This window comes from Bacteroides sp. PHL 2737, from assembly GCF_004115325.2.
GTDB lineage: Bacteria > Bacteroidota > Bacteroidia > Bacteroidales > Bacteroidaceae > Bacteroides > Bacteroides hominis.
This window is the reverse complement of sequence record NZ_CP040630.1, coordinates 57,672-115,342: the sequence shown is the minus strand read 5'-3', so window position 1 is coordinate 115,342 and position 57,671 is coordinate 57,672. Positions and strand designations below refer to the sequence as shown.

The 57,671-nt window shown below is 40.8% G+C and carries 52 protein-coding genes and 1 pseudogene (2 of these 53 cut by a window edge); 42 read left to right on the top strand and 11 right to left on the bottom strand.

Annotation, left to right across the window (positions count from 1 at the left end; translation table 11 throughout):
• The 3 genes in view from DBK98_RS00510 to DBK98_RS00500 are tightly spaced (at most 22 nt apart) and all read right to left on the bottom strand, a layout consistent with a single transcriptional unit that may run on beyond the window.
• A protein-coding gene (locus DBK98_RS00510; protein ID WP_005808636.1) for a bifunctional 3-deoxy-7-phosphoheptulonate synthase/chorismate mutase type II crosses the window boundary here: on the bottom strand, positions 1-165 show its start. Its footprint begins 897 nt before the window's first position; the window shows 165 of its 1,062 coding nt (coding positions 1-165); the start codon lies at positions 163-165; its stop codon lies off the left edge, out of view.
• Positions 166-187: 22 nt separating this feature from the next.
• The gene (locus tag DBK98_RS00505) at positions 188-1,372 is read right to left on the bottom strand and encodes a pyridoxal phosphate-dependent aminotransferase (RefSeq protein ID WP_032536758.1); all 1,185 of its coding nucleotides are present in this window, start codon (positions 1,370-1,372) and stop codon (positions 188-190) included.
• Positions 1,347-2,192: a prephenate dehydratase gene (locus tag DBK98_RS00500; RefSeq protein WP_005781586.1), complete on the bottom strand. Its 846-nt coding sequence runs from the start codon at positions 2,190-2,192 to the stop codon at positions 1,347-1,349. The genes DBK98_RS00505 and DBK98_RS00500 overlap by 26 nt, the downstream gene beginning before the upstream one ends.
• A 509-nt stretch (positions 2,193-2,701) precedes the next feature.
• Between DBK98_RS00500 and DBK98_RS00495 the strand changes: the two genes are divergently transcribed.
• The 7 genes from DBK98_RS00495 to DBK98_RS00465 all read left to right on the top strand — a co-directional run bounded on the left by DBK98_RS00495 (position 2,702) and on the right by DBK98_RS00465 (position 13,515).
• Positions 2,702-3,424: a FadR/GntR family transcriptional regulator gene (locus tag DBK98_RS00495; RefSeq protein WP_005808628.1), complete on the top strand. Its 723-nt coding sequence runs from the start codon at positions 2,702-2,704 to the stop codon at positions 3,422-3,424.
• Positions 3,425-3,629: 205 nt separating this feature from the next.
• A complete protein-coding gene (locus tag DBK98_RS00490) occupies positions 3,630-4,538 on the top strand; it encodes a dihydrodipicolinate synthase family protein (RefSeq protein ID WP_032536759.1) in 909 nt (302 codons plus the stop codon).
• Between the two features lie 90 nt (positions 4,539-4,628).
• A complete protein-coding gene (locus tag DBK98_RS00485; protein WP_005817620.1) occupies positions 4,629-7,925 on the top strand; it encodes a TonB-dependent receptor in 3,297 nt (1,098 codons plus the stop codon).
• A 13-nt stretch (positions 7,926-7,938) separates the two neighbouring features.
• Entirely contained in the window at positions 7,939-9,399 is a 1,461-nt protein-coding gene (locus tag DBK98_RS00480) for a RagB/SusD family nutrient uptake outer membrane protein (protein WP_005808623.1), read from the top strand.
• A gap of 92 nt (positions 9,400-9,491) precedes the next feature.
• Positions 9,492-10,592 (top strand): sialidase family protein, encoded by a 1,101-nt coding sequence (locus DBK98_RS00475; RefSeq protein WP_005791096.1) that lies wholly within the window; start codon positions 9,492-9,494, stop codon positions 10,590-10,592.
• 23 nt (positions 10,593-10,615) lie between these two features.
• Positions 10,616-12,274, top strand: a complete 1,659-nt coding sequence (locus DBK98_RS00470) for a sialidase family protein (RefSeq protein WP_005808621.1) — start codon at positions 10,616-10,618, stop codon at positions 12,272-12,274.
• 5 nt (positions 12,275-12,279) lie between these two features.
• Positions 12,280-13,515, top strand: a complete 1,236-nt coding sequence (locus DBK98_RS00465; RefSeq protein WP_005808620.1) for an MFS transporter — start codon at positions 12,280-12,282, stop codon at positions 13,513-13,515.
• A gap of 68 nt (positions 13,516-13,583) precedes the next feature.
• On the opposite strand, the gene DBK98_RS00460 is transcribed toward DBK98_RS00465, so the two are convergent.
• The 3 genes from DBK98_RS00460 to recJ form a co-directional block, all read right to left on the bottom strand.
• Positions 13,584-14,546, bottom strand: coding sequence for a lipopolysaccharide assembly protein LapB (locus tag DBK98_RS00460; protein ID WP_005781582.1), 963 nt, complete (start codon positions 14,544-14,546; stop codon positions 13,584-13,586).
• A 62-nt stretch (positions 14,547-14,608) separates the two neighbouring features.
• Complete coding sequence (locus DBK98_RS00455) at positions 14,609-16,513, bottom strand: ATP-dependent DNA helicase RecQ (RefSeq protein WP_032536760.1); 1,905 nt, start codon at positions 16,511-16,513, stop codon at positions 14,609-14,611.
• The gene (gene recJ, locus DBK98_RS00450; protein ID WP_005808615.1) at positions 16,510-18,228 is read right to left on the bottom strand and encodes a single-stranded-DNA-specific exonuclease RecJ; all 1,719 of its coding nucleotides are present in this window, start codon (positions 18,226-18,228) and stop codon (positions 16,510-16,512) included. Before recJ ends, DBK98_RS00455 begins: the two co-directional genes overlap by 4 nt.
• A 198-nt stretch (positions 18,229-18,426) precedes the next feature.
• On the opposite strand from recJ, the gene DBK98_RS00445 reads away from it, so the two are divergent.
• On the top strand, positions 18,427-18,999 hold the full coding sequence (locus tag DBK98_RS00445; RefSeq protein ID WP_032536766.1) for a DNA-3-methyladenine glycosylase I: 573 nt from the start codon (positions 18,427-18,429) through the stop codon (positions 18,997-18,999).
• Positions 19,000-19,327: 328 nt separating this feature from the next.
• Here the strand turns inward: DBK98_RS00445 and DBK98_RS00440 are convergent, their stop codons facing one another.
• From DBK98_RS00440 to DBK98_RS23025, 3 genes are all read right to left on the bottom strand, one after another.
• The gene (locus DBK98_RS00440; protein WP_032536761.1) at positions 19,328-20,161 is read right to left on the bottom strand and encodes a DUF4373 domain-containing protein; all 834 of its coding nucleotides are present in this window, start codon (positions 20,159-20,161) and stop codon (positions 19,328-19,330) included.
• Positions 20,162-20,300: 139 nt separating this feature from the next.
• Positions 20,301-20,648: an SH3 beta-barrel fold-containing protein gene (locus tag DBK98_RS00435; RefSeq protein WP_005781572.1), complete on the bottom strand. Its 348-nt coding sequence runs from the start codon at positions 20,646-20,648 to the stop codon at positions 20,301-20,303.
• A 71-nt stretch (positions 20,649-20,719) separates the two neighbouring features.
• Positions 20,720-20,953 (bottom strand): hypothetical protein, encoded by a 234-nt coding sequence (locus DBK98_RS23025; RefSeq protein ID WP_032536762.1) that lies wholly within the window; start codon positions 20,951-20,953, stop codon positions 20,720-20,722.
• A 779-nt stretch (positions 20,954-21,732) separates the two neighbouring features.
• On the opposite strand from DBK98_RS23025, the gene updY reads away from it, so the two are divergent.
• The 23 genes and pseudogenes from updY to DBK98_RS00320 all read left to right on the top strand — a co-directional run bounded on the left by updY (position 21,733) and on the right by DBK98_RS00320 (position 40,306).
• Positions 21,733-22,272, top strand: a complete 540-nt coding sequence (updY, locus tag DBK98_RS00430; protein ID WP_033572591.1) for a capsular polysaccharide transcription antiterminator UpdY — start codon at positions 21,733-21,735, stop codon at positions 22,270-22,272.
• A 58-nt stretch (positions 22,273-22,330) separates the two neighbouring features.
• Positions 22,331-22,816: a UpxZ family transcription anti-terminator antagonist gene (locus DBK98_RS00425; RefSeq protein ID WP_033572592.1), complete on the top strand. Its 486-nt coding sequence runs from the start codon at positions 22,331-22,333 to the stop codon at positions 22,814-22,816.
• A 98-nt stretch (positions 22,817-22,914) separates the two neighbouring features.
• Positions 22,915-23,535, top strand: coding sequence for a hypothetical protein (locus tag DBK98_RS00420; RefSeq protein WP_010993531.1), 621 nt, complete (start codon positions 22,915-22,917; stop codon positions 23,533-23,535).
• Between the two features lie 11 nt (positions 23,536-23,546).
• Complete coding sequence (locus DBK98_RS00415; RefSeq protein WP_010993530.1) at positions 23,547-24,179, top strand: HAD family phosphatase; 633 nt, start codon at positions 23,547-23,549, stop codon at positions 24,177-24,179.
• Positions 24,176-24,892 carry a glycosyltransferase family 2 protein gene (locus DBK98_RS00410; protein ID WP_010993529.1) on the top strand — a complete coding sequence of 239 codons (717 nt, stop codon included), beginning with the start codon at positions 24,176-24,178 and terminating at the stop codon, positions 24,890-24,892. Before DBK98_RS00415 ends, DBK98_RS00410 begins: the two co-directional genes overlap by 4 nt.
• Positions 24,893-24,894: 2 nt before the next feature.
• Complete coding sequence (locus DBK98_RS00405; RefSeq protein ID WP_010993528.1) at positions 24,895-25,626, top strand: glycosyltransferase family 2 protein; 732 nt, start codon at positions 24,895-24,897, stop codon at positions 25,624-25,626.
• Complete coding sequence (locus DBK98_RS00400) at positions 25,623-25,946, top strand: hypothetical protein (RefSeq protein WP_010993527.1); 324 nt, start codon at positions 25,623-25,625, stop codon at positions 25,944-25,946. The genes DBK98_RS00405 and DBK98_RS00400 overlap by 4 nt, the downstream gene beginning before the upstream one ends.
• Before the next feature lie 175 nt (positions 25,947-26,121).
• A complete protein-coding gene (locus DBK98_RS00395; RefSeq protein ID WP_137570164.1) occupies positions 26,122-27,498 on the top strand; it encodes a lipopolysaccharide biosynthesis protein in 1,377 nt (458 codons plus the stop codon).
• 98 nt (positions 27,499-27,596) lie between these two features.
• Positions 27,597-28,346: a hypothetical protein gene (locus tag DBK98_RS00390; protein ID WP_137570163.1), complete on the top strand. Its 750-nt coding sequence runs from the start codon at positions 27,597-27,599 to the stop codon at positions 28,344-28,346.
• A gap of 145 nt (positions 28,347-28,491) precedes the next feature.
• A complete protein-coding gene (locus DBK98_RS00385; protein WP_050503146.1) occupies positions 28,492-29,547 on the top strand; it encodes a glycosyltransferase family 10 domain-containing protein in 1,056 nt (351 codons plus the stop codon).
• Positions 29,507-30,037, top strand: coding sequence for a CatB-related O-acetyltransferase (locus tag DBK98_RS00380; RefSeq protein WP_052510079.1), 531 nt, complete (start codon positions 29,507-29,509; stop codon positions 30,035-30,037). Before DBK98_RS00385 ends, DBK98_RS00380 begins: the two co-directional genes overlap by 41 nt.
• Positions 30,038-30,061: 24 nt before the next feature.
• The gene (locus DBK98_RS00375) at positions 30,062-30,913 is read left to right on the top strand and encodes an alpha-1,2-fucosyltransferase (RefSeq protein ID WP_032535382.1); all 852 of its coding nucleotides are present in this window, start codon (positions 30,062-30,064) and stop codon (positions 30,911-30,913) included.
• On the top strand, positions 30,910-31,293 hold the full coding sequence (locus DBK98_RS00370; protein WP_187143818.1) for a glycosyltransferase family 2 protein: 384 nt from the start codon (positions 30,910-30,912) through the stop codon (positions 31,291-31,293). Before DBK98_RS00375 ends, DBK98_RS00370 begins: the two co-directional genes overlap by 4 nt.
• Before the next feature lie 35 nt (positions 31,294-31,328).
• Positions 31,329-31,895: a hypothetical protein gene (locus DBK98_RS00365; RefSeq protein WP_187143817.1), complete on the top strand. Its 567-nt coding sequence runs from the start codon at positions 31,329-31,331 to the stop codon at positions 31,893-31,895.
• Positions 31,896-31,957: 62 nt separating this feature from the next.
• Positions 31,958-32,977 (top strand): EpsG family protein, encoded by a 1,020-nt coding sequence (locus tag DBK98_RS00360; RefSeq protein WP_187143816.1) that lies wholly within the window; start codon positions 31,958-31,960, stop codon positions 32,975-32,977.
• A gap of 28 nt (positions 32,978-33,005) precedes the next feature.
• Positions 33,006-33,839 (top strand): glycosyltransferase family 2 protein, encoded by an 834-nt coding sequence (locus DBK98_RS00355; RefSeq protein ID WP_080714473.1) that lies wholly within the window; start codon positions 33,006-33,008, stop codon positions 33,837-33,839.
• Positions 33,840-33,883: 44 nt separating this feature from the next.
• Positions 33,884-34,636: a glycosyltransferase family 2 protein gene (locus DBK98_RS00350; protein ID WP_010993518.1), complete on the top strand. Its 753-nt coding sequence runs from the start codon at positions 33,884-33,886 to the stop codon at positions 34,634-34,636.
• Positions 34,633-35,529, top strand: coding sequence for an NAD(P)-dependent oxidoreductase (locus DBK98_RS00345; protein ID WP_010993517.1), 897 nt, complete (start codon positions 34,633-34,635; stop codon positions 35,527-35,529). Before DBK98_RS00350 ends, DBK98_RS00345 begins: the two co-directional genes overlap by 4 nt.
• Before the next feature lie 115 nt (positions 35,530-35,644).
• A complete protein-coding gene (locus tag DBK98_RS00340) occupies positions 35,645-36,595 on the top strand; it encodes a glycosyltransferase family 4 protein (protein WP_044301453.1) in 951 nt (316 codons plus the stop codon).
• A 6-nt stretch (positions 36,596-36,601) separates the two neighbouring features.
• A pseudogene (locus tag DBK98_RS23525) lies at positions 36,602-37,029 on the top strand (N-acetylmuramidase family protein).
• Between the two features lie 322 nt (positions 37,030-37,351).
• On the top strand, positions 37,352-37,831 hold the full coding sequence (locus DBK98_RS00330; protein ID WP_005791037.1) for an HU family DNA-binding protein: 480 nt from the start codon (positions 37,352-37,354) through the stop codon (positions 37,829-37,831).
• 25 nt (positions 37,832-37,856) lie between these two features.
• Complete coding sequence (locus tag DBK98_RS00325) at positions 37,857-37,949, top strand: smalltalk protein (protein WP_005781518.1); 93 nt, start codon at positions 37,857-37,859, stop codon at positions 37,947-37,949.
• 287 nt (positions 37,950-38,236) lie between these two features.
• The gene (locus DBK98_RS00320; RefSeq protein ID WP_033572599.1) at positions 38,237-40,306 is read left to right on the top strand and encodes an LruC domain-containing protein; all 2,070 of its coding nucleotides are present in this window, start codon (positions 38,237-38,239) and stop codon (positions 40,304-40,306) included.
• Between the two features lie 47 nt (positions 40,307-40,353).
• Here DBK98_RS00320 and DBK98_RS00315 read toward each other — a convergent pair whose 3' ends face one another.
• Positions 40,354-40,788 (bottom strand): thioesterase family protein, encoded by a 435-nt coding sequence (locus DBK98_RS00315; RefSeq protein WP_005781514.1) that lies wholly within the window; start codon positions 40,786-40,788, stop codon positions 40,354-40,356.
• A 79-nt stretch (positions 40,789-40,867) separates the two neighbouring features.
• Between DBK98_RS00315 and DBK98_RS00310 the strand changes: the two genes are divergently transcribed.
• The 11 genes from DBK98_RS00310 (at position 40,868) to DBK98_RS00260 (ending at position 57,492) form a co-directional block, all read left to right on the top strand.
• Entirely contained in the window at positions 40,868-41,431 is a 564-nt protein-coding gene (locus DBK98_RS00310; RefSeq protein WP_005781511.1) for an L-threonylcarbamoyladenylate synthase, read from the top strand.
• Positions 41,431-43,221 carry a chloride channel protein gene (locus DBK98_RS00305; RefSeq protein ID WP_005781508.1) on the top strand — a complete coding sequence of 597 codons (1,791 nt, stop codon included), beginning with the start codon at positions 41,431-41,433 and terminating at the stop codon, positions 43,219-43,221. Before DBK98_RS00310 ends, DBK98_RS00305 begins: the two co-directional genes overlap by 1 nt.
• Positions 43,222-43,265: 44 nt before the next feature.
• Positions 43,266-44,240, top strand: coding sequence for a methionyl-tRNA formyltransferase (gene fmt / locus DBK98_RS00300; RefSeq protein ID WP_080594326.1), 975 nt, complete (start codon positions 43,266-43,268; stop codon positions 44,238-44,240).
• 187 nt (positions 44,241-44,427) lie between these two features.
• On the top strand, positions 44,428-45,078 hold the full coding sequence (gene rpe / locus DBK98_RS00295) for a ribulose-phosphate 3-epimerase (protein WP_022011096.1): 651 nt from the start codon (positions 44,428-44,430) through the stop codon (positions 45,076-45,078).
• 9 nt (positions 45,079-45,087) lie between these two features.
• On the top strand, positions 45,088-47,187 hold the full coding sequence (locus tag DBK98_RS00290; protein ID WP_033572600.1) for a ComEC/Rec2 family competence protein: 2,100 nt from the start codon (positions 45,088-45,090) through the stop codon (positions 47,185-47,187).
• Between the two features lie 50 nt (positions 47,188-47,237).
• The gene (locus DBK98_RS00285) at positions 47,238-48,269 is read left to right on the top strand and encodes a bifunctional oligoribonuclease/PAP phosphatase NrnA (protein WP_005781501.1); all 1,032 of its coding nucleotides are present in this window, start codon (positions 47,238-47,240) and stop codon (positions 48,267-48,269) included.
• Between the two features lie 204 nt (positions 48,270-48,473).
• Complete coding sequence (locus DBK98_RS00280) at positions 48,474-49,118, top strand: DUF4827 domain-containing protein (protein ID WP_005781500.1); 645 nt, start codon at positions 48,474-48,476, stop codon at positions 49,116-49,118.
• A gap of 36 nt (positions 49,119-49,154) precedes the next feature.
• Positions 49,155-50,543 carry a phosphoglucosamine mutase gene (gene glmM / locus DBK98_RS00275; RefSeq protein WP_005808542.1) on the top strand — a complete coding sequence of 463 codons (1,389 nt, stop codon included), beginning with the start codon at positions 49,155-49,157 and terminating at the stop codon, positions 50,541-50,543.
• Positions 50,544-50,724: 181 nt separating this feature from the next.
• Positions 50,725-53,730: a glycoside hydrolase family 2 TIM barrel-domain containing protein gene (locus DBK98_RS00270; RefSeq protein WP_032536976.1), complete on the top strand. Its 3,006-nt coding sequence runs from the start codon at positions 50,725-50,727 to the stop codon at positions 53,728-53,730.
• A 39-nt stretch (positions 53,731-53,769) separates the two neighbouring features.
• A complete protein-coding gene (locus tag DBK98_RS00265) occupies positions 53,770-56,079 on the top strand; it encodes a beta-galactosidase (RefSeq protein WP_005821879.1) in 2,310 nt (769 codons plus the stop codon).
• 216 nt (positions 56,080-56,295) lie between these two features.
• Positions 56,296-57,492, top strand: a complete 1,197-nt coding sequence (locus tag DBK98_RS00260; RefSeq protein WP_005821878.1) for a 6-bladed beta-propeller — start codon at positions 56,296-56,298, stop codon at positions 57,490-57,492.
• A gap of 131 nt (positions 57,493-57,623) precedes the next feature.
• Here the strand turns inward: DBK98_RS00260 and hydF are convergent, their stop codons facing one another.
• Positions 57,624-57,671: the final stretch of a [FeFe] hydrogenase H-cluster maturation GTPase HydF gene (hydF, locus tag DBK98_RS00255; protein ID WP_005821877.1), read on the bottom strand. It continues 1,137 nt past the right edge of the window; 48 of the gene's 1,185 nt are visible here — the last part of the coding sequence; its start codon lies off the right edge, out of view; its stop codon occupies positions 57,624-57,626.

Below are 57,671 nucleotides of genomic sequence, written 5' to 3'. Positions count from 1 at the left end.
GGTGCGCGGTTTCCAGATTCCCGCACGGAAGATTTTTACTCCTTTGGCTGCCAGTTGTGTGGCGGTTGACATTACTTGCTCTTCTGTTTCGGCACTGCAAGGGCCGGCTATCACCATCGGGCGTTTATCTTCCACGCCCGGCAATAAGATTGATTCGAGTTCCATATCGATCTAATTCGTTTAGTTGTTATTTCATTATTGATTTGATTCGTTCCAGCGCTTCTGCCAGCTTGGCGTCTTTGCAGCAGAGAGAGATGCGGATGTATCTCGCTCCGTTGCTCCCGAAAATAAATCCCGGAGTGATGAAGACGCGTGCTTCCTGCAGCACTTTCTCTGTCAGTTCTTCTACATCGGCGCAACTTGCGGGGATTTTTCCCCAGAGAAACATGCCCACTTGCTTTTCGTCGTACGTACATCCTAACGTTTTCATAATCTCTCCGGCCAGGTGACGACGGTTCCGATAGTTTACATTGTTGCCTTCGTACCAGGTCGAATCCGCTTCAAGTGCTTTGGCAGCTGCCAGTTGCATGGCACGGAACATTCCGCTGTCGATGTTGCTTTTCACTTTCAGAATCCATTGTACAAACTCTGCATTCGAAGCCAGCATACCGATACGCCATCCCGGCATATTGTGACTTTTACTCATGGAGTTGAATTCTATACAGCATTCTTTGGCACCCGGCACACTCAGGATACTGATCGGCTTATCGTTCAGGATAAAGCTGTACGGATTGTCGTTCACAATCACGATGTTCTTGCGGCGGGCAAACTCCACCAGGCGTTCGTAAAGTTCCGGTGTGGCATTGGCACCGGTCGGCATATTCGGATAGTTGGTCCACATCAGTTTCACGCGGCTCAGATCCATCTTTTCCAGTTCATCGAAGTCCGGCATCCATCCGTCCTCTTCTTTGAGATTGTAGTTCACCACCTCGGCACCCAGTATTTTGCTTAACGAAGTGTAGGTGGGATATCCCGGATTGGGTACCAGTACCTGTTCGCCCGGATTGACAAAAGCGAGTGTCACGTGCAAGATGCCCTCTTTCGATCCGATCAGCGGCTGAATTTCTGTTGCCGGATTCAGTTCCACTCCATACCAGCGTTTATACCAGTCGGCAAAACCCTTGCGAAGTTCCGGTATGCCCACATACGGTTGATAACCGTGTCCGTTCGGGTCGTGAGCATTGTTACACAGCGTTTCGATGGTTTGCTCCGAAGGGGGCATGTCCGGGCTTCCGATTCCCAGGCTGATTACGTCTTTACCTTCTGCGTTCATCCGTGCCACTTCTTTCAGTTTCTTCGAAAAGTAGTATTCGCTTACACCGCCCAGTCTGTCGGCCGGCGCTACTTTATACGTTTGATTTTCCTTCTGCATATTCGCCTAATATTTTAAGTTCTTTCGTCAATGGAGTGATTGCTGTAATCGATTGTTTGTATCTCAGATAATCGTTGAAAGCCACATCTACGTAGAACTGGTATTCCCATTCCCGTCCGATGATAGGGAGCGATTGTATTTTTGTTAAGTTGATGTTGTAAAAAGATAAGATAGACAGAACCTGTGAGAGGCTTCCTTCGGAGTGGGGGAGAGTGAAAACGATGTTTGCTTTGTTGAGAACGGTGTTTTGTTTTCGTATCTCGTCCACCTGCCATGGATCTGCCACTACCAGAAAACGGGTGAAATTATGTTTGTTTGTTTCTATGCCTTCTTGTAGTACTTTCATTCCGTACCGTTCGGCGGCGGCATGTGAGCAGATGGCGGCATGTCCTTTCAGGTTTTCCCGTTTGATGATTTCAGCACTCAAGGCCGTATCTTCAGCTTCTACCACTTTGATACGCGGGTGTTGGTTCAGGAATTCCCGGCATTGCATCAGGGCGATCGGGTGTGAGTTCACTTCGGTGATGTCATTCCAGTCCTCTTCGGGCAGGCAAACGAAGCTGTGCGAAATGCGTAATTTGTATTCGCCGATAATCTGCGTGCCGCTTTGGCGCAACAGTTCGTTGTTGTGCAGCAGGCTTCCTGCAATCGTGTTTTCAATGGCCAGCATCCCGATTGTCTGACTATCTTTCCGGATGGCAGCAAACACATCTTCAAAGTTGGCGCAACAGATTAACTCTATTTCTTCCCCTTCGAAGTACTTGTGTGCGGCTATATCGTGATACGAGCCCAGTGTCCCTTGAATTGCTATTCTTTTCATTCCTAATTGAGTATATGGTATAAAAAAATCCCGCGTCCATGTCGGAGCGGGATTCATATTATTAGTTTCTCTTAATCTCAGTTCTTAAGCACCCTGTCACTTGATACATACAAACTCCCGCTCTACTTTCTGGCTAAAGTAAAAGTAAAAAAAGAAGTAATATGTAAAAGTGAATACGTTCATCAGATCTATTTTTCTTTTTGTTTTAAATCTGAGGCAAAATTAATGCTTTTATCTTAAACACAAATAAAAAACGGACTTTTTTTTGTGATTTATATATTTATATTCCCAATTTGTGCTTTTATATCTGTAAATGTTATCTGTTTGTAACTTCTTCATCTCTTATCTTTTTCTTTTTCTATATAATATGGTATAGAGGCTTAGTTGTGTTAATATTTACTAAATGGAGCGTTTCAGTTCTTAAGATGTTAGTTTTTCTGCGAAAAACTTCTTTTATTTGTCAGACAAATAAGATTAATCTTATTTTAACTAAACTGAATTGTTATACTATGGATACATTAAAACTACATGGTCAGGCGATAACTTTGGTCGATCAGGTCGAAGATAACCTACTTACTTATTTTAGAACTAAAGATCTGCGGGCAGGAGATGCCATTCCCAATGAGATGGAACTGGCCGCCGCTTTGGGTGTGGCGCGTAGTGTGCTGAGGGAGGCTCTCAGCCGATTGAAAATGGTAGGGATGATAGAAACACGTACCAGACGAGGCATGATTCTGACTGAGCCCTCTATTCTTGGAGGTATGAAGCGAGTTGTCGATCCGCGTATTCTAAGTGAACATTCTCTGTTTGATCTTTTAGGTTTTAGAATTGCTTTAGAGTTGGGAATTTGCAGTGATCTCTTTCAGAATATAACTCCGGAAGATATTATTGAACTGAAAGAGATTGTCCGATTGGGTATCGCTTTTGAGAATAATGAATATGCCCCTATCAGTGAATTTACTTTTCATGCTAAACTTTATGAAATAACCGGCAATGCCACTATCCGTGAGTTTCAGGAGATTATTCATCCCGTAATGGTTTTTGTGAAAGATAAATTCAAAGAGTTGCTCGAGCCTATTAATATAGAGATAAAAGAGCGGGGAGAATTGGTAACTCACGCTGACCTTCTCGACTTTTTGGAGAAACATGATGAGCCCGGTTACAGAAAGGCGCTTGAGAAACATTTTGCCGTATATAAGATTTTTATGAAACGTAGAATCGTTAACGAATAATCGGGGGATTGCAAAAAGTCAAACAGAATTTTAGCATTCCCTTGGGAAATATCTGGAGGATGGCCGTTCTTTTATTGCGGGTAACCGGGTAAATAACAATTTATTATAGCTGCGCAGCCATTTTATACCTTTGTTATCGACGCAGAGAAATGGGTTTCCAATCAGAGATTCCTTATTCTTAATTAATATCTAATTAAATAATAAAATGAAACATTATCAACGTTTGGAAGGAATGGTTGCCGCCACTTTTACTCCTATGGATGCGCGGGGAGATATCAATCTTTCTGTTATAGACAAATACGCCGACCTGATGGCTGAATCAGGAATGGCAGGTGTATTTATTTGTGGAACCACAGGAGAATCTCATTCACTGACTACGGATGAGCGTAAAGTTATTCTTGCTCAGTGGATAAAGTCTGCCCGGAAACGCTTTAAGGTGATTGCGCATGTGGGTAGTAACTGTCAATTGGAAGCTATGGAGCTGGCTCGGCATGCACAAGAGGTGGAAGCTGATGCTTTTGCCGCTATGGCTCCCTGTTTTTTTAAACCCTCTTCGGTAAAGGATCTGGTGGACTTTTTTACTCCAATTGCTCAAAGTGCTCCCGATCTTCCTTTCTATTATTATAATATGCCGTCTATGACGGGAGTATCTCTTTCGGTTCGCTCTTTTCTTATAGAGGGAAAAAAAACGATGCCTAATCTGGTTGGAACGAAATTCACACACAATAACCTGATGGAGATGGGTGAATGCTTGGAACTCAATAATGGAGAATTCGAAGTGCTGCATGGATACGATGAAATTCTGATTGCCGGATTGGCTTTAGGAGCCGTTGCCGGTGTTGGTAGTACCTACAATTATTTACCTGTTGTATATCAGAATCTTTTTGATGCGTTCAAGAAAGGTGATATCTGTACTGCTCGCCGGATGCAGCAGAAGTCGATTGAAATAGTAAAAATAATAATTAAATATGGAGGAGGTGTACGTGGAGGAAAAGCAATAATGAATTTAATAGGTGTTGATTGCGGCCGGTGCCGTCTGCCCATCACACCGTTTGGCGATGATGAATATTCTTCGCTCAAAAGAGATCTTGAAAAAATAGGTTTCTTGAATTAAAAAATAAAAGTAGGGAAGGGGAAATAGACTTTGGACGGAATATACCCCCTTCGCTCTACGCCTTAAATTTTATATTAAAAGCATACAAAGATGAGAAAAATTACTCGAATTAAGTGTCTCATTGTTGTTTTATTGACATTTATTGGGACATTAGCACCCGTTCATGCTCAACAAAGTGGCAATTTTGAGATTAGTGGTGTTGTTAAGGACACATCCGGAGAACCGGTCATAGGTGCTACAGTTATTGTAAAGAACACACAAATAGGTACAACTACCGATGTCGATGGAAAATTTAAATTAAAGGTCCCACGTAAATCTTTGTTACAAATCTCCTTTGTTGGAATGAAAACCAAGGATCTGAAAGTAACCAATAATACATTTTATGAAATTACTTTGGAAGATGAGTCGGTTCTACTTGACGAGGTCGTAGCCATCGGTTATGGAACTCAATCTAAGGCAACTGTTACTTCAGGAGTTGTATCTGTGAAGAAAGCGGAGTTAATGTCTTCTGTCTCTGCATCTCCTTTGAACAATCTACAGGGAAAGGTCGCTGGACTGGATATTCGACAGACTACCGGACAGCCTGGTGCACAGCCGGTAGTGCTGATCCGTGGCGGGTCAACCGATCCGGCTAACGACTCTCCTCTTTTTGTCATTGATGGGGTTGTCCGTAGCAATATGAATGGACTCAATCAGGAAGATATTGAGTCTATGGAAGTATTGAAAGATGCCGCTTCCGCTGCAATTTATGGTGCTAAGGCTGCCAATGGTATCATTCTTATTACTACCAAGCAAGGTTCTTCAAAAGATGGTAAAGCCACTATTTCCGCTTCCTACCGTTTGGGAGTTGAGCAGATTCGGCAGCATTATCCGTTTTCTGGTGCACGCGACTATCTGTATGCTTCCCGCTTAGCCGGTTCCCGCGGAATCAATGACGCGAATGTCAGCGGACGCCTGGAAGGCGGCGCATATCCTTATTCAACAGGTAATATCAATTATAAAAATGGAGCCTTGGAAGGATATGGCTATTCTCGTTTCACTACCGAATATTTAGATGATTTGATTTCCAATATGGGGCAGTCTTATGTCGACGATTTGCTGAACAGACAAGGATATGAAACGATGACCGATCCTTATTCGGGAAAACAGTTGATATTTAAAGACAATCACTATCAAAAAGATGTATTGTTTCAGACTGCATTGACACACAACTACGATCTGAGTGCTTCCGGTGGAAATGACAAAGGTAATTATTATGTGAGTCTGGGGTATATTAATTCAGAAGGTATTGTTCTGGGTACGGGGTACGATCGTTTCAGCCTTACTGCCAATGGAAATTACAATCTTCGCAGTAATTTAAAATTAACCGTCGGATTGAAACACTCCACAATCTCGAATAAAGCGACTGATCCGGAGAACTCGGGCACAAGCACAATGGACCGTTCTTCTCGCTATCCTACGACCTTCCGTCTGTATTATGACGATGGAACTCCCGGTATTGGTGAAGCCGGAGGCTCACCTCGGAATAGACTGCACGAATTATATTATCAGGATATTTCGGACAAAGCTTATCGAAACACGATTCAGTTAGGATTGGATTGGGAGATTCTGAAGGGATTGCATTTTAAACCGTCAGCCTCCTATTATATGCAGGAAAATATCTATCGTTTTTTTGAGAAGTATAACGAGTTTAATAAAGGTCGTAAAACACTCGAGAAACACGATCAGTATAAGCAAATCATGGCAGACGCGGTGTTTACCTATGATAAAGTATTCAGTGATAAGCACACTTTTAATGCAATGATAGGTATGAACTATACCCAGGACGATACCTATAAATTGAAGGGAACAGGCTCGGAAGCCCCTACGGATTATGTACCTACGTTGGCGCCTACCAAGCCCGATTTACAGCGTACCACTTCCTCTTTGGATAAAGAAGTACTGGTAGGTTTCTTTGCCCGTGTCAATTATGACTATAAGCGCCGCTATTTGCTGACGGTTTCAGCACGCTATGACGGAGCCTCCCAATTTGCCGAAGATCATAAATTCGCATTGTTTCCGGCCGTATCCGGAGGATGGAATATGCATTATGAAGACTGGTTTCCCAAAACCGTTGTCAGCCGGATGAAGTTGCGGGCGAGCTGGGGACAGACCGGAAATAATAAGTTGTCGTATTCTAATACACAAGGCGAATATGCTTCATATATTTATGCCGGAAATCCGGGGGTACTGAATAGTGTACTTGCCAATAACAGTTTGGTATGGGAAACAACCTCTAATGTGGATTATGGTTTTGATGCCGGTTTCTTTGATAATCGTCTTGAACTGTCGGTAACCGGATATAATAAATTGACTTCCGATCGTTTGTATGACAAAGCTCTTCCGGCACAGACAGGTTTTAGTTCTATAAAGGCCAATTTGGGGACTGTACAGAACAAAGGTTTTGAGTTATCGCTGACAGCACATCCTCTTTCAACAACTTCCCCCGTGAGTTGGGATGTTACGGGTACTTTCAGTATGAACAGGACGTATATGAAAAAGCTTCCTTATAATGGGAGAGACAAAAATCGGGTACAGGGCGGACTTGTATGGGATGCTAAATCCGGTACTTATGTTGAGACCGGCGGCCTGGCCGAAGGCGAGAGGATAGGTGGACGTTGGGGATATAAGTATCTGGGGGTATACGATACAGATGAAGAAGCTGCAAAAGCTCCGGTCGACACCAAGGTTTCCGGTTCTAAGATGAATAAGAAAAAGGTTGCCGGAGATGCTATCTGGGCCGACCTTGACAATAATGGAGTTATCGATGATAAGGATATTACTTTTATTGGCTGGGCCAATCCGGATAAGAAGGGAGCCTTGATTAATAATTTGTCTTACAAGAATTTTTCTCTTCGTTTGGTTGTCGATTTTGCTTTAGGACATTCCATTGCCAATATATGGAGATGCCGTGCCAATGCCAATGCACGCAATGCTATTATAACGACTACTGACGTTACGAATGGAAACATCTGGTGGCAGACTGGTGATGCTGCAACAGCCAAGTATCCGCGTTACGATGTTGCTTCGGACTGGGATAACGGATATCGCAATCACATGCGTACAATAGCTTATGCCGGGATGAATTCAAATGGAAATGCCGACAATACGGCTTATTATTCAAAGGGAGATTATTTGTGCTTCCGTGAGGTTTCGTTAGGTTATGAACTACCGCGTTCCGTATGTTCTAAAATGAAGGTGAAAGGGGTTTCTTTGAATGCCGGTGTGACAAATATCGGATACATTACAGCCTTTGACGGATTAAATCCTGAACAGTACGATGGACAAGAGACCGGTGAATACTTCCTCCCGATTCAATTTAACTTTGGTGTAAGACTAACTTTTTAAAATGATTTTCACTATGAAAGCAACAAAAATATTGATCTGTATTCTCTGCTGCACATGGATTTGCAGTTGTAGCTTGTTGGAGGTTGATCCGGTTTCTACCATCACTTCACAGTCGTTCTGGAAAACTCCGGGAGATGCCAAAGCTTATCTTACGGGCATTTACAATAAGGTGCGTGACCTGAATAATACTTCTTATTACGGTGAAGATCGAGGAGATGCTTTTAAAGCCGGTGAAATCGGCCCTACAAGTGTGGCATGGGCTCACACATTGCTTGAGAGCAATGCTCCTTCTTATCGCTCGGCTTATAATATCATTCATCACGCCAATCTTCTTTTCAATAAAATTGAAAGTCTGAAGTTTACTAATGAGACTGAGAAGAATCGTATAAAAGCTGAGTGCCATTTCTTAAGAGCATATACTTATTTTCTTATAGTACGCATTTGGGGAGATGCTCCCATCATTACTGATCCTGTGCTTTCGGACAACGTTGAACTAAAACCTCGCTCTCCCAAAGAAGACGTCATGAAGTTGATCCTTGAAGATATAGAACAGGCTGTCCTGTTATTTCCGGAGGATGGATATATCAATAAGAATTTAGCTTCAAAGCCGGCTGCCTATGCTTTGAAAGCCGATGTTTTAATGTGGAAGGCAAAGGTCCTGAATGGTGGAAATGCGGATATGGAAGAAGCGATCAAGGCAATCGATCAGGTAGGCGGGAGTGGAGTGTCTTTGCTACCGGATTATGCAAAGGTATTTGCCAATGATAATAAAAAGAATAATGAGATCATTTTCTCTTTTTATTTTGAACGTTATGAAACTGGAAATCTTTCTATTGCAACCAACACTACATCGAGAACCGATAATTTATCGATGGCTGTCAACTTGGCCGATGCGGCAACTTCACCTAATCAGAGCCGCCATGTCTATGCCCCAAGTGACAAGGCCAGAGAGTTGTATCTTAAGTATCCGGGCGATAGGCGCTATAAAGTCGCCATGATTGATTTGGTGGATAAAGATGGTAACCTGATTTTAACCCAGACAAACAAATTCAGGGGGAAGGCCTATTCCGACGATCGTTATTTTGACGATGACTTGATAGCTTATCGTTGGGGAGATCTTCTTCTGTTGCGTGCTGAGGCCAATGCTGCACTCAATAAGATATCTGAGTCTCTTGTCGATTTGAATGAGGTTCGTGACCGGGCGGGCCTGGAGCCCTATGATGGCCCGAAAGATAAGATTGCTGTAGAGAAAGAAATCTGTGACGAACGTTTAAGAGAGCTTTTTATAGAGCAAAAACGATGGTTTGATTTGGTGCGTTTCCATTGTGGCGGGACCATTGACATTTATAAGGAGGTGCCCAATTTGAATGACAAGCCCGGTTATCCATTGTATTTCCCAATCAATTATAATGATATGGTCTTAAATGACAAACTGGTGCAGACAGATGGGTACGAAAGTAATGTAGAGAGATAGAATATAAAAAGAAGGAACTGTGTGGAGTAGCTGTTATATACTTTTACACAGTTCTTTTGATATGGAAGTATAATAATTTAAAGCATAAGTTTATGAAGAACACAATCTTGAAACTGTTTCTATTGTTTTGTGCTGTTCCTTCAATCGGACAAAATGTCCATCCCAATCTGCCTTGGATCGACATATCGGGGCAGCGTGAACGGCAGGTGACAATAGCTCCGGGCAGACCGGATTTATATAACGGACATCCTACTACTGTAATGATGGATGATCATAAGACTATTCTTTGTACCTGGTCTTACGGGCATGGAGGTAAAGCGTCTTTCATAGCCGAAAGTAAGGATGCCGGGCTGACTTGGAAAAATGGTAAAACCCCTGCTGACTGGCAGACGATGAGCAATTGTCCCAGTATTTACAAACTGACGGATAAGCAGGGGAAAGAACGTGTCTTTGTGTTTAGTGCCTGGCCGGACATGCCTATGACTTATAGTGAAGACGGAGGGAAGAGCTGGAGTCCGGTCCGTAGTTTGAATAAACCTTGTGTGATGGCGTTTTCAAGCATTGTAAAATTGAAGAATGGCGATTATCTCGGGTTGTATCACCGTGGACTGAATGATCGGGACCGTCCTCCGTTGACTTTGTGGCAATCTGTCTCACATGACGGAGGATTGACCTGGAGCGAGTCGGTGAAAGTAGGCGAGATGGAGGGGCGTTCACCCTGTGAACCCTGTGTCTTCCGTGCTCCCGATGGCAAACGGCTTGTCTGTGTAGCGCGTGAAAATAACCGGGTAGGCAATTCTCTGATGATGTTTTCTGATGATGAGGGAACCACCTGGTCTCCTTTGCAAGAAACTCCCTGGGGCCTGACCGGAGACAGGCATGTAATAAAGTTTACTCCTGACGGTCGTATGATTGCCGTCTTTCGGGATATGGCTCCCAACAGTCCGACGAAAGGGCATTTTGTAGCCTGGGTCGGTAATTATAAAGATTTGCTTGAGGGAACTTCCGGACAATATAAAATAAAGCTTTTACATAGTTATGCCGGTTCGGATTGTGGATATCCTGGTCTCGAAATCCTACCGGATGGGACTATTGTCGCCATCACTTATGTTAAGATGCGGCCGGGCCCCGAACAACACTCCATTGTCGGCGTACGCTTCAAACTTGAAGAAACTGATAAAATGCTATATTAACTTTTATCCCCAATTTTACCAATATGCGTTATATTTCGATATTGTTTTTATTTAGTTGTTTTTTACTCAGTACTCCGTTACGTGCCGAGCGGGTGAAAGTTATTGTTCGACAGCCCATAGTACCGGTCTTGACAAAAAAGGAGATTAATCCGGTTTTGCAATTAAAGTTGATAAAGAGCTGTCCGGGACCATGTTTTGTAAAGGAGATCGGATTATCCCTGAAAGGTACTACTTTGTTGACCGATTTAACTCATTTGAGTTTATATAGAGTTGCCGGAAAGAGGGGGCTTTCTGACTGGGAAAAGTGTGTCGACTCAGTTGCTCCCGCTTTAAAAACGGTTTTAGACACTCCGTTGGAATTGAAATCAGATACTACCATACTGTGGGTAACTGTTAAATTGAAAGATAAAGTTGACTTAACCCATCGTGTGACGGTCAGTTGTGATCATGTGACAACGACTTGTGGTAAGGCTTCTGTAACTTCCGTTCGTCCGATTGTCGCACTCCGTACCGGGGTTGCTGTACGGCAAAGAGGGGAAGACGGAGTTCATACTTCGCGTATTCCCGGCATTACTACTTCCCTGAAAGGAACTTTGATGGCCATATTTGATGCCCGTTACGATAGTTCGCGTGACTTGCAAGGTGATATCGATATTGCGATGATGCGAAGCCTGGATGGTGGAATGAGCTGGCAGCCGATGCAGATAGTGCTCGACCGCAAAAAGTGGGGTGGATTGCCAGAGAAATATAATGGAATCAGTGATGCTTGTATCCTGACCGATGAAAAGAACGGTACTATTTATGTGGCGGGACTCTGGATGTATGGAGTCTTAGATCCCCGATCGGGTAAATGGGTGGAAGGAATGACGCAGGACAGTACCCGTTGGATACACCAATGGCATGCGAAAGGTTCTCAGCCCGGGCTCGGGGTTAAAGAGACCTGTCAGTTCTTGATTACGAAAAGCGTGGATGACGGACTGACTTGGAGTGACCCTGTAAATATAACAGCACAAACCAAGAAACCGGAATGGTGGCTGTATGCTCCGGCACCGGGGCATGGCATTACTTTGAAAGACGGTACATTAATATTTCCCACACAAGGCCGTGATAAAGATGGAATACCATTCTCTAATATTACGTATAGCAAGGATGGGGGAAAAACATGGATAGCCGCTAAGCCGGCTTATCACAACACTACGGAGTGTATGGCAGTCGAATTACAGGATGGCAGCGTCATGTTGAATATGCGTGATAACCGTAATCACGGTAATAAAAAGGTCAATGGGCGCCGTATTTGTGTCACCGCCGATCTGGGAAGCACATGGACGGAACATCCCACTTCCCGAAAAGCATTGATAGAGCCTACTTGTATGGCAAGCATTCATCGACATACTTATCAGGAAAACGGCAGACAAAAGACTCTTCTTTTATTCTGCAATCCGGAGTCTTATGACAGTAGAGACCATATGACGTTAAAGTGCAGCCTGGATGATGGAAGTACCTGGGATTCAGGCCGGAAAATCATGTTGGATGAGTTGGGAAGTTTTGGCTATTCCTGTATAACCTCGGTCAATGATTCTACGATTGGTGTCTTTTATGAAAGTAGCCAGGCACAGATGGTTTTCCAACAAATACAGTTGAAAGAGCTCATTGATAAAGGTAAATCATATAAAGAGAGATAGTTGGTATGAAAGATAGAAAAATATATCCTTGGATCGTTGTCGGACTTTTATGGTTTGTGGCATTATTAAATTATATGGATCGTCAGATGCTGTCAACCATGAAAGATGCGATGCAGATAGATATTATAGAATTGCAGTCGGCTACCAATTTTGGGCGGCTAATGGCAGTTTTCCTTTGGATTTACGGTCTTATGAGTCCGATGGCAGGAATTATTGCCGATCGCGTCAGTCGTAAATGGTTGATTGTCGGGAGTCTTTTTGTCTGGTCGGCAGTCACTTATGGCATGGGGTATGCCGATACATTTAATCAAATCTACTGGTTGCGCGCATTGATGGGAGTCAGTGAGGCATTATACATTCCTGCGGGCCTCTCTTTGATAGCCGATTGGCATCAGGAGAAATCACGTTCGCTGGCAGTCGGTATCCATATGACGGGATTGTATGCCGGTCAGGCCATTGGCGGGTTTGGCGCTACGGTAGCTGCGGCCTATTCGTGGCATACTACATTCCATTGGTTCGGTATTGTAGGCATTGTCTATGCATTGGTCTTGATTATATTCCTTCGTGAGAATGAAGAGCATGCCAGGGTCATTCGGGCCATGCATACAGATAAATCAAAAAAGATTCCGTTGTTTAAAGGAGTGACTCTTTTATTCGGTAATATTGCTTTTTGGATTATTCTGTTCTATTTTGCAGCTCCCAGTCTTCCCGGATGGGCTACGAAGAATTGGTTGCCTACCCTGTACGCTGAGAATCTTGATATCCCTATGGCTGAGGCAGGTCCTATATCCACTATAACGATTGCTGTCTCTTCTTTTATCGGAGTTATTCTGGGAGGGTTATTGTCAGACCGTTGGGTATGCAAAGACATACGCGGACGTATCTATACAGGCGCAATCGGGTTAGGGTTGACCATACCTGCGCTTCTTTTATTGGGCTTAGGCAATGGTTTCATCAGTATAGTAGGTGCGGGATTTCTGTTTGGTGTCGGTTTCGGTATGTTCGATGCCAATAATATGCCTATTTTGTGCCAGTTTGTTTCGGCCAAATATCGGGCAACAGCCTATGGTATAATGAATATGACCGGAGTTTTTGCCGGAGCAGCTGTAACAAGCTTGTTTGGAAAATGGACGGACGGTGGCAATCTGGGATTGGGATTTGCTATTCTGGGAGGTATTGTATTGCTGGCTTTGGGTATGCAGTTGTGCTTTCTTCGTCCACACACGGATAATATGGAATGATACATAATCGTTTCCCGGACAGGGAGTAAGATTCCGGTCCGGGAAATGACTGTATCAGAACGGTTAGTTTACAATCCCAATACGTTTGGAGTAGTCTCTGCCTGCTGATTATTGAACTGTCCGTTCAGGTTCTCCCCTTCTTTCGGGTTCAGTTCCAGCGATTTCTTCATATCTTCTACTGAGCCTTCTTTGTCACCGTTCAGCAGTTTGGCACGTCCTCTTTCGTGGTAGGCCGCAGCAAAGTTCGGATTCAGGTCTATTGCTTCATCGAACAGTTCGATAGCCGCAGACAGTTTCTTCTGTGTAATGAACAATTGTCCCAGATATAGATAGGCCTGTTCGTTGAAAGGGTTCATTTCCGTCACACTGAGGTAATCGTTTTCGGCTTCTTCCTGCTTTCCGGTGGCTTCTTTTATTTTGCCACGTAACAGGAGGGCAGCTTCTTCGTCCGGATTCTGCGCAAGTATGGCTTCAATATCTTCCATAGCCTCTGCGAATTGCTGCATTTTGTACAGTGCTTCGGCACGAAGCAGCCGGGCTTCCGTGAAATCATCTTTCAGCACAATGGCCTTTGTCAGATGGGCAATGGTCATTATTCCGTTATCCAATCCATGATTGGCTTTACCTAACAGGTAGTGTGCCATTGCGTTACCCTCTTCCAATGCGATGGCCTTCTGGGCAGCATCGGCCATTTCCTGATAATTTTCTTGCATGAAGCACAGGTTGGCCAGCGTCAGGTACGTGCTCGTCAGTTCCGGTTCCAATGCAATCATACGTTCCAGCAGTTCATGTGCTTTCACGAACTCTCCGGTCTGCATGTAAATCTGGCTCAGATAGTTCAGTGTTTCGAAATCCTCTTCGATGGCCAGTGCTTCGTTGAAGCATTTAATGGCATAGTCCGGGCGTCCCATACGTTGAGCACGCAGGCCGTCATATTTAAATATCTCAAAGTTCTTTTTGGCGTTTTTCTGTTTTTCCTCCTCAGGGTTTTCTGTTTTACCTGAGAAAAAAGATTTAAAGAAGTTTGGCATGATCGATGTTTTTTTAGTTTGGTTGCAAATGTAGTAATTTCATCACATACCCTTACTGCTTTTCAGGAAGTTTTTTCGGTGAGCAACCCGTTCTCTGAACTTAGCAAGCCCTCGTCCAGCATAAACCGTACCACTTCGCCCAACTGTTCTTTATCTGTATTTATGTGCGAAGCTATCTCTGCCGGAGTCATCGGGTGTTCTTTCAGCAGGGTCGTTATTTGTTCCTTTAATTCGTCGAAGCTGCTTTGTGGCACGTCCGGTTGTGTGCGGTGGCTGAGGCAGACATCACATTGTCCGCAGTTGTGTTCGTTCTTCTCTCCGAAGTAGCGGAGCAACATCCGGCTGCGGCAGACATTCTCTGAAGTAACATACTCCACCATGGCATGAATGCGTTTCTCGTAGCGCTCTTTCCTTTCTTCGTATACCGCCCGGGGAATCTGCAGATAATGCAAATCTACCCGTTCGCGCGTATATATAATGTAAGGTGTCTTTTTATGCGGAATGTAGTCGACGATACGGCGCTTGCTCAGCATCACCAGCAAGTCGTAAATCTGCTGCCGGGTCAGTCCCGTACGTACCGCCAGAGTCTGCTCGCTGATGTAGGCATAGTCTGTAAAGACACCCGTGTAAGATCGCAGAATCATTTGTATCAGTTTCTCTGCGGCTTCCCCCATCTCACGGAGTTTATACAATTCATCCCGGCGGATCGTGAAGATGATTCGTGAGGCATTGTCCTGTTCGTCGGTATATTCCAGGTATCCGGCCTGTGTGAGTATCTTCAGAGCACTGTCGGCAGGTACGGGGAAATATTTGAATTTACGGCAGAATTCTTCCAGGCTGAAGTCATACATGCATCCCAGTCCGTCGCCCATCGCCATTTGATAGTGGTATTGCAGATGTTCGTACACATCTTTTATATAATCCTTATCCGGAAAGGTATCCGTAATACGTTTGTTGAGTGTCGTTTTATCCGATTTTGCGTAGAGTATGACTGCGTATGCTTTCTGACCGTCACGCCCTGCCCGTCCGGCTTCCTGGAAATAAGCTTCGGGGGAGTCGGGGAGGTCCAGATGGATCACGATGCGTACATCCGGTTTGTCAATACCCATACCAAACGCATTGGTGGCTACCATTACCCGGCTCTCACCGTTTTGCCATCGTTTCTGGCGGAGATCTTTGGTTGCATTGTCTAACCCTGCATGATAAAAGTCGGCAGTGATTCCTTCATTTACCAGCAGCTCGGTCGTTTCTTTGGTTTTCCGCCGACTGCGTACGTATACGATTGCACTGCCCTGTATCCGGTTCAGGATGTGAAGCAATTCTCCGTTTTTATTATCGGTGGAGCGGACAATGTATGCCAGGTTTTTCCGTTCGAAACTCATACGGAATACATTTTCCCGGCGGAAGTGGAGACGTTCCTGTATGTCTTTCACCACTTCGGGGGTGGCGGTAGCGGTCAGTGCTAGCACCGGAGCATCCGGCACCAGTTCTCTGATATCTGCTATTTTCAGGTAGGCCGGACGAAAGTCATATCCCCATTGCGAGATGCAATGGCTTTCGTCCACGGTGATCATGCTGATTTTCATTGACCGGAGTTTGGCCCGGAAAATTTCCGTATCCAGCCGTTCGGGAGAGATATAGAGAAACTTATAGTCTCCAAAGATACAGTTCTCTAATGCCACTACAATCTCTTGCCGTGTCATTCCGGAATAGATGGCTACCGCTTTGATTCCGCGTTTTTTCAGGTTCTGCACCTGATCTTTCATTAAGGCGATCAGTGGAGTGATGACAATGCACAATCCCTCTTTGGCAAGGGCAGGAACCTGAAAGGTGATTGACTTTCCGCCTCCGGTGGGCATCAGTCCCAGTGTGTCTTTGCCATTGCCAATGCTGGTTATGATGTCCTCCTGCAAATCGCGGAAGGAATCATAACCCCAGTATTGTTTTAAAATCTCTTGGTAAGTCACTCTATCGGCATGATATCTTCAATCTGCAACTGTACTTCCCCTCGTTTGTGGGTGTTCTCCTCAATGGTGTAGCAGATATCAAATGAGCGTTTGGTTTTGATGTATCTTACGTGCGAACTTTGTCCGAAAGCGATTCCGTTCATCACGTTGTTCGATTTGTTATCTACCAGTTCCAGCTTGATATGTTCCTGATCGCGTCCGACCACTTTGCTTGTTCCATAATCGTACACGTGGTGCGTGCAGAACACCGGTTTCTGATTATCGGGACCGAACGGGTTGAATCGTTTCAATTCATTGAAGAACTTCGGAGTGATGTCTTTAAAGTCTATTTCGGCATCGATGTCGATCACTGCACTGGTCTGTTCAGGCAGTATGTGTTCCGACACGAAACTTTCGAATCGTTCGGTGAATGCCTGTACGTTTTCCACTTTCATCGAGAGTCCGGCAGCATAGGTATGCCCTCCGAAGTTTTCGAGCAAGTCGCGGCAATGCTCGATAGCTTTGTAAACATCGAAGCCGGATACCGAACGTGCCGAACCTGTCGCCATGTCATCTGTCCGCGTCAATACCACTGCCGGACGATAGTAAATTTCTGTCAACCGTGAGGCTACGATTCCGATCACTCCTTTATGCCAGTCTTCATTGTAAAGCACTATGGAACGGCGATCCACTAATCCTTCCAGCTCGGCTACAATCTTATTGGCCTCTTCCGTCATGCTTTTATCCAGATCCTTCCGGGTTTCATTGTATTGGTTGATTTGTCCGGCTTTCTCAAGTGCTGCCGAGAAATCCTTCTCAATCAACAGGTCTACCGCTTCTTTCCCGTTCTGTATACGTCCGGAAGCGTTGATACGCGGACCTATTTTGAATACAATGTCGCTCACCGTAATTTCTTTCTCCGATAATCCGCATACATCGATAATCGCTTTCAGCCCTACGCTCGGATTGCTGTTCAGCTGTTTCAGTCCATGATAGGCTAAGATACGGTTTTCGCCCATGATCGGTACAATATCCGATGCAATGCTTACAGCGGTCAGGTCGAGCAACGGAATCAGATGATGAAACTCGATGCCGTTACTGATGGCAAAAGCCTGCATGAATTTGAACCCTACGCCACATCCCGAAAGATGGGTGTATGGGTATGTATTATCCAGTCGTTTGGCATTCAGAATGGCAACGGCCGGCGGCAATACATCGTCCGGTACATGATGGTCGCAGATGATGAAGTCAATTCCCTTCTCTTTGGCATACGTAATCTCCTCCACTGCTTTAATTCCGCAGTCCAGCACAATGATAAGTCCTACTCCTGTCTCTGCGGCATAGTCAACTCCTTTTTTGGAAATTCCGTATCCTTCGTTGTAACGGTCGGGGATGTAATAGTCAAGGTTCGAGTAGAACTGTTGAATGAACTTGTAGACCAGTGCCACAGCGGTGGTGCCGTCCACATCGTAATCTCCATAAATCAGAATGCGCTCTTTCTTTCCCATTGCCATGTTCAGGCGTTCCACTGCTATGTCCATATCCTTCATCAGGAATGGATCATGCAAATCGGGCAATTGTGGACGGAAGAATTTCTTGGCATCCTGTGCCTTTGTAATTCCCCTTTGCACCAAAAGTTGTCCCAGGACCGGGCTAATACCCAGTTCCTGAGCCAGTGCCCGGCTTGTCTCTGCCTGTTCTTGTGTAATGGGTCGATAATTCCATTTGTGATTCATTTTATATATTGTTTTTTCTTTTTATCTGTTCTCAGATGCCGGAAGTGCATAACTTTCCAACAAGCTGTAAAAGTACGAAAAAAACCGGAAGTGAGGGGTATATACTGAAAAAAATAATTGCTTGTGTTTTGTTTATTGATATTTGGTGCGACATGGTGAATCTACTATCTTTGTATCGTACTATTAAGTGTTATGATTATGCAAGATATAATAAACGGACGTTGCGGTTGGTGCGGGAGTGACGAACTGTATGTGAAGTACCATGATCAAGAGTGGGGAAAATTGGTGACCGATGACAAGACGCTGTTTGAGTTTCTTGTATTGGAGAGTGCTCAGGCTGGCTTGAGTTGGATAACCATCCTTAAGAAGCGTGAGGGGTATCGCAAAGCCTTTTGCAATTTCGATGCTGAGTCGGTGGCACAAATGACCGATGAAGATGTTGAACGGTTGATGCACTTTGATGGCATTGTGAAAAACCGTTTGAAGATCAAATCGACAATCACAAATGCAAGGTCATTTCTCGCCGTACAAAAGGAGTTCGGTAGTTTTTATAACTATACACTGTCATTCTTTCCCGACAGAAAACCAATAGTCAACAGTTTTCAGTCATTAAGTGAGATTCCGGTATCATCTCCCGAATCTGATGCTATGAGTAAGGATATGAAAAAACGGGGATTTAAATTCTTCGGAACTACGATTTGTTACGCCCACTTGCAGGCCTCCGGATTTATTAATGATCATCTGGCGGATTGTGTCTGTCGAAAAAGATAAATAACAATATAACTATGTACAGTGATAGAGGATATCTTATGCCTTTTGCCCGTTAACATTGTTAATGCCATTTTCCGATGGTTTTGTTCTTGTCTGCAAATAACAAGTCTTTTGCATTTAAAGAATTTGTTATTTGCAGACGAAAAACGAACTTTAACTCTGTGTTAAAACAAAGCTTTTACTGACAGATATTTTGTACTTTGAATATCTTGTTTTTCAGTTTGTTAAGTTCGATCTTCACTTCTTAGCCTTACTGAAGGTCTTTGCGGGCTATAACCGATATACTTGCTTTTTTATCAACTATAAACGGAGATCTTGCACTATCCGTTTATTTCCTTTTTGCCTTATTCAGTGCCGCAATCAGATACCTTCCTTTCGCCCCAATGTCACTCCAGCAAGTGTTGGCAATCAGCCGCCACACCGTTGTTCCCTTTCTTCCATAGTCCGACAGCCTGAGAATGGCGTTTACTTCGCTCACTTCGTTTATTCCCAATCTTTTTAGTGTGTCCGTCAGTCCCGGATAATTGTGCGTCATCGTATTGAAAGCGTATCCCGGTATCGGGAGAGAAGCAGAATCCTCCTTCCTTTCTTCCTCCTTCCCCTTGGGGGGAGCTGAGGGGGGAAATTCTTTATTTTCCTCTGCTTTATTTTCTTTTACTTTACTTTGTCCGGAATTGCATGCATTTTTTGCGTTAACGGCTACATCATGTACTACATTTCCCGGATTAACGGTTACATTTTCACCTTCCGGCGCTTCATCTTCCTGCTGAGTCAAGTCTTTCACCAGCAGATAGGGCAATGCTTTCAGATCCCTTTTTCTTCGCTTTGTCGCCTCCATCCATACCTTCTGTATGTTTGCCGAAGTCAGTATTCCGTTTTCCAGATAACTGTTTCTGTCCAATATTCCTTTGATGAAGAGAATTTCGATGATCCCCTGTACCTCAGCTACCTGCACTTCCCTTCCCGCCTTGTTGGCAAAGATCAGGCACTGTTCTTCATCCCAACGGATGAAGTATCCCTCCTTGTATATTTTACAAAGCAGCTTCAGTACGATTGCCGCCCCCTTTATTCCGTATTTTGCCTCTATCACTTCCATTGCGTTCTCTTCCATGAAGTTTACGCCTACCGGGAAATAGTTGATTCCGTCGTATGCTATTGCCATTGTTTTTTTAGATTAGTTGTTTTTTTATCCGTAATACTTTTATACCGAATTACCCCGGATTCCCAAAGATGTTTTCATTTGATTCCTCAAAATAGAAATAATTCATCTGTGAAAATCCGTGTAATCTGTGGTGTCCGATCTATACTGTCGGTCTCCATTCCATAAAGTTCTCCACCTGGAATGTTGTCCATCGCTGTTCGTCCACATTCCAGTAGACTACGGCACCTTCCACAGCCATCGGATCGTACTTTTTGCGGAACTCCGTCTCGTAGTGGATCAGTGTTGCCTTTACCATCCGGAAACTTCCGTCCTGTTTTCGGTAAGCCACCGTCGCATGCCCGTATAGCATATGATCTAATAACGCTTCCAATCGTTCCGCCATCCATTCTGCACAGGACTCTGTGTATCCTTTTTCGAAGATGATGCGTCTTTTCCATTTCAGTCTCAGTGATTCGCTTTGTGAGGCGTGTCTTTTTCTCTTTTTCATATTCCTATGATTTAAAAGGTTAATAAATAGATTGTTGCCTCAAAGATAAGTGGGTCCGGACGTACTCCGGTTCAATAAAATTCATTGTACGTATTTCGGCGGTTGATCTTCGGTTTCGTATTTTCCTTTTCTACCTCTTTCCACAGGCTATTTATATAAGTCTTGATTGTGCTATAATCCAGTGGTTTGAATACTCCACCTCTGAGCTTTCCGAAGAGTTCTTTTTCATAAATGTAGCGTGTTAGTGAAGCCTGACATGTATTGATGTTTTGTAGCTTTGCATCTATGATATAGGATCTTATCAACGCTTTTATGATCCCTTCATTGTTGGAGATAATCCCTTGTATCGGTACTCCCTTTTTTCTTCCTCTTGTTTCTATAACTGTTTCTGTTATAGTTGATTGTGTTTTCTTATTGGCGTTTTTTTACACTTTTGTTCATGACTTGAGATAATACCTTTTCTTTCTTCATTGGATGATTTATTTAGTTAATATTTAAATGAAGTTAATATGTTGCAAAGGTAGAAAGGAATCTGTCAGTGAACAAGTAAATGTGAAATTAAAGGGGAAATGAATACTCTTCTATAATTTAATTATTTGATATACAATGTCGTATTGGATAAAAAGATAAGTGTTTCAATAGACGTTCGTTTAATTGAACGCAAAGATAGAGGGTATTTTTAGAACTACAAAATGTTTAATAAAAAAAATGATTTTGCTCTTTTGATCGTTGTCTTAATATACTAAGCAATAGGTGTTTATGAATTAATAAAAAACGGCTTATTATCTGTCTGATTTTGTTTTCTGCCCTCTTCTGATTTATATACAAAAATCATGTGTTTTTAAACGAACGTCTATTGAAACATTTCTGCTTCATAATACGCTTGTTTACAAAATCTAAGATCAAAAATTCCCTGCTTCTTTGTGAAGATGGTCTTTTTTGCTCTGAATCCCTTTTCAAACCGTCTCTCCTGCGATAGGGGAGTACCTGATGAAATGATATACGCTGCAAGGCAAATAACAGAATTAGCAAACTTGACCGGAAGGTATTTCACTACCCCGGTGTCCCCCAATCATATCCTTTCGTGAACAAGAGTATTGATAAATCCTGGTACGCCCTTCGTATCACCTATAGCCGTGAGCTTGCCTTTAAGGAATACCTGGACTCCCGTGGAGTGAAGAATTTTCTTCCCATGCGCTACGAATACGTATTCCGTGGTGAGCGTAAGATCCGCAAACTGGTTCCTGTTGTTCACAACCTGGTTTTTGTTTATGCCACCCGCAGTGAGGTTGACGAAATGAAATCCACTGTCGGCGCTTCTCTTCCCATTCGTTATATCATGGACCGTGAGACCCGTCAGCCCATTACCATTCCTGAAGTCCAGATGCGTAGTTTTATTGCTGTTGCCGGTAATTACGATGAACAGGTTGTTTATCTGGATCCTTCCACCGTTTCCATGAAGAAGGGAGACCGTGTCCGTGTCACCGGTGGCATCTTTGAGGGTGTCGAGGGTGAGTTTGTCCGTATTAAAGGTGACCGCCGTGTGGTGGTTTCCATCCAGGGGGTTATGGCAGTTGCCACTGCTTTCATTCATCCCTCTTTAATCGAACTAATAAAGAATTAAAAACTCAGTGAACTCTGTGCCCTCTGTGGTGCATATTCCAATACGTAAATAAATCACCATGTTGTCTTTGCAATCAGAAATCGATTCTTTGTGCGCTGTTTCGCACGAACTTCTCCATTTAGGTCTGGATGGCGAACCCATCTACTCCGACCGTTTCCGTCAGTTAAATACGGATGTGTATCATCGTTGTGAGCATCTTTTCGGTTCACATGGACGTACCCTCGAAGAGGAAGCTTCTCTTTGTATTGCTTTGTTGACCGGCTATAATGCTACCATTTATAATCACGGTGATAAGGAAGATAAAATCCAGTCGGTTCTCAATCGTAGTTGGGATATCTTGGATACACTTCCCGTCTCGCTTTTGAAATGCCGTTTGTTGGTAGCCTGTTACGCCGAGGTCTTTGACGAAGAGCTGGCAGCGGAGGCACACGCAATAATAGACGGTTGGAAGGAGCGGGAATTGACGAGGGAAGAGTTTGAGATGGTGGAGCATTTAAGGCGTTTGGAGGAAAATCCGTATCCATATGTGGATATAGTTGATTAATTTATTGTAATAATCTATTGTAGATTGTGTTCTACATGTTTTAGGTGTAATTGTGTGATTTATAACTTATGTATTTTGAACTAATTTATTGAAAGAAAATGGAAATAATAGCTCATAGAGGATTCTGGAATAAAGAGTCTGAGAAGAATACCTTAACTGCAATCAAGCGTGCTATTGATAATGGTTATGGCTTTGAAACAGATTATAGAGATAATAACGGTACAATTGTAATATCTCATAATATGCCGTTGGGTAATGAGCCTACTGCTGAGGAAATTTTCAGATTGTATCGTGATAGTGGTACGGAAAGCACCCTAGCTTTGAATATAAAAGCAGATGGCCTGCAAGAGTTATTAAAGGACATGCTAAATACATATCAGATAAAGAAATATTTTTTATTTGATATGTCTATACCTGATACAATAGATTATATTCTTGATAATATGAATATAGCTACCCGGCACTCAGAATATGAAAAAGAATTTCCTTTTTACAGTCAATCCTCTTATGTTTGGATGGATTGTTTTAAAAGTGAGTGGATTAGCTGGGGTAATTTGGAAGAGCATCTTAAAAGTGGTAAAAAAGTATGTATTGTCTCACCAGAATTGCACAGACGTCCATATAAAGAAGTTTGGAACAAGTATGCAAGTTTCAATCATGCTAACTTGATGTTATGTACAGATTTTCCTATGGAAGCTGACTTTTTTTTTAATAAATAAATAATGTAAAAATGGATAAAATTAAGGCTGTTATATTTGACATGGATGGGGTTCTTATTGATGCCAAAGAATGGCATTATGAGGCTTTGAATAAGGCTTTAAGGCTTTTTGGATTTGAAATATCTAGATATGACCATTTGGTTACATTTGATGGTTTGCCGACAGCGAAAAAACTCGAAATGATGACGGTAGAGAGGGGGCTTCCGAAAAGCTTACATCAATTGATCAATGATATGAAGCAAATATATACGATGGAGTACGTATATATGAAATGTAAGCCTCTTTTTGTTCATCAATATGCTTTATCACGCTTAAAATCGGAAGGTTTTCGTTTGGCACTGGCCTCGAATTCGGTACGGGTTACCATAGATATGATGATGGAGAAAGCAGATTTGAATCAATATTTAGATTTCTCTTTATCTAATCAAGATGTAAAAAAATCCAAACCTGATCCGGAAATTTATATTACGGCAATAAACAGGCTGGGTTTGTCTCCTGAAGAATGTCTGGTAGTGGAAGACAATCAGAATGGGGTTAAAGCAGCTTTAGCCAGTGGAGCTAATCTTCTCAAAGTAGAGACAATCAATGACGTCACCTACTCGAATATAATTAATCGTATAAATGAAATAGAGAATAATATATGAACGTAATTGCATTGATGGCTGGAGACAGTAATGACTTCAAAGAGAAAGGCTATACTTATCCTAAATATTTTTTAGAACTAGATAATAAACCTCTTGTACAGAACATTGTGGAGTCTCTTAAAAAGATAGACTGTAAAATCACTTTTATTATTCGTAAGGAAGATAATGATCAGTTCTTCTTAGGAAGTTCATTGAAGATTTTAGCACCATTTGCGGATGTCGTTTGTATTTCTGGTTCCACAAAAGGAGCTGTATGTACCACTTTGTTTGCTATTGATTCAATAAATAATGAAGATGAGGTATTGCTGATTAATGGGGATCAATTGGTGAAGTACGATATAAATGATATTATTGCTGATTTTAGAGAAAGAAACTTAGACGGCGGCATAGTTACTTTTGAGTCCGTTCATCCCAGATGGAGCTATGTTTGTTTGGACGAGCAAGGCTTGGTGGTGCAAACAAGTGAAAAACGTCCTATTTCTAATGTTGCAACAGCTGGAATTTATTATTATAAAAGGGGCTTGGATTTAGTGGAATCATGCTTTTCGGTTCTAAAAAAAGATGTTCAGCTAAATGGTAGTTATTATATAAGCTCTACTTTTAATGAATTGATATTGAGACAAAAAAAAGTAGGTGTATATAAAATTGATAAAAAGGAATATATATCGTTTGCGACGACTCAAATGTATGAAAACTATATAAACAAGAAATAAAGATGATTAATATTGTGATTCCTATGGCCGGAGCGGGTAGTCGCTTCGCACAAGCCGGTTATAAAAAGCCAAAGCCATTCATTGATGTATTAGGTAGGCCTATGATTTGTCATGTTTTGGATAACTTGAATATGCCTGATGCTAGGTTTATTCTTTTAACTCGTAAAGAGCATTTTGAGAATGAACAAGAAACTGTGAACTGGATAAAATCAAAATACAATGTCGAATTTGTGTTAATAGATAATTTGACGGAAGGAGCAGCCTGTACAGTGCTTCATGCTCATAAACTTATTGATAATAATACTCCGTTATTAATTGCTAATTCGGATCAGATAGTGGATATGAACATTGCTGAATTTATCAATGATAGTGAGAATCGAAATTTAGATGGTTCAGTGTTGTGTTTTAAAGATCATGATACAAAATGGTCTTATGCCAAAATAGATGGTGAAGGTTTAATAACTGAGATAAGAGAGAAAGTTGTTATTTCGGAATTTGCAACTGTCGGTATCTACTATTTTGCGAAAGGAGGTTTTTTTGTAAAAAATGCAATTGATATGATTATACGTAATGAACGTGTAAAAAATGAATTCTATGTTGCGCCGGTTTACAATTTTGGAATACAAGAGGGACTTAAATTCGGAATATTTAATATAAACATAAATCAAATGCATGGAATCGGCACTCCAACAGACTTAAATGTATATATTGATTTAGTGCAGAGAAATAAATGAAAACAGCGAAACTTGAGGATATGATAAAAGGTTGGTTTATAGGAAATTTTGAACCAACTCTTTTAAGAACGAACGATGTTGAAGTAGCAGTTAAGTCTTATAACAAAGGTGACTATGAAGAGAAGCATTATCATAAAATTGCTACGGAAATAACTGTTATCGTCAGTGGTAAGGTGAAGATGAACGGAATAGAATACTCCAAAGGAGATATAGTAGTTATGGAGCCCAATGAGGCGACTGATTTTGAGTGTCTAGAAAATGGTACACAGAATGTAGTTGTGAAATTACCTGGAGCAAATGATGATAAATACTGCCTGTGATTATCAGTGATAAATTGAGATGAGGACAAATAAAGCTTTAAAGAATATATTTTACTCTGTCTTTTCATACGGTTCTTTGTTTATTTTGTCCTTAATATTGCGAAAAGTATTTTTAAAATATATAGATATTGAATATTTGGGGCTTGACAGTGTGTTTGAGAATATGTTTTCTCTGATGGCACTGGTAGATGTAGGGACAGGGTCGCTAATATCATATTTACTGTATAAAGCTTTTTCGGAGAATAATAGAAGGGAAGTATCTGTTTTAATGTCAATGTACAAAAAGATGTATCTATTCATAGCTGTTGCTATGGGGATAATTAGCATCTTTTTAATCCCATTGTTGCCCATTTTAATTAAGTCCAAAGGGTTTGATTGGAACTATATTATAGTAATATATCTTATTAGAGGAATAGCTATGGTTGGTTCTTATTGCTTCTCTTATAGAAGGCTTTTATTTAAAGTTGATCAATGTGAGTATGTATGTACTAAAATTGATACAATAACTAATTATTTTAAATATTTGAGTTGGTTTATTGTAATTATTGCTACTCAAAGCTATATCGCATATTTGATTATTCAGACTATTTCTGTATTTGTTGCCAATATCATTATAGCTAGAATGTCTTATACGAAATATCCATACTCAAAAGAAGTCAAGGTTAGTATTCCTGATTTTAGGGAGAGAAATTTTTTCATGGATATGAAGAATGTATATATGTCTAAAATAGCTGGTACAATTTTTGGCAGTACTAATAGTTTGGTTTTATCTTCATCGTTAGGGGTAAAGTCTGTCGCAATGTTAGCAAATTATACATTGATATCAGAAGCTATTGCCGCTGCGTTCTCAAAGATATTTTCACCTTTGCAAGGCAGCATAGGAAACTATGTGTATTCTGAAGATAAAGCGGAAGGATTTAAACTGTTCAGAATGTTTGAATTACTTTCTTTTATTATTGGATCAACTGTTTCTATTTGTTTTGCAAATTTAATAAATCCTTTTATATCCATTTGGATAGGCGAGAAATACGTATTGTCCCTTTTCGTTGTAATATTGATATCTATGAAATTGTATATTGGTTTTGCCTCTCATTTTGTTTCGTGTTATAGGGAGGTTTTTGGCAGATTTGAAATTGATAGATTTTACAATTTGGGAGGTGCGTTGTTAAGCTTATTTGTATCGATTATGTTAGTTAATAGCTATGGTATAGCTGGGGTATATATTGGAACTATTATAGCTATGTTGGGGTTTTGGATTGGTCGTTATAAAGTTCTGAAAGAAGAATATTTTGGTAATATATCTACCGGATATATAAAAAGGCAGTTGTTGAGAATTATTGTTTTGTTTATTGGCTATTTTATAACATTTGTAATTTGTTCTTTTTTGGGGAATGGTATAATTTCTTTTATTGCTAAATTATTTGTTTGTATTTCTGTGATTAGCGTGATGAATTATATTATATACCGGAAAACAGAGGAGTTTCAACGTATGCTGTTTTATTTTAATAGAAGTAAAAATGTCATTATAAATAATTTAAATAATCATCGATGAAAATACTAAGTAGTTTTTTAAAGAACATTATTCAACATACTGTTTTTGTAAGGTATTTCTTAGACTATATCGAACGCCGATGTAATATAAACTCTGGTATGGAAAATGATTTATATCATGAAGGATGGTCATTCATAATTATAACAGATGGGAAGAATAAAAAATTGTTAAATTCTTCTATTAAAAGTATTTTAGACGAATTTGGTGAGGATCGCTATGAGATTATTGTTATTGGTCAAAATAGAGATTACCCTCAATTAAATAATAAAATTAGGTATATACCATATTATAGCTTTCCATTTTTGGCCGGTTGGATAACAATTAAAAAAAACATAGGTGCTAAAGTTGCTATTTATAATAAACTAGTAATAATGCATGATTATGTATCTCTAAATAGAGGTTGGAAAGTAGGTTTTGATGAGTTTGGCCAAGATTATGACATCTGTATGAATAGAATCAAATTGAAAAATGGGAATAGAACCAGGGATTGGTTAGTCTATGATTATCCTAACTTAGGGCCGGCTCTATTGCCATATAAGATTCAGTGTAAAAAATATCAATATATTAGTGGTACCTATTTCGTAGTGAAGAAAGACTTTTTTATTCGCAATCTGCTTGACGAAAAATTAAGATGGGGTGAAGGAGAGGACGTTGAATGGTCAAAGAGAGTAAGAGAAAAAGCTAATATAGTTTTTAATAATAATAGTTGTGTTTCTTATTTGAAAGATAAGTTACCAAATGATGCACCATACTGTGATAACTGGATAGAAAATACGATTAAATTATATGGTATGTATTCCATTAATATTAATAAAGGAAATTATGCCGAAGATATTGCCAAATATTAAGAAGTGTATAAATTAGGTTTTGCTTGTTTTATATAGAGCAAATGTAAGGTTTAAGTTGAGAAAAAAGTAAAAACTCTTTTGGCTCATCTAATTATTTGTATGAAGGTAATGATATTTGTTCTTCAAAAATAGAATTAAAATAGTGATGAAAATTGGTATTGTTCCATTTTATGATGGATTACTAAACAATAAGTTGTTTGACATAACGGACTGCAATTTAAATGCGGATAATTTGATAACTCCTTATTTTGAAATAAAGGAAAAGTTAAAGGATACTTATGATATCAATACTATTGATAAATACAGTGATTTACAGGATGTTGACTGTGTACTATTTTTCTATCTTGATTATAAACTTTTGCTCCGATGTATTAAAAACGGGGTTAAGAAGTTAGTTTATTTTGCTTGGGAACCAGAAGTGGTGGATGAAAGGCATTCTAAGAAGAACCTAAAAAAGATAGAATCGTTTTTTGACGCAATAATGACGTGGAACGATGATATTGTAGATAATATAAAATATTTTAAAATCAATTATCCGTACTTTTTTGACAAACTGATTAGCGTATGTACAATAGAGGAGTTTAATAAGAAGAAATTGTTAGTGAATATTTCAGGGAATAAGTTTTCTTCCCATAAAAGTGAATTATATTCAGAGCGCTTGAAAGTTATTCGATTTTATGAACAAGGTTGCGGAGATACTTTTGAATTATATGGAAGAGGGTGGTCAAAAGGCATGAGAACATTTAAAGGAGAATGTTTAAGGAAGAGTGATGTTTATAGAAATTTTAAGTTTGCTTTATGCTTAGAAAATATGTGTAATGTTAATGGTTATATTACGGAAAAAATATTTGATTGCTTTATCTCTGGGGTAGTACCTGTTTATTGGGGGGCAAACAATGTGTTAAACTATATTCCAAAAGAATGTTATATTGACTACCCAAAATTTAATAATATATGTGAACTGGATAATTTTTTATCTTCTATGACTTATCAGGATTATGTAAAATATATTGATAATATAAATAGGTATTTGCAAAGCTCTAAGAAAGACTTGTTTACTTCTTCCTTCTTTTGTGAGAGTATGGCAATTGTTTTGCAAAAAGAATTTTGTAAAAGAGGCAAAGCTAATATATGGAAATTAAATTATTATAGAATATACTATGTTATTAAAGGAATACTTAAAAAGGTGGATGTGGTTTAAAAAGAAAGTGAAAGTAATGCCTGGAACAATTATTAATGGAAATACTACTATTGGATTTAATAGTTATGTTGGGTACAATTGTATTATTTCATGGAGTACCATAGGGAATTATGTCTCCATTGCTAATAATGTAAATATAGGCCATGGAGAGCATTTGACGAATGATATATCTACAAATGTGTTTTTCTATAAAGATAAAAGCGTATTAACTCAACTTCCAATAGTTATAGAAGATGATGTCTGGATTGGGACAGGTGCTATTATTTTGAGAGGATTAAAGGTGGGACGTGGTGCAATAATTGGTGCTGGTGCAGTAGTGACGAAAGATGTACCACCCTATGCTATTGTTGTAGGAGTTCCTGCACGTATATTAAGGTACCGTTTCGATTCTTCCTGCATTTTAAATATCGAAAAAACGAGTTGGTGGAATCTGGATGTAGATGAAGCCAATAAGGTTATTGAAAAGCTGAGGGAAGAGAATATTGAATAGATCAGCTATATTTTTAAAAAACGTATGAAAATAGTACAAATAATTGGTGGATTAGGCAACCAAATGTTTCAGTTCGCATTTTATTTAGCATTAAAGGAAAAGTATGTTAATGTAAAATTAGACACTTCTTCGTTTGGTACTTATACGCACAATGGATTTGAACTTGATAAAGTTTTTCATGTTGAATATCTAAAGGCGTCCATCCGAGAAAGAATAAAATTGTCTTACCAGGGAAGTGAAATATGGATAAGGGTGTTGCGTAAACTATTGAAACGAAAAAAAACAGAATATGTAGAGCCATATTTGTGTTTTGATGAGAATGCTATATCATTATCGTGTGATAAATATTATATAGGATATTGGCAAAGCTATAAATATTTTACGAATATAGAAGCGGCTATTCGTGGACAGTTTCATTTTTCTAAAGTTTTAAGCGATAAGAATGAGTTCATAAAGAAGCAAATGCAAAATTCAAATTCAGTGAGCCTTCATGTTCGATTAGGAGACTATGTTAATAATCCTGCTTATTCTAATATTTGTACTTCTGCTTATTATAATAAAGCCATAAATATAATTCAAAGCAAAGTCTCAGAACCAAAATTTTTTGTTTTCTCAGATGATACTGTGTGGTGTAAGGATCATCTAAAAATACCTAATTGCCATATTATAGATTGGAATAACAAAGAAGAATCGTATTGGGATATGTGTTTAATGACTTATTGCAAACATAATATAATAGCAAACAGTTCTTTTAGTTGGTGGGGAGCTTGGCTTAACACAAATCCCGAGAGGATTGTTATTGCCCCTGGGAAGTGGATTAATGATGACAGAGTACAAGTAAGTGATATTATTCCTTCTGATTGGATTTGTGTATGAATAGTAATCCTTTTGTCTCAGTTGTAATGTCGGTATATAATGGAGGGGAGTTTTTAAAAGACGCTATCAATAGTATACTTAGTCAAAGTTATAAGAATTTTGAATTCATTATAATAAATGATGGCTCCTCGGATAATTTTTCGGAGATATTGGAATTATATGATGATGAAAGAATTAAAGTCCTAAATAATCAAGAAAATAAGGGTCTTGTTTATTCATTAAATAGGGGATTACTGGAATCTATTGGTAAATATATCGTTAGAATGGACGCTGATGACATCAGTTTGCCAAATAGAATTGAAAAACAAGTCGAGTTTATGGGAGAGAGCCTGAAGTTGGGGTTTGTGGCTCTTATATTGAGATCTTTGGTGATACAATAAAGCGGAAAGTACAAAGATTCCCAAGTAATGTCAATGTGAATGAAGCTTTTCTATTATTTTCTACTTGTTTAGCTCATCCATCCGTTATTATCCGTAAATCTATTGTAGATAAATATAAGTTACGTTATGATGACCGATATTTGCATGCAGAGGACTATGCTATTTGGTGTCAGGCAGTTAAATATACTAAGATTTCTAATATTAGGGAAGTATTATTGAAATATAGAATATTAGAATCAAGTGTCACTAGACAAGCAAATAAAAATTTTCAGTCGCGTTTTGATGTTCACAAGTCAATTTATAAAGATATTTTTAGAAATAAAGGGATAGATTATACGGAAAAAGAGTTGTATTTGCATTTCATCATTTCGGATAATAATAGATTTAGAAATCAAGCTTTAACAATAAGACCATCAGAAATAAATGCTCACCTTACAAAAATATTGTCTCATTATAGAGGGGCTAGCAATTATAAATATATTGCTTTCTTAGTGAATAAAAGAGGGTTGAGTTTGTCGAGATGGTACTCAGAGAGCAGAGGTTTCTATTTTATTATGTATCTTTTTAAATTCTTGTATTATAAGATTCAGATAAAGAAATGATACCTTACGCTTTCATTATATTATTAGTTGTGTTTTCAGTGTTTTTGATTTTTCTAATTTAAATGTTTTTAAAAAGAAAATATTATTATTTTTTTCTTTCCTTTATTCTAATATTATTTGTTGGAACACGATTTGAAACAGGTGATGATTGGGGCGAATATACAAAGGTGTTTGATAAAATTCCACTAGTAAGCGATTTATGGAATGATAACGGTATGTTTCTTTTGTTCAGAATGGAACCTGGTTACATTTTATTTAATAGTGTAATTAAATCTTTTGGTGGGAGTATAAATGAAGTCTTTTTATTATCGTCAATAGTTGTTATTTCCTTATTTTTTGTATTTCAAAAAAGGTATACACTACTTCCTTTTTTAGCTGTATTACTTTATATGCGTTATGGGTATATGCAGTTTAATATGATGTTTGTCAGACAAGGAATAGCTATATCTATCTTCTTTTATTCTTTAAAATATATAGAAGATAAAAAAATAATAAAGTATTTATTAATCAATATATTATCCTCTCTTTTTCATTCGAGTTTATTAATAGTTCTTCCTCTGTATTTTGTTATTAACAGAAGATATAGTAACATTTTTTTGTGTACAGTTGTATTTATTTCTGTACTATTGTCTTTCTTTGACTGGATGGGAGCTATTCTTAGTTTTTTTCCTCCTTTTATACAGAGCAGTTTAACAAGCTATACAGAATCAGACGTGTGGGGCGGTATGACTGGTAAGATAAATATAGCAGTTGCTGAAAAATTTATATTACTTTTAATGTGTTTGAGGCTTCGGGAAAAATTGGAGCAAAAAAACATCTCATTTAATCTGGTTTTTAATCTGTTTGTATTGAGTATTATTTGTTATTATGCCTTTTTCCAAACGTATGTATTTCAGCAGAGGACTGTACTCATATTTCAACTGTCGACAATTTTTATTATTTCGCAATTGTTTCTGTTCTTTTCTGTTAAGAATAGAATGATGGTGCTTTTTATATTGAATTTGATGGTAATCTATTTTTTCTTTAGATATATAAATATAGGGAAGGATGTTTATCTGCCTTATAGGTCGTGGTTGATTTAGAATTAGATTACTGAGCATCTATAATCTAATGACAATGCTTTTATCTATTATTGTTCCCACATTTAAACCTCAAAAAACTTATTTTGAGGAGTGTCTTTTTTCGTTATTTAACCAAACGATGTTTCACTATTTATATGAAGTGATAGTTGTATTGAATGGTGATATTGACACACAGTACACGGATATGATATTAGATATATTTGCTTATAAACCAGCTGGCTTGTATTGTAGGTTGATAAAAACTGATCAAGCAGGCGTATCTAATGCGAGGAATCTTGGCATTGATGCTGCAAAAGGGCAATATATTGGTTTCGTTGATGATGATGATATTGTCTCTTCTGATTACCTTGAAGAATTGTGTAAAATATCTTCTCGGAATATAGTTGGAGTTAGTAATGTGCATACATTTAGAAAAACGATAGAAGAGAAGGAGGATAATTTTTTTGCTTGCCGAATTATTCAACAAAGAGAGTGTCAGTATTCTTTGTTTAGAAATCGAGCTATATTAGCATTTCCTGTCGCTAAATTGATACATCGAGATATTATTGGAAATAGAAGGTTTAATCCACGATTTAAAAATGGAGAGGATGCGCTTTTTATGACCGAAATATCGGATTTGATTGGAGGATTTCGTTTTACGAAAGAAGATACTACTTATTATGTGAGAGAGAGAGCTGGCTCTGCTTCAAGAAGACCTCTTAAACGAGGACAATTGTGTTGGGATACTTTTATGCTAATAAAAGCATATGTATCTATTTATTTGTCTTCTCCTTTCTCGTATAATTTCTTACTTTTTGCTTCTAGAATTCCAGGGTCCATTAAAGGGGCCATAAAACTGTCACGTAATACAGCTTTTTTTTAGTAAAGTTTTGTCTGTCTTGTGTTTTTGTTTAATATTGTTGAATAATGAATGAACTTGTTTCTATTATTACTCCCTGTTATAATTCTGCGGCTACTATACGAGAAACGATCCGATCTGTCATAGCACAGAGCTATGTTAACTGGGAGTTGTTGATAATTGATGACTGTTCAAATGATGATTCTGTGAAAATTATAATGGAATTTATGGATACGGATTCTCGAATTTATTATTTGAAAACAGAGCATCCTTCTGGGGGACCAACTCTTCCTCGTAACGTCGGGATACAAGCTGCAAAAGGACGTTTTATAGCATTTTTAGATAGCGATGATATTTGGCTTCCTAATAAATTGTCTACTCAACTTCCTTTATTTATTAATGATAATGTTGCAATTGTCTATTCTGATTATGAGAAAATATCTGAAGAAGGAAATCGTACGGGAAGAATCGTTAAATCAGATCCCTATCATCATTATAAATCTTTATTGTGTGGAAATGAGTTAGGATGTTTAACTGTGGTTTATGATACGCAAAAAATAGGGAAACGTTATTTTAAGTTTATTGGACATGAGGACTACAATCTTTGGTTAGATATTCTCAAAGAAGGTTTTATTGCTATAAATACAAATATTTGTTTGGCGTTGTATAGAATACGCAAAGGTTCTGTCTCTTCAAATAAATTGAGAGTTATAAAATGGATTTGGCATATTTATAGAGTGGAACAGAAAAAAACAATCTGGTTAAGTTTGTATTACTCATTGTCAGATTTGAATAAATCTCTTTTTAAATATTTAAAATGAATCTTCTTTTTACGGGTGCTTCTGGTTTTCTAGGGAGAAATATTTGTTTTTTGCTAAAAGAAAAATATAAGATAGATACTATGGGACTTGCTCTGCAGGATAATTACAAAGTGGATATAGCGCAAGAAATCCCGACACTAAATATGCCATATGATGTTGTTTTACATGCTGCAGGAAAAGCCCATTCAATACCTAAAACGGAGGTAGAAAAACAAACCTTCTTTGATATCAACCTGCAAGGTACAAAGAATTTGTGTACGGCTTTGGAAAATTTTTGTACGCCTAAGGCCTTCATTTTCATTAGTACTGTTGCTGTTTATGGCTGTGATTTTGGTGAGAATATTACCGAAGAATATTCGTTGAATGGAACTAGCCCTTATGCTTTAAGTAAGATCAAAGCTGAGAAATATCTCGAAGGGTGGTGTAGTATGCACAATGTAAAATTGAGTATACTTCGTCCTTCTTTAATTGCCGGGCCTAATCCTCCGGGAAATTTAGGGACAATGATCCATGGTATTAAGAGTGGCAAGTATCTGAGTATTGCGGGAGGAAAAGCCCGGAAGAGTGTTTTGATGGTGCAGGATATTGCCAATCTTGTTCCTTTATTAGTAGAAAAAGGAGGGATATATAATGTTTGCGATACTTATCAACCTAGTTTTCGTGAGTTGGAAGAGATTATATGTAATCAGTTAAATAAAAAATTGCCTTTGTCTATTCCTTATTATTTTGCTAAAGGTATGGCAGTTGTTGGTGATTGTTTGGGAGAAAAAGCTCCGATTAATTCTTTGAAGCTCCGTAAGATTACGAACTCTTTGACTTTTAGTAATGAAAAGGCAGTACGGGAGCTTGGATGGAAACCTGTGAATGTGTTAGAGAGTTTTCGGATAGAGTAAATTGAATTATGACTATTATTTGCTGGATTTTGGGAATACTTATTGTAATTATTCTCGTAGCTTTTCTTTGTGTTCAATTTTGGTTTTATCTGATTTATAAAAACGGTTAACTTACATGTATTATATTCTTATATTAGTTCTGCTATTTCTGGCAGAACTTTTTTATTTTCGTATTGCTGATAAATGTAATATTATCGACAAGCCGAATGAACGGAGTTCGCATACCCGTATTACTCTGAGAGGTGGAGGAATCATTTTCTATTTGGGTGCATTGACTTTTTTCCTGACGAATCAGTTTGAATACCCTTGGTTTATACTGGCTTTGACCTTGATCACTTTTATCAGTTTTGTAGATGATATCCGTTCTACTTCGCAGGGTTTGCGTTTAGTCTTCCATTTTACGGCAATGGCCCTGTTGTTCTATCAATGGGGATTGTTCAGCCTGCCTTGGTGGACGTTGCTTATCGCTCTGATCGTCTGTACGGGGATTATCAATGCCTATAACTTTATGGATGGCATTAACGGCATTACCGGCGGGTATTCATTGGTTATCCTGGTTTCTTTGGCATATGTGAATGCGGAAGTGATCTCCTTCACAGAACAGAGTTTTATTTATACGATGATTTGTTCTGTGTTGGTGTTTGACTTCTTTAATTTCCGTAAGAGAGCGAAATGCTTCGCCGGTGATGTGGGTTCGGTCAGTATAGCTTTTGTGGTCCTGTTCCTGATCGGGAGTTTGATTCTTCAAACTAAGGATTTCAGCTGGCTTGTATTGCTTGTTGTGTACGGGGTGGATAGTGTGTTGACGATCGTACACCGCCTGTTACTACATGAAAATATTGGTTTGCCTCACCGGAAACATTTGTATCAGATCATGGCCAATGAACTGAAGATACCACACGTGGCAGTGGCATTGACCTATATGTCGGTGCAAGCTGGGGTTGTAGCAGGATATTTGGCATTGCGGGAGTATGGATATGAGTATTTATTAGGGAGCATCTTGGTGTTGGGGCTATTATACTTCCTATTTATGAAGAGATTCTTCTATTTACATAAATCAAATTAATTACTCATGGAAAACTTAACAGAGAATGATTTTCAACGTGTGGCAGATTGGCTTGGCGTTGAAGTGGCAGTGATAAAAGCCGTACAGACAGTTGAAACCGGTGGTCGTGGGGGCTTTGTGGCTCTGGGGTGACCGATGATCTTATTCGAAGGACACATCTTTTGGCGTGAACTCCATGGGGAATGTTTCAGGTGATGGGCTTTAACTATGTGATGTGCGGGTATGGCTGTGTAAATGAAATGGTGAAAGATATGTGTACCGGAGAAGATAAGCAACTGGAGGCATTTGCGAGGTTCATTAAACTTGCTGGGTTACGGCCCAATCTGGAGCGGAAAGACTGGACCGGTTTTGCCAAAAGATATAATGGTTCCGGATATGCTCAGAATCAGTACGATAAAAAATTAGAAGAGGCTTATCGGAGATTTACGAAGTAGAAAAGAGATATACCCGGTTTTCGGGTGTAGATTTTTGTTTCGTCCCCAGATTTATACTATATCGGGTATAAATCTGGGGACATTCCGTTAAACGGATATAATATGAATAATCGAACCATAGCAGAGTATGTGAAGTAGATGTATGAGAAAGAATTAAGTAATAACTCTGATAATGTGATGATTATAACTTGTTCTGTATAACTTGATCCGGACGCCTCATTTTCCTTTGTCATCTTCCTGCAAATGTTCACCTTTGCAATGTTGATCAACGCAATGTGAATAAAATCAGTGGTAATAACATTAAAAAAAGGAGATTAGGAATATGGCATTATTTTATAAAGCAGTAAAATCGACTATGGCAACTAAGTCCGGTGATAAGAAATGGCACTTGAACTTGGTGAAGGTAGGCAAGGTGGTATCTACTCAGCAATTGGCTGAAATGATTGCGGAAAAGTCGTCGTTGACTCCGGGTGATGTGCATAATGTGGTTCGGAACTTGATGACAGCGATGCGTAGTGCACTGCTGGACAGTAAGACGGTACGCCTGGACGGATTGGGTACTTTTACGATGAAAGCGCGTACACGGGGAAGGGGAGTGGACAAAGAGGAAGAGGTGAATCCGAATCAGGTGGCAGCCCTTCTTTGTCATTTTACTCCTGAATATACTCGTCCTGCGGCTATCGGTACTACCCGGGCTTTGTTTCAGGGAGTTGAGTTTCAGAAGGCGAGTGGGATCGGTGCTTCGGGCAATAATGGTTCCGGAGGTGGTGATGGAGACATAGTAGATGATCCGACTGCGTAGTTGCATTTTTAATAGGATGAAAAAGATGAAGAAAAATAATTGGAACGTTATTTTGAAAGTGATTATTGCTGTAGCAAGTGCTATTGCCGGGGTGATCGGAGGGCAGGGATTGCTTTGATAGGTGGCTGACAGCTTCGGTTGGAATGATAAATGCCGGTGTCCGTTTGGAAGAATGGATGCCGGCATTTTATTATATTACCTGTAGAACCGGGAATGTAAAAGAGCATTAATAATAGGGCCTATATAGTGGTGTGAATGATATTATAGGATAAAGGAGAATGAAATCTACATTAAAATGATCAAATTTTGTAAGTTTCTGTTTTTTTTGATATTTTTGTACAGTGGAATGGATTACTGAGATTACTGATATATGGTGACCTCGCACAAACGAACAAACAGAGTCTTATGGGAAATAATGTATCATTGCTGAAGTATGCACTGCTGATAGTACTTTTTTGCACCTCATGTGTAAAAGAAAAAGATTTGTATGAACCGTCGGGTAAGAATCCTGATGATACGGAAGAACTGGATTTATCATTTAAATTCTCTTTGAGAACCGATAAGCAGATCGGTGTGATGGCTACCTCTGCGGATGAGAAGGTGGCTGAAGGCATCTTGATAGGGATTTATCCCCAACAACCTTATGAGGAGGATGGGACTATTGTCATTAAGTCTCTTTATGTTGGTTATACAGATGTGGATGGATGCATTTATGCTATTATATCTGTTCCGGTAAATGTCGATAAGGTATATATAACTTCATTGACTGCCGGTTTTCCCGGTGTGCAGGAGGTTGATGTGCAACCGGGAATGACGTGTGTCTTGTCTGCCGTACCCTTTCAAGTCAGTACCAATGCTTCTACTCGCATGGCTGTTGCCCGGAGCGGGGCAGAGTTGGAGATTCCTGTCAGCCAGAAGCTAAGCAATCTTTATGAACTGTATAGTCCATATGCGGATGCAGAAGTTGGGAAAGACGGCATCCCGCTTTTAAATGCTTCGCCGCTTGTTTCAAAAGAAGAATTGTCACCTAAATTTTTAAACCGGGTGAATAGTTGGTATCCGGAACAGAAGAATGTACAGGATGTGGATCTGAATAAGAGTTCGGATCTGGTGGTTACTGACGAACTGGGAGCAGAAGTGTGGGCTACGTATGTTGGTGATGGGGGATTCTATGTAAATAATAGGACTGTTTACAATGTTTTGACTTACTATAGTTATAAAGAAGGGGAACTCAATAAACGCGAAGATATACAGGGACATCGTATGACCTTGCTGTTGCCGAACACCCATCAGGAAAAATGTCCATCGGGACTGAAAGTGCAATTATTATATTGGGACGGAAACAAGTATGATACAATATTTCCGAAGGGTACACGTATCGGTTTTGCCGTGGCACGTGACGGGTTAAACATGACGAATATTGCTACTGGCGGTGTAAACTCGAAGAGCGCCTATAAATTCCAGAATCAGACATTTCCTAATGCGAATGTAAACGGATTCTATTATTCTACTCCAACTTTGAATACAACTAAAAAAACAAATGCCGTGATCCGTAGCATGTCCGATTACAACTGCTGCATTATGGGGTTTGATATCCGTCCTTATGGCGATGCGAAGGCTGATTATGATTTCAATGACGTGCTGATAAAGCTTACCGCATCACCGGTATCTGCCGTTAAACCGGAAGAAGATATTCCGGTAATTGATGAATTCGCTCCTTCGGAGGCTGTTTATGGAACACTTGCTTTTGAAGACCAGTGGCCTAAGATGGGAGATTATGATTTCAATGATTTTGTGATGAATTATGCTTATGAGCTGGAGAAAGGAGATGGTAATTCTATTACTGCCGTGAAATTGACTTTCACACCAATTGCGAAGGGGGCAGCCCCGTGGACGCATATTGGGGTCGGGATTGAACTTCCGCTTTCCGAGGACATTATTGATCGGTCAAAACTGGAAGGTGCTATTATTGAGGAAGGGAATGAATGGGCCACTTTTATTGTGTGGAACGATGTAAATGTAGCTTTGGGGACTACTGAGGGATATGTGAATACGGAAGGGACGGCAACCGGAATTTCCGGGACTCCCGCTGAAATAACCGTTCGGTTGAAAACTCCTGTCAGCAATCTGCAGACTCAAAAATTTAATCCGTTTATCTTTGTCAACAGCCGTCAAAAAGAGATTCATCTGGTAGATTATAAACCGACAAAGCATGCGGATGTTTCACTTTTCAAAACAGAAAATGATCGCTCGGATCCTGAGTCCGGAGTTTACTATCGCATGGACAACCGCTATCCCTGGGCACTTGATTTCCCACGTAAAGAAGCCTCCTCACCGGCATGGAAGTATCCGAAGGAGAGAATTAATGTCATACAGGCATATCCTAATTATGAAAAATGGGTGCTTGATCAATCGAACCTTTCGTGGTTTGATGCGAGTGTGTCGGGGAACGTGAATAAGGAATTCTTATATTAAGGAGAAAATAAAATCCTCCGTAGAAAAAGGCATCTACGGAGGATTATTTATTTTTTCTTTCTCAAGTCTCTTCCTTCAAATCGGCAAATTGCCTCTATCCACTCTTCGGTCAGTGGCTTGGATTGATGTTTCTCCAAGTCGAATGTCACCATGACCGAGCGACAAATACATTTCACTTCCATTGTTTCGGTATCGATAACCCGTTGCATCAGATGAAAACTTTTGGTTCCGATCTCACAGACGGCAGTTTGAACGGCAATGTGGTCGGATGAAAAAATCTGTGCCAGAAAGTCGGCTTCAATGTGTACTACTACAATACCATCTTTTTCCCAGTCAACACCCGGACAAACCGAGGCAAAGTATTCTGTTTTGCCGAGGTCGTAGAATGAAAAATAGACGGTGTTGTTGACGTGTCCGAACTTGTCTACGTCATTGAATCGTAGTTGTATAGGTAAACTGTGATGAAATTCGATTTCTTCCATTTGTTTTCTCTTAACCTTTGTTATTATTGGGCAAAATTAGTATTTTTGCACGTTATTCTCACAAGAAATAGATCAAGAAATGATAGAAGACATTAAAAAAGCTTGTCAAGTGATGAGCGAAGGCGGGGTGATTCTCTATCCCACCGATACGGTTTGGGGAATTGGCTGCGATGCTACCAATGAAGACGCTGTGCGCCGGGTGTATGAGATAAAACAACGTGCTGACAGCAAGGCGATGTTGGTATTGGTGGATTCGCCGGTGAAGGTCGAATTTTATGTGCAGGATGTCCCTTCGATTGCTTGGGATTTGATGGAAGTTGCCGATAAACCATTGACTATCATTTATTCCGGTGCTCGTAATTTAGCTTCAAATCTGCTTGCCGAAGACGGTAGCGTAGGCATCCGGGTGACGAACGAAGCATTCTCCCGTCGTTTGTGCCAGCAGTTTCGTAAGGCTATTGTTTCGACATCTGCCAATATCAGTGGACAGCCGGGAGCTGCCAATTTCAATGAAATCAGCGAAGAAATAAAATCGTCGGTAGACTACATTGTCAATTTCCGGCAGGATGATATGAGTCGTCCTAAACCATCGAGTATCATTAAACTGGATAAAGGTGGAGTGATTAAGATTATTCGCGAATAATGGAAAAAGAAAAGATAAGTTTATTACAGCGCTTTATTATTTGGCGCGAGAATAAGATTAAAGAAAAGCAGTTTATTCTCATTTTAAGTTTTCTGGTAGGTATTTTTACAGCTATTGCTGCATTGATCCTGAAGTTCTTCATTCATACGATACAGAACTTTCTCACAGATAATTTTAATACGACAGAGGCCAACTACCTTTATCTGGTCTATCCGGTAGTCGGTATTTTCCTTGCCGGATGGTTTGTGCGCAATATCGTAAAGGATGATATCAGTCATGGGGTTACGAAGATCCTTTATGCAATTTCACGTCGTCAAGGACGTATCAAACGCCATAATATCTGGTCGTCGACCATTGCCAGTGCCATTACCATCGGCTTCGGCGGATCGGTAGGAGCCGAGGCCCCTATTGTACTTACCGGATCGGCTATCGGATCGAATCTGGGAAGTATGTTCAAGATGGAACACCGTACGTTGATGTTGCTGGTGGGATGTGGTGCTGCCGGTGCCATTGGAGGTATTTTCAAAGCGCCGATAGCGGGATTGGTATTCACTTTGGAAGTATTGATGATTGATCTTACCATGTCATCCTTGTTGCCGTTGTTAATCTCGGCTGTTACGGCTGCTACTGTTTCGTATATTACAACCGGGCAAGAGGCTATGTTTAAATTTCATTTGGATCAGCCTTTTGAGTTGGAACGTATTCCTTATGTGATTCTCTTAGGTATCTTTTGCGGATTGGTATCACTCTATTTCACACGTGCCATGAGTTCTGTAGAAGGGGTATTTGGTAAACTGTCCAATCCGTATAAGAAGTTGGCATTGGGTGGTGTGATGTTGAGTGTACTCATCTTTCTTTTTCCGCCTCTTTACGGTGAAGGTTACGATACGATTGAATTATTGCTGAACGGTACGAGTAATGCCGATTGGGATACGGTATTGAATAACTCCTTGTTCTATGGATATGGCAATCTGCTGTTGGTTTATCTGGTATTGATTATCCTGTTGAAGGTATTTGCATCGAGTGCGACTAACGGTGGAGGCGGATGCGGTGGTATTTTTGCTCCTTCGTTGTATTTGGGATGTATTGCCGGTTTTGTTTTCTCCCACTTTAGCAATGATTTTGATTTTACTTCCACTTTACCGGAAAAGAACTTTGCTCTAATGGGAATGGCAGGAGTCATGAGTGGGGTCATGCATGCCCCGTTGACCGGTGTGTTTCTGATTGCTGAACTGACCGGTGGATATGACCTTTTTCTGCCTTTGATGATTGTTTCGGTCAGTTCTTATCTGACAATCATTGTGTTCGAACCCCACAGTATTTATTCCATGCGTCTGGCCAAGAAAGGACAGTTGCTGACCCATCATAAGGATAAGGCTGTACTGACATTGATGAAAGTGGAAAATGTAGTCGAAACAGACTTTGTCTGTGTACGTCCAGAAATGGATTTGGGTGAATTGGTAAAGGCTATTTCGACCTCCCATCGTAATATGTTTCCTGTGACAGACAAGGATGGAATTCTATTAGGCGTCGTGCTGCTGGATGATATCCGGAACATCATGTTCCGTCAGGAACTTTATCATCGTTTTACCGTTAGTAAATTGATGACTTCCGTTCCTGCCCGTTTGTATGATACCGACAGTATGGAACAGGTGATGCAGACGTTTGACGATACAAAAGCGTGGAACTTGCCGGTAGTCAACGAAGAAGGAAAGTATCTGGGATTTGTTTCAAAATCTAAAATATTTAATTCGTATCGCCAGGTATTGGTGCATTTCTCGGAAGATTGACGGGTTACAATTTCCGGAAACTTATAACTCATAGCTTTTTAAATATGAAAAAAGAAGATTTAAGAATCGTATATATGGGGACTCCTGATTTTGCAGTGGAGGCCCTGCGCTGTCTGGTGGAAGGCGGCTATAATGTAGTCGGGGTGATTACAATGCCTGATAAACCTGCCGGTCGTGGACACAAAATCCAATATTCTCCGGTAAAGCAATATGCGCTGGATCATCAGTTGCCTTTATTACAGCCGGAGAAACTGAAAGATGCAGAATTTGTTCAGGCACTTCGCGAATGGAAGGCCGATCTGCAGATTGTTGTGGCTTTTCGGATGTTGCCGGAAGTGGTATGGAACATGCCTTGTTTTGGAACTTTCAATCTTCATGCTTCTTTGCTTCCGCAGTACCGTGGGGCAGCTCCTATCAATTGGGCGGTTATCAATGGAGATACGGAGACGGGGATTACTACTTTTTTCCTGAAACATGAAATCGATACAGGTGAGGTGATCCAGCAGGTGCGCGTTCCTATTGCTGATACGGACAATGTGGAAGTGGTGCATGACAAATTGATGCAGTTGGGCGGACGGCTGGTGATAGAAACGGTAGATGCTATTCTGGAGGGAAATGTAAAGGCAATTCCCCAGGAAGAAATGGCAGTGGTCGGCGAGCTTCGTCCGGCTCCGAAAATCTTCAAAGAAACCTGTAGGATTAATTGGAATCAACCGGTGAAACGGGTTTATGATTTTATCCGCGGGCTTTCTCCTTATCCTGCTGCGTGGAGTGAATTACTTAATCCGGAAGGTGAAGCGGTTGTAGTGAAAATCTTTGAGAGTGAGAAAGAAGAGAAAGTACATGCACTGACTCCGGGGAGCATTATTACAGATGGAAAGCACTTCCTGAAAGTAGCCGTGTCGGATGGGTTTGTAAATATCCTTTCTTTACAGTTACCGGGTAAAAAGAGGCTGAAGACAGATGAACTTTTGCGTGGGTTTCATCTGACTGAGGCATTTAGGATGAAGGCGGAATAATTGGCGGTGAGGCTCTCTATCTTATGCTTTGATAGTGTAAAGGCAACGTACTGGAAAGCAGAGTCTGTCACTTGCAATTGTGGAATTGGAATAGAAGGAAAGAATTTCTGCCAAATAAACTGTTATAGAAGAGGGAGCTCTGATGTTTTTTTGTTAATTTTGTGCTATTATTAAAATATTGATGAATATGAAACCTATTATATCCCCTTCTATCCTTTCGGCAGATTTTGCATATCTGGCAAAGGATCTTGAGATGATTAACCGTAGTGAAGCCGACTGGGTGCACATTGACATTATGGACGGAGTATTTGTTCCGAATATATCCTTTGGCTTTCCGGTGCTGAAGTATGTTGCTAAGTTGACTCAGAAACCGTTGGATGTACATTTAATGATAGTCAATCCTGAGAAGTTTATTCCTGAAGTAAAGGCATTGGGGGCGCATATTATGAATGTACATTACGAAGCATGTCCACACCTTCATCGGGTGGTGCAACAAATCCGTGAGGCCGGTATGCAGCCTGCTGTTACCATAAATCCGGCCACTCCGGTAGCTTTGTTGCTGGACATTATCCGGGATGTATACATGGTGTTGATCATGAGTGTGAATCCCGGTTTCGGAGGACAAAAGTTTATTGAGCACTCGGTAGAGAAAGTACGTGAACTTCGTGAACTGATTGAGCGTACCGGATCGAAAGCGCTGATCGAGGTAGATGGTGGAGTGAATCTGGAAACAGGTGCCCGTCTGGTGGCTGCCGGGGCGGATGCGTTGGTAGCAGGAAATGCCATTTTTGCTGCTGAGAATCCGGAAGAGACGATTCATGCCATGAAAGGGCTGTAAGGCCGGCTTGTGAGCTTCCGGTATTTACATCGATATCCATTTTTACGCCTGCTATTACCTCTGATAGCAGGCTTTCTTGTTGGTAATTATTTGTTTTTCAAGGAGGTGTATGTTCCGGATACCGTGTTGGTGGGAGTTTCTGCCGGATTATTTTTTCTGCTGCTGGCAGTCTATTTTTCACGTCGCTATTCGTTTCGGTGGATATTCGGCAGTGTTGCCTATCTACTTGTTTTTGGGGCCGGAACCGGCGGCATGAATCAGGTTTTACAACAAACTGTATATGCTTTCCAAAAACAAGAATGCGTTTATCGGGCTATCCTGACTGATCGGCCCGACGAGAAGGAACATACTTTTCTCTGTCCGGCATTTCTGACAGAAAAACAAGATTCAGTGGGAGTCGTACCGGTGAATCGGAAAGTATTGCTTTACATTTCGAAAGATTCACTCGCCGGAAGTTTACATAAGGGGGACGAATTAGTACTGATGGCGCGCGTATCTCCACCTTCCAATAATGGTAATCCCGATGAATTTGATTATGCCCGTTATTTACGTTACAGAGGGATTGGAGGAGTTGCTTTTGTTGCAGAGGGAAAATGGCAGATAATCGGACACAGGATGTCCCGTTCCTTTCGGCAGATTGCATTGGACTGCCGGGACCGGATTCTGGATAAATATCGTGCTTTGAAGTTCGAACCGGATGAGTTTGCCGTACTTGCCGCGCTTACTGTTGGCTACAAAGAGGAATTAGGTGAAGATATTAGGGAGACTTATTCCGTGTCAGGGGCCAGTCATGTACTGGCACTTTCCGGACTTCATATCGGATTTTTATATATGCTGCTTCTTTTACTTCTGAAGTGGTTGCCGGGGAATGTTTGGGGGGTGAGGCTGTTTCGTGCGATAGTGATAATTACTGCATTGTGGGGATTTGCTTTCATTACAGGGCTGTCCCCTTCTGTGGTTCGTTCGGTTATTATGTTTTCATTGTTGGCTTTGTCGGTCTTATCCGGGCGTACGGGTATTTCACTTAATACGCTTGCGCTGACTGCATTTATTATGTTGGCGGTTCATCCTTTCTGGCTGTTTGATGTTGGATTTCAACTCTCTTTTTCGGCTGTTACTGCCATTCTACTGATATATCCCCGGTTGTTCAGGTTGCTTCCGATTGGTAATGGAGTATTAAAGAAAGTCTGGGCATTAATGTGTGTTTCGCTTGCTGCGCAGATAGGTACAGCCCCTTTGGTATTGTTGTATTTTTCCAGATTTTCCACCCATTTCTTATTGACTAATCTGTTGGTAATTCCACTTGTGTCGGTGATTATGTATTCAGCGGTTATTCTGCTGGTGGTCAGCCCTTTTTCTCAGATTTATACCTGGTGTGCTGTGGCGGTGAAGTTTCTTATCGATTTACTGAATGCTGCGGTTCGTTGGGTAGAGCATCTACCGTTGGCATCTATCGATAATGTTTGGATTTATCCGGCGGAAGTTCTTGCCTTTTATCTGGCTTTGTTGGCCTGTATGCGTCATATGATGGTTCGTAGTGCGAAAAGTTTGTACCTTGTAGGTGTTTGCCTGTTGGTTACAGGTAGTCTTCATTGGGCATGGAGGATGGCTGACCGACCGGTGCAGAGCATTGTTTTCTATAATGTCCGGGGATGTCCGGTTGTACATTGCATTGAGTCTCAAGGTAAATCCTGGCTTGCCTATGCAGATAGCATTCCGGATGAAAGACGGCTTTCGCGTGCGGTAACCGGCTATTGGAATCGGTTACACCTGAATACCCCGATACCCATAACAAAAGACTATCGCTCTTCCGGCTTCTGGATGCAGGACCACCTGCTTCTGTTCGGTAATAAACGTATTTGTATGGTCAGTGATAACCGTTGGCGAAACAAAACTGCCGCTGAACCGTTAAACATAGATTATTTGTATTTGTGTAAGGGCTATACAGGACGATTGGAGTCATTGGCCCAACTGTTTCATTGCCGGGAGGTTATTCTGGATTCTTCTCTGTCCGCTTATTATAAGGGAGTGTTCAGTGAAGAATGCCGTCGGTTGGGATTGCATTTTATCTCCCTTTCCGACGAAGGTTCTGTGAGGTTTTTGCTCTAAGTACAAAGATTTATCGTATTTTTGCCAACTCATATTTATACAAACAAGTTATGCTGACTAAAGTAATTGCTCAAACCCATATTGATCATTTTACTAAATGGTTTGAACGGGCCGACAAAATAGTAATCGTATCCCATGTGTCGCCTGACGGAGATGCCATTGGCTCATCGTTGGGATTGTATCATTTTCTGGATTCTCAAGATAAAATTGTAAATGTAATTGTCCCTAATGCTTTCCCCGATTTCCTGAGATGGATGCCGGGTAGCAAGGATATTTTGCTGTATGACCGTTATAAAGAGTTTGCCGATAAGTTGATTATGGAAGCAGACGTCATCTGCTGTCTTGATTTTAATGCATTGAAGCGCATTGACGAGATGGCTGATATAGTGGCTTCCTCACCGGGACGTAAAATAATGATAGATCATCATCTTCATCCCGAAGACTTTTGTCGGATCACTGTTTCACATCCTGAAATTTCTTCTACTTCCGAATTGGTGTTTCGCCTGATTTGCCGGATGGGATATTTCAGTGACATTTCCAAAGAGGGGGCTGAATGTATTTATACCGGTATGATGACAGATACCGGAGGATTCACTTATAACTCTAATAATCGTGAGATTTATTTCATTATCAGCGAACTGCTTTCAAAAGGAATCGATAAAGATGATATCTACCGGAAAGTCTACAATACTTATTCCGAAAGCCGTTTGCGTTTGATGGGATATGTATTATCGAATATGCGGGTGTATAAAGATTACAATTCTGCGCTTATATCGCTGACCAAAGATGAACAGGGAAAATTTGATTATATCAAAGGCGATAGCGAAGGGTTTGTAAACATCCCGCTTTCGATTAAGAATGTCTGTTTCTCTTGTTTCCTCCGTGAGGATACGGAAAAGAAAATGATTAAGATTTCACTTCGTTCCGTAGGTAAGTTTCCTTGCAACCAGTTAGCTGCCGAGTTTTTCAATGGTGGTGGGCATCTCAATGCGTCAGGCGGAGAGTTTTACGGTACGATGGAAGAGGCTGTGAAAGTGTTTGAACAGGCATTGGAGAAATATAAGCCGCTTCTGAAACAATGAGGCTGCGGGTTGTCGGTTACAATTTATGAATAAGGAATGACAAGTGTATAACTTCTTGTTACTTTTGACTTATAGCCCATGGCTCCTTGCTCTTCCGTTAAAAGTTGAAAGTCAAAGGTTAAAAGACTTGAACTTTCTGCTTTTAAATCTAAAGATTCGACTAATTTAAAATACATTTGTACGGAATATACATAAGATACAGAAATGAAAAAACTTCTATTGTTATTTTTTTCCTTGTTAGCCTTCGGATATATGTTCCAGGCTTGCGACAATTCGAAGACTTATGCAGAAATGCTGGATGAAGAGAAAGATGCGGTAAACGCTTTTATTAAAAAGCACGATATCCGTACTATTTCTGAGAGTGACTTTGAAGCAAACGGATATAAGACGGATACGACTAAGAATGAATATGTAGCTTTCTCAAACGGAGTCTATATGCAGATTGTGGATAAAGGTATTGTTACCGACAAACCGGAGAACGATTCTATCAAAAATAATAATATTGTAGCCGTACGCTTCGTGGAGCATGATATTAAGGCCAATGATACTACTTGCTTCAATGTAGTGCTTCCCGGTTTTGAGAACTATCCGAACTACTATACTTATCCGGATGTATTCCGTTACGTAGATAATGGAACTTCGGTGGCCGGTGTATTCACAGAAGGTTCGATGTATGCCAAATATGGTACGACAGACGTTCCTCCCGGATGGCTACTTGCTTTGAAATATGTTACCAACTATGCCCATGTGAGAATGATTGTACCTTCAAAGATGGGGCATCAGAGTGCTAACCAATATGTAAACCCCTATTTCTACGATATTCGTAAATTCCAGAAAGCATTGAACTAAAACTACTAAATAACCAATTTTCTAAAACAACAACCTATGACTCTAATCAAATCTATCTCTGGTATCCGTGGAACCATTGGCGGAGGCGCAGGCGAGGGACTGAATCCGCTTGACATTGTAAAATTCACGTCGGCTTATGCCACTTTGATTCGCAAGACATGCAAATCGAACAGTAACAAGATAGTAGTGGGCCGCGATGCCCGCATCTCGGGTGAGATGGTGAAGAACGTTGTAGTCGGTACCTTGATGGGTATGGGCTGGGACGTGGTTGATATCGACCTTGCTTCTACCCCGACAACAGAATTAGCTGTGACAATGGAAGGGGCTTGCGGAGGGATCATCCTGACTGCATCACACAACCCCAAGCAGTGGAATGCACTGAAATTACTGAACGAACACGGCGAATTTCTGAATGCAGCCGAAGGACAAGAAGTGCTTCGCATTGCTGCGGCTGAAGAATTCGATTATGCAGATGTTGATCATCTGGGTTCTTATCGCAAAGATCTTACTTATAACAAAAAACATATCGACAGTGTATTGGCGCTTGACCTGGTAGATGTAGAAGCTATCAAGAAAGCTAACTTCACTGTAGCCATCGATTGCGTAAACTCCGTAGGGGGTATTATTCTGCCTGAACTGTTGGAACGTCTGGGAGTGAAACACGTAGAAAAACTCTATTGCGAACCGACCGGTAATTTTGCCCACAATCCCGAACCTCTGGAAAAGAATCTGGGTGATATCATGAACCTTATGAAGGGGGGAAAAGCAGATGTCGCATTTGTTGTTGACCCTGACGTAGACCGTCTGGCCATGATCTGCGAGAACGGTGTGATGTATGGTGAAGAATATACATTGGTCACAGTGGCCGACTATGTACTGAAACATACTCCGGGTAATACGGTATCTAATTTGAGCTCTACACGTGCTTTGCGCGATGTGACCCGTAAATATGGTATGGAGTACAATGCTTCTGCAGTAGGTGAAGTGAATGTAGTGACCAAGATGAAGGCAACCAATGCGGTGATCGGAGGTGAAGGTAATGGTGGAGTGATTTATCCTGCCAGCCATTACGGACGTGACGCTTTGGTAGGTATCGCATTATTCCTTAGCCATTTGGCTCACGAAGGCAAGAAGGTGAGCGAGTTGCGTGCAACTTATCCTCCTTATTTTATTGCTAAGAATCGTGTAGATCTGACTCCGGAAATAGATGTAGATGCTATCCTTGCTAAGGTAAAGGAAATCTATAAGAACGAAGAAATCAATGATATCGACGGTGTGAAGATTGACTTTGCAGACAAGTGGGTACACTTGCGTAAGAGTAATACCGAAGCCATTATCCGTGTATACAGTGAAGCATCGACTATGGAGGCTGCTGAGGAAATAGGACAGAAGATTATGGATGTAATCAATGAATTGGCTAAGTAAAGATTCTAAAAAATAATCGAAGGGCTGCATTGACAACGATGCAGCCTTTTTTATGAATTATAATGGAATAATCTTTTAAAAATCATAAGATTGTCCATCTTTTAAGAAATAAAGTCTATTTTTTGCGAATGATATTTCTTGTTCCTTTGTACCTTTAATTAACCTTCTTATATCGTATATCATGAAATTGAGACTTTCTTTGTTTACTGTAGTGGTCGGTCTATTTTTCTTGTTTTCTGCTATGTCGGCTACTGCTGCACCTTTTACCTCTTCTTCGTATCCTGCTTATACTATCCCTGTGGAACAGGAAGGAGTTCGACAGCCTGTAATACTGCTAAATGGAATCTGGCAATTTAAATATTCACCCCAAAGCAAATGGACTACAATTAAAGTTCCCGGTGAGGCAGCTATGCAAGGATATGCCATAGAACACGACAAGCCTTTTTTCTACCGGAAATCGTTTACTATTCCTGCCGATTATGCCGGAAAACGTATTATTCTCCGTTTTGACGGAGTTTACAGCCATGCCAAATTAAGTGTCAATGGGCAGTTGGTGCGCGAACATCACGGTGGCTTTACTCGTTGGGAAACCGATATAACAGCACAGGCCCGTCCAGGGAAGAAAAATGAAATACAGTTGGAAGTGACCGACCGGCTGGATGAAATCTCTTATGCTTCGGGATATGCACATCACCCTGTTGGAGGGATTCTTCGGGATGTGACTTTGTTCACGTTACCTGTTACCCATCTTTACGATATTAGTGTAGAGACTCATTTGGACTCATTGTACCGAGATGCTGTCCTTCGTTTTGCCTGTACATCTGCCGGAAATGAACCTGCTGAGGTCCGGTTGCAGCTGACAGCTCCTGACGGAAAACCTGTACAACTTCCTCAGGATTGTTTTCCGTTGAAGGCAGGAGCAGAAGAACAGGTCTGGTCACTGCCTGTTTCAAGTCCGTTGAAGTGGGATGCTGAACATCCGAATTTATATACCCTGACTGTTGTACTTCTGCAGGATCGGAAAGAAATCAGCCGTTTTATCCGTAAAGTGGGATTTCGTGAAGTTAAAATAGCAGGTAATCGTATGTTGGTGAACGGACAGCCTGTGAAATTGCGCGGAGCCTGCCGGCATGATATTCATCCCACTCTGGGACGAACCACTACCGCTGAATTGGACAGCCTTGATGTACTTCTGTTCAAAGAAGCGAACATGAACTTTGTACGTACGTCGCACTATCCTCCTTCTGAAAGATTCCTGGAATACTGTGACCGTTATGGGGTGTATGTCGAGAGTGAGACTGCTGTCTGTTTTGTAGATACTTATCGGCAGAAAAATTATGCTCCCGGTAAAACGCAAAGCAATCCCGAATATACTGACCGTTATCTGGGACAGTGTCAGGAGATGGTGAAGAGTTTCCGCTCTCATCCGTCTATTTTGTTTTGGAGTATCGGTAATGAGAGTGTGTATGGTACTAACTTTCAGCTTTGTTGGGACTGGGTGAAGGCAACAGACACGACTCGTCCCGTTATTTTCAGTTATCCGGGATCGGTAGACACAAAGGAGAAAATTTATGATATACTCAGTATGCACTATCAGGATGTGAACGGTACCCTTTCGCAATGGGGAATGAATACCCGCCACTTTCAGGGACATGGGATTCCTGCTCTTTTTGACGAATGGGCACATCCGGCCTGTTATACTTATTCTACTTTGCAGACTGACCCGAATATCCGTGAGTTCTGGGGAAAATCACTTGACATGATGTGGAGTGGACTGTTTGATGCGCCTGGAGGATTGGGAGGAGCTATTTGGGGATATGTAGATGAAACTTTTGCTTTGCCTGTGCCCAAGGCCGGTATTTCGTTCTGGAAAGAGTTTGCCCACACAGCCAAGCCCGAAGGCTATCAAGGTAATTGTGTAGGTTATGGTGAGTGGGGAATCGTAGATGTATGGAGACGTCAGAAACCGGAATTTTGGGCTACGAAGAAAGCGTATTCGCCTGTGCGTCTGTTAGTTGATGATATTCGTAACTTCACTTCCGGACAGCGTTTGGTGCTTCCGGTTTATAATCGCTTTGATCATACGAGCCTGAACGAACTTCAGATGAGTTATACTTATCGGGGGGTGAAGAAGAATTTTGCACTTCCGGCCATTCCGCCCCATCAGAAAGGGAGCATAGTGATCCCCGCTGACCGGTGGGAAGAAGGTGAGCATCTGTTGATTGAATTTTGGACGGCCGATGGAAGCCTGATCGACACTTACCGTCCGATACTCGGAACGGAGAAGATTGTTTTTCCACCTGTGCTTGACGGAAATAAGCTATCGGTGGAAGAAACCGGTGATTGGGTGATCATTCGTGGGGAAGGTTTTGAAATACCGTTCAGTAAAGAGACAGGGTTGATTACACAAGCCAAAGCCGGCGACCGGGTACTGATAGAAAAAGGACCTTTCCTGAACTTGTATATTAACCTGAATCATTTGACAGGAGCGGAAGTACGCAAAGCAGCTACGCGGTTTATGATTTTGGAAGAGGACTGGAAGAAAAGTGCATTCAGTTACCGGCAGGAAACAAACGGAGATGTATATATCGACCTTGCCGGAAATTATAAGGAGGTAACTGTTGATTTTTCGATAAAAATAACTCCCGATGGACAGTTGGAGGTGGATTACCTGACAGATGGAGCTCCCAACGGATTTCTGCGTGAAACAGGTTTGTCTTTCCATCTGGCAGATGCCATACAGCAGTTGGACTGGAAACGTAAAGGGTATTGGAACTATTATCCGGAAAAAGCTTTTGCTGGAAATGAAGGAAAGACTGCTTTATACATTTCGAAGCAGGCTGCTTACGGTAAAGAACCCCTTCAACCTTGGGGAGACGATACACACAACTATTATTATTGGGCAGATGCAGGAGCCAATTGCCGCTACCCGTTGACTCAAACCGCTAAGGGGATGAAAGAAAACATCTATTATTATACTCTTTCGACAGCTTCCCCTTCTATCCATCAGCTTTCGGTTTTGTCTACAGATGCTTCGGTGGCATGCCGGATCAATAAACAACCGGATGACCAACTGATCCTGTATGTCAACAATTGCTGGGATTATCCCGAAATAGCATGGGGGAATTTTTGCAAAACCCTTGAAGCGCTGCCTTGCTTCGGAAAAATAAAGATGAGGCTTAAATAATAATAATTCAATAAAACCCAAGAACAATACAATAATAACATGAAAAAACTGATTTTACTTCTCGTACTGATTTTTTCGTTGCCTGTCGCGGCGCAGAACTTTACGATCGGGAAGAATACCTTTCTTTTAAATGGCAAGCCTTTCACCGTAAAGGCTGCCGAGTTGCATTATACCCGTATTCCGGCACCTTACTGGGAACATCGCATCGAGATGTGTAAGGCATTGGGCATGAATACCATTTGTCTTTATGTGTTTTGGAACATTCACGAGCAGACTGAGGGTAAATTTGACTTTACCGGACAAAATGATATAGCAGCTTTCTGCCGTTTGGCACAGAAGCACGGAATGTACGTTATTGTCCGTCCAGGTCCTTATGTCTGCGCCGAATGGGAAATGGGCGGACTTCCCTGGTGGCTATTGAAGAAGAAAGATATCGTTCTCCGTACACTCGATCCTTACTTCATGGAGCGTACAGCTATTTTTATGAAGGAAGTTGGCAAGCAGCTCGCACCTTTGCAAATTACCCGGGGAGGGAATATCATTATGGTACAGGTAGAAAATGAATACGGTGCCTATGCTGTTGATAAACCTTATGTCTCGGCGATTCGTGACATCGTGAAAAGTGCCGGGTTTACTGAGGTTCCCCTTTTCCAATGTGATTGGAGCAGTACTTTCGACCGGAATGGTCTGGACGATCTGCTTTGGACTATCAACTTTGGTACGGGAGCCAACATTGAGCAACAATTCAAACGTCTTAAGGAGGCTCGTCCGGACACACCGTTGATGTGCAGCGAGTTTTGGAGTGGGTGGTTTGATCATTGGGGGCGCAAACACGAGACTCGTCCCGCCAAGAGTATGGTACAGGGCATAAAGGATATGCTCGACCGCAATATCTCTTTCAGTCTTTATATGGCACATGGGGGTACTACTTTCGGCCATTGGGGAGGTGCCAACAACCCTGCTTATTCTGCTATGTGCAGTTCGTATGATTATGACGCTCCAATCAGTGAACCGGGATGGGCTACAGATAAATATTTCCAACTGCGTGATCTGCTGGAAAACTATTTGCCTGCAGGTGAACAGTTACCGGCTGTTCCCGTAGCTTTTCCGGTCATAGAGATACCCGAGGTGAAGTTTACGCGGGTGGCTCCCCTCTTTGCCAATCTGCCGGAAGCGAAACAGAGCACGGATATACAGCCGATGGAAGCTTTCGATCAGGGATGGGGAACTATTTTGTATCGGACTGTTTTACAGCAGCCTGTAGATGCCGGTACGACGATGAAGATTACAGAAGTACACGATTGGGCACAGGTTTTTGCGGATGGTAAACTATTGGCTCGCCTCGATCGCCGTCGTGGTGAATTCACTTTGCAGCTGCCGGCTTTGAAGAAAGGGACCTGCATCGATATTCTGGTAGAAGCTATGGGGCGTGTCAACTTCGATGAATCCATCCATGACCGTAAAGGTATCACTGAGAAAGTAGAACTTGTCTGTGATAAGCAAACCACGGAGTTGAAGAACTGGACAGCTTACAATTTCCCGGTCGATTACTCATTTGTGCAAGACAAAAAATATAAAAGTGGAACGGCCCAGACAATGCCTGCTTATTATAAGGCCACTTTCCATTTGGATAAAGCCGGCGATACGTTCCTTGATATGAGTACCTGGGGTAAAGGTATGGTATGGGTCAATGGTATTGCTATCGGACGTTTTTGGGAGATCGGTCCGCAACAAACACTTTTTATGCCCGGTTGTTGGCTGAAAGAGGGAGAAAATGAAATAATTGTCCTCGATCTGAAGGGACCTGAGAAAGCCTCTGTTCGCGGTCTGAAGAAACCCATACTGGATTGGTTGCGTAATGAAGGTGCTTCTACCCATCGAAAGAAAGGTGAACAACTGAATCTGAAGCAGGAAATTCCTGTTGCTACAGGTACGTTTACTCCGGGTAACGGATGGCAGGAGATCCGTTTGGATCGTCAGTATACCGGACGCTTCTTCTGCCTCGAAGCTCTTTCGGCCCAAGACGGAAAGAAGGTCGCAGCCATTGCCGAACTCGATGTGTTGGGAGCAGACGGCAAACCGATTTCGCGTGAAAAGTGGCGGATACGTTATGCCAATAGCGAAGAGACGCGTAGTGGCAACTGTACGGGAGATAAAGTGTTCGATCTTCAGGAATCTACTTATTGGATGACTGTTGCCCGTGATGCTTATCCGCATCAGTTGGTTATTGATTTGGGAGGTGACTATACTGTAACCGGTTTCCGCTATCTGCCCCGTGCGGAAAAAGGATACCCTGGTATGATAAAGGAGTATCGGGTGTATGTCAAAGGGGAAGAGTTTCAATACTGAAACAGGAATTTCCACTGAAGATTAGGTAGATAGATTGTGAATGTTATAAGATCCAATTATAACATTCACAATTTATTACTCTATGCTGTCTGATTTCAAAATTACAGAGATGTTTTCTTGAACATATCTTTTCGGTTCATAGAAAAATATTCGGGGGAAAAATGGTAACATAATAAATGTTTTGTATCTTTGACCAAAACATAACTTTAAAACATGATGAACACAAAATCTTTTTTCATGGTTGCCATTAGCGTATTTGTTTTGGCATCTTGTAATTTAAATCAAGTCAACCAAACGGGTCTATTAACCGCTTCCGTTCGTGAAGCACTTCGTTCGCCGGCAACTTTGTCTATTGCTGATGAGATAGAGTCAGTCGAATATATCCCTTTAGAAATGACCAGTGACAATGCTTCATTGATAGACGGTGTAGTCGATTTTGCCATCACAAGCAAATATATTTATGTATTGGTGGGCAAGGAAGCTCGTATTGTACTGTTCGATCGCCAAGGACACTTCTTGCGTACATTTCTTCGCCAAGGTCAAGGTCCCGATGACTTTAATGGTATGATAGGTTTTATACAGGCTGATGAGACTGATAACCGTTTCTACGTCATCGGCAATAAGGTTGGCGTATATACATTGGAAGGCACGTTTGTGGAAGACCTACCTATAAATTCTCCCATCATCTATGCTCATCACCTCGGTAGTAAGCGCATTGGCGCCATCGCCATGCCTCTTATGCCTTTCCAGGGTGGCAGTTTTGGTATTGGTATATTTCAAGAGGATGGCGAGGCGATAATCACCAAGAATGATTTCTATTTGCCGTTGGTGCCTCGAGAAGATTCAGGCTTTACATTTGGAGTAATGGGTTCACCTTCAGGTGGAAAGCAGTCTTCAGTCTTGTTTAAAACAGCCAGTAACGATACTGTTTTTCGTTTGTCGGCAGACACCATACAGCCTGTTTTAGTGGCCGGATTAGGCAATTCGGATGAAGAGGTTATTCGTGGACTCAATATTCGAGATATTAAAAGGTTTCCTGCTGATGGCGATATTTTTGTAAGCGATATTTTTGAGACACCTCGTCGTTTTTATTTGCGCATGATGTTGAATAAGAAGTATTATGTGGCTTCGGTGGATAAACACAGTGGAGAAACAGTTGTGGAACAGTGTGATATTCCTGAGACAAGTGCTTCCAACTTAGCTGATATCAATATGCAGTTAGGCATGGTAGGTAGTAAGGGGTATAACCAGTTTCCGGTATGGGGGCGTTCTTTAGGAAATAATCTGGTGCAGGTTGTGACACCTTACGAGATAGAGACGTTTGAAGAACATACAAAAATTACTATACCACAAGAATTGCAAAAGAGAAACACGAATGAAAACCCGATTTTTATCATATATAAGATAAAATAATATTCTTAATATATCGGACTCCTTGGATAAATTCCCTGTTGTTTCAGGTTATGGTTTGATTGCACTTTTGCATCTGTAACATTGCAATAACCTTTTTTCTGAGCTAATACTATTAGGGTATTGGGGATAGCCTATTTATCTATCTGTTCTAAAATACCATTGATATATGCGATAACTAC

Coding starts and splice junctions, on each gene's coding strand:
- DBK98_RS00355 (WP_080714473.1), top strand. CDS start 33,006: ATGACAATGCTTTTATCTATTATTGTTCCCACATTTAAACCTCAAAAA.
- DBK98_RS00270 (WP_032536976.1), top strand. CDS start 50,725: ATGAAATTGAGACTTTCTTTGTTTACTGTAGTGGTCGGTCTATTTTTC.
- glmM (WP_005808542.1), top strand. CDS start 49,155: ATGACTCTAATCAAATCTATCTCTGGTATCCGTGGAACCATTGGCGGA.
- DBK98_RS00475 (WP_005791096.1), top strand. CDS start 9,492: ATGAAGAACACAATCTTGAAACTGTTTCTATTGTTTTGTGCTGTTCCT.
- DBK98_RS00400 (WP_010993527.1), top strand. CDS start 25,623: ATGAAAACAGCGAAACTTGAGGATATGATAAAAGGTTGGTTTATAGGA.
- DBK98_RS00440 (WP_032536761.1), bottom strand. CDS start 20,161: ATGGCAATAGCATACGACGGAATCAACTATTTCCCGGTAGGCGTAAAC.
- DBK98_RS00460 (WP_005781582.1), bottom strand. CDS start 14,546: ATGCCAAACTTCTTTAAATCTTTTTTCTCAGGTAAAACAGAAAACCCT.
- DBK98_RS00315 (WP_005781514.1), bottom strand. CDS start 40,788: ATGGAAGAAATCGAATTTCATCACAGTTTACCTATACAACTACGATTC.
- DBK98_RS00310 (WP_005781511.1), top strand. CDS start 40,868: ATGATAGAAGACATTAAAAAAGCTTGTCAAGTGATGAGCGAAGGCGGG.
- recJ (WP_005808615.1), bottom strand. CDS start 18,228: ATGAATCACAAATGGAATTATCGACCCATTACACAAGAACAGGCAGAG.
- DBK98_RS00505 (WP_032536758.1), bottom strand. CDS start 1,372: ATGCAGAAGGAAAATCAAACGTATAAAGTAGCGCCGGCCGACAGACTG.
- DBK98_RS00305 (WP_005781508.1), top strand. CDS start 41,431: ATGGAAAAAGAAAAGATAAGTTTATTACAGCGCTTTATTATTTGGCGC.
- DBK98_RS00465 (WP_005808620.1), top strand. CDS start 12,280: ATGAAAGATAGAAAAATATATCCTTGGATCGTTGTCGGACTTTTATGG.
- DBK98_RS00420 (WP_010993531.1), top strand. CDS start 22,915: ATGGAAATAATAGCTCATAGAGGATTCTGGAATAAAGAGTCTGAGAAG.
- DBK98_RS00500 (WP_005781586.1), bottom strand. CDS start 2,192: ATGAAAAGAATAGCAATTCAAGGGACACTGGGCTCGTATCACGATATA.
- DBK98_RS00380 (WP_052510079.1), top strand. CDS start 29,507: ATGTTATTAAAGGAATACTTAAAAAGGTGGATGTGGTTTAAAAAGAAA.
- rpe (WP_022011096.1), top strand. CDS start 44,428: ATGAAACCTATTATATCCCCTTCTATCCTTTCGGCAGATTTTGCATAT.
- DBK98_RS00415 (WP_010993530.1), top strand. CDS start 23,547: ATGGATAAAATTAAGGCTGTTATATTTGACATGGATGGGGTTCTTATT.
- DBK98_RS00265 (WP_005821879.1), top strand. CDS start 53,770: ATGAAAAAACTGATTTTACTTCTCGTACTGATTTTTTCGTTGCCTGTC.
- DBK98_RS00330 (WP_005791037.1), top strand. CDS start 37,352: ATGGCATTATTTTATAAAGCAGTAAAATCGACTATGGCAACTAAGTCC.
- DBK98_RS00370 (WP_187143818.1), top strand. CDS start 30,910: ATGAATAGTAATCCTTTTGTCTCAGTTGTAATGTCGGTATATAATGGA.
- DBK98_RS00395 (WP_137570164.1), top strand. CDS start 26,122: ATGGCACTGGTAGATGTAGGGACAGGGTCGCTAATATCATATTTACTG.
- DBK98_RS00280 (WP_005781500.1), top strand. CDS start 48,474: ATGAAAAAACTTCTATTGTTATTTTTTTCCTTGTTAGCCTTCGGATAT.
- DBK98_RS00390 (WP_137570163.1), top strand. CDS start 27,597: ATGGAAAATGATTTATATCATGAAGGATGGTCATTCATAATTATAACA.
- DBK98_RS00480 (WP_005808623.1), top strand. CDS start 7,939: ATGAAAGCAACAAAAATATTGATCTGTATTCTCTGCTGCACATGGATT.
- DBK98_RS00325 (WP_005781518.1), top strand. CDS start 37,857: ATGAAGAAAAATAATTGGAACGTTATTTTGAAAGTGATTATTGCTGTA.
- DBK98_RS00360 (WP_187143816.1), top strand. CDS start 31,958: ATGTTTTTAAAAAGAAAATATTATTATTTTTTTCTTTCCTTTATTCTA.
- DBK98_RS00470 (WP_005808621.1), top strand. CDS start 10,616: ATGCGTTATATTTCGATATTGTTTTTATTTAGTTGTTTTTTACTCAGT.
- DBK98_RS00385 (WP_050503146.1), top strand. CDS start 28,492: ATGAAAATTGGTATTGTTCCATTTTATGATGGATTACTAAACAATAAG.
- DBK98_RS00320 (WP_033572599.1), top strand. CDS start 38,237: ATGGGAAATAATGTATCATTGCTGAAGTATGCACTGCTGATAGTACTT.
- DBK98_RS00445 (WP_032536766.1), top strand. CDS start 18,427: ATGCAAGATATAATAAACGGACGTTGCGGTTGGTGCGGGAGTGACGAA.
- DBK98_RS00495 (WP_005808628.1), top strand. CDS start 2,702: ATGGATACATTAAAACTACATGGTCAGGCGATAACTTTGGTCGATCAG.
- DBK98_RS00410 (WP_010993529.1), top strand. CDS start 24,176: ATGAACGTAATTGCATTGATGGCTGGAGACAGTAATGACTTCAAAGAG.
- fmt (WP_080594326.1), top strand. CDS start 43,266: ATGAAAAAAGAAGATTTAAGAATCGTATATATGGGGACTCCTGATTTT.
- DBK98_RS00285 (WP_005781501.1), top strand. CDS start 47,238: ATGCTGACTAAAGTAATTGCTCAAACCCATATTGATCATTTTACTAAA.
- DBK98_RS00490 (WP_032536759.1), top strand. CDS start 3,630: ATGAAACATTATCAACGTTTGGAAGGAATGGTTGCCGCCACTTTTACT.
- DBK98_RS00350 (WP_010993518.1), top strand. CDS start 33,884: ATGAATGAACTTGTTTCTATTATTACTCCCTGTTATAATTCTGCGGCT.
- DBK98_RS00345 (WP_010993517.1), top strand. CDS start 34,633: ATGAATCTTCTTTTTACGGGTGCTTCTGGTTTTCTAGGGAGAAATATT.
- DBK98_RS00375 (WP_032535382.1), top strand. CDS start 30,062: ATGAAAATAGTACAAATAATTGGTGGATTAGGCAACCAAATGTTTCAG.
- DBK98_RS00425 (WP_033572592.1), top strand. CDS start 22,331: ATGTTGTCTTTGCAATCAGAAATCGATTCTTTGTGCGCTGTTTCGCAC.
- DBK98_RS00260 (WP_005821878.1), top strand. CDS start 56,296: ATGAACACAAAATCTTTTTTCATGGTTGCCATTAGCGTATTTGTTTTG.
- DBK98_RS00405 (WP_010993528.1), top strand. CDS start 24,895: ATGATTAATATTGTGATTCCTATGGCCGGAGCGGGTAGTCGCTTCGCA.
- DBK98_RS00435 (WP_005781572.1), bottom strand. CDS start 20,648: ATGAAAAAGAGAAAAAGACACGCCTCACAAAGCGAATCACTGAGACTG.
- DBK98_RS00340 (WP_044301453.1), top strand. CDS start 35,645: ATGTATTATATTCTTATATTAGTTCTGCTATTTCTGGCAGAACTTTTT.
- DBK98_RS00485 (WP_005817620.1), top strand. CDS start 4,629: ATGAGAAAAATTACTCGAATTAAGTGTCTCATTGTTGTTTTATTGACA.